At 55.5% G+C, this 57,671-nt stretch carries 49 protein-coding genes (2 of these 49 only partly in view); 15 read left to right on the top strand and 34 right to left on the bottom strand.

Annotation, left to right across the window (positions count from 1 at the left end; genetic code table 11):
- From greB to HHI26_RS22195, 5 genes are all read left to right on the top strand, one after another.
- Window positions 1–133, top strand: the 3' end of a protein-coding gene (gene greB, locus HHI26_RS22175; RefSeq protein WP_133846703.1) for a transcription elongation factor GreB. The gene continues 347 nt to the left of window position 1, outside the view; only the last 133 of its 480 coding nucleotides appear in the window; the start codon falls outside the window, past its left edge; it ends in the stop codon at window positions 131–133.
- 100 nt (window positions 134–233) lie between these two features.
- Complete coding sequence (locus HHI26_RS22180) at window positions 234–2,564, top strand: Tex family protein (protein WP_171149710.1); 2,331 nt, start codon at window positions 234–236, stop codon at window positions 2,562–2,564.
- A 136-nt stretch (window positions 2,565–2,700) separates the two neighbouring features.
- A complete protein-coding gene (gene feoA, locus HHI26_RS22185; protein ID WP_133846653.1) occupies window positions 2,701–2,943 on the top strand; it encodes a ferrous iron transporter A in 243 nt (80 codons plus the stop codon).
- Complete coding sequence (gene feoB, locus HHI26_RS22190) at window positions 2,940–5,243, top strand: Fe(2+) transporter permease subunit FeoB (protein ID WP_171149711.1); 2,304 nt, start codon at window positions 2,940–2,942, stop codon at window positions 5,241–5,243. The genes feoA and feoB overlap by 4 nt, the downstream gene beginning before the upstream one ends.
- Window positions 5,244–5,325: 82 nt before the next feature.
- On the top strand, window positions 5,326–7,014 hold the full coding sequence (locus HHI26_RS22195; RefSeq protein ID WP_133846651.1) for an alpha-amylase family glycosyl hydrolase: 1,689 nt from the start codon (window positions 5,326–5,328) through the stop codon (window positions 7,012–7,014).
- 33 nt (window positions 7,015–7,047) lie between these two features.
- On the opposite strand, the gene HHI26_RS22200 is transcribed toward HHI26_RS22195, so the two are convergent.
- Both HHI26_RS22200 and bioH read right to left on the bottom strand, forming a co-directional pair.
- Window positions 7,048–7,314, bottom strand: a complete 267-nt coding sequence (locus tag HHI26_RS22200) for a YdgH/BhsA/McbA-like domain containing protein (protein WP_133846650.1) — start codon at window positions 7,312–7,314, stop codon at window positions 7,048–7,050.
- 163 nt (window positions 7,315–7,477) lie between these two features.
- Window positions 7,478–8,254, bottom strand: coding sequence for a pimeloyl-ACP methyl ester esterase BioH (bioH, locus tag HHI26_RS22205; protein ID WP_133846649.1), 777 nt, complete (start codon window positions 8,252–8,254; stop codon window positions 7,478–7,480).
- Between the two features lie 35 nt (window positions 8,255–8,289).
- On the opposite strand from bioH, the gene gntX reads away from it, so the two are divergent.
- The 3 genes from gntX to fabF all read left to right on the top strand — a co-directional run bounded on the left by gntX (window position 8,290) and on the right by fabF (window position 11,060).
- Window positions 8,290–8,973, top strand: a complete 684-nt coding sequence (gene gntX / locus HHI26_RS22210) for a DNA utilization protein GntX (RefSeq protein ID WP_133846648.1) — start codon at window positions 8,290–8,292, stop codon at window positions 8,971–8,973.
- A 58-nt stretch (window positions 8,974–9,031) separates the two neighbouring features.
- Complete coding sequence (nfuA, locus tag HHI26_RS22215) at window positions 9,032–9,607, top strand: Fe-S biogenesis protein NfuA (RefSeq protein WP_133846647.1); 576 nt, start codon at window positions 9,032–9,034, stop codon at window positions 9,605–9,607.
- 169 nt (window positions 9,608–9,776) lie between these two features.
- Complete coding sequence (fabF, locus tag HHI26_RS22220; protein WP_133846646.1) at window positions 9,777–11,060, top strand: beta-ketoacyl-ACP synthase II; 1,284 nt, start codon at window positions 9,777–9,779, stop codon at window positions 11,058–11,060.
- Window positions 11,061–11,155: 95 nt separating this feature from the next.
- Here fabF and malQ read toward each other — a convergent pair whose 3' ends face one another.
- From malQ to glpE, 5 genes are all read right to left on the bottom strand, one after another.
- The gene (gene malQ, locus HHI26_RS22225; RefSeq protein ID WP_133846645.1) at window positions 11,156–13,228 is read right to left on the bottom strand and encodes a 4-alpha-glucanotransferase; all 2,073 of its coding nucleotides are present in this window, start codon (window positions 13,226–13,228) and stop codon (window positions 11,156–11,158) included.
- Window positions 13,209–15,641 carry a maltodextrin phosphorylase gene (gene malP / locus HHI26_RS22230; RefSeq protein WP_133846644.1) on the bottom strand — a complete coding sequence of 811 codons (2,433 nt, stop codon included), beginning with the start codon at window positions 15,639–15,641 and terminating at the stop codon, window positions 13,209–13,211. Before malP ends, malQ begins: the two co-directional genes overlap by 20 nt.
- 298 nt (window positions 15,642–15,939) lie before the next feature.
- Window positions 15,940–16,698: a DeoR/GlpR family transcriptional regulator gene (locus tag HHI26_RS22235; protein ID WP_171149712.1), complete on the bottom strand. Its 759-nt coding sequence runs from the start codon at window positions 16,696–16,698 to the stop codon at window positions 15,940–15,942.
- Between the two features lie 12 nt (window positions 16,699–16,710).
- Window positions 16,711–17,529, bottom strand: a complete 819-nt coding sequence (gene glpG / locus HHI26_RS22240; RefSeq protein WP_133846642.1) for a rhomboid family intramembrane serine protease GlpG — start codon at window positions 17,527–17,529, stop codon at window positions 16,711–16,713.
- A 100-nt stretch (window positions 17,530–17,629) separates the two neighbouring features.
- A complete protein-coding gene (gene glpE / locus HHI26_RS22245) occupies window positions 17,630–17,953 on the bottom strand; it encodes a thiosulfate sulfurtransferase GlpE (protein WP_133846641.1) in 324 nt (107 codons plus the stop codon).
- Window positions 17,954–18,191: 238 nt separating this feature from the next.
- Between glpE and glpD the strand changes: the two genes are divergently transcribed.
- Complete coding sequence (glpD, locus tag HHI26_RS22250) at window positions 18,192–19,703, top strand: glycerol-3-phosphate dehydrogenase (RefSeq protein WP_171149713.1); 1,512 nt, start codon at window positions 18,192–18,194, stop codon at window positions 19,701–19,703.
- A gap of 254 nt (window positions 19,704–19,957) precedes the next feature.
- Here glpD and glgP read toward each other — a convergent pair whose 3' ends face one another.
- The 6 genes from glgP to asd all read right to left on the bottom strand — a co-directional run bounded on the left by glgP (window position 19,958) and on the right by asd (window position 31,052).
- On the bottom strand, window positions 19,958–22,405 hold the full coding sequence (gene glgP / locus HHI26_RS22255) for a glycogen phosphorylase (RefSeq protein ID WP_133846639.1): 2,448 nt from the start codon (window positions 22,403–22,405) through the stop codon (window positions 19,958–19,960).
- 21 nt (window positions 22,406–22,426) lie between these two features.
- Window positions 22,427–23,860 (bottom strand): glycogen synthase GlgA, encoded by a 1,434-nt coding sequence (glgA, locus tag HHI26_RS22260; RefSeq protein WP_133846638.1) that lies wholly within the window; start codon window positions 23,858–23,860, stop codon window positions 22,427–22,429.
- Between the two features lie 146 nt (window positions 23,861–24,006).
- Entirely contained in the window at window positions 24,007–25,293 is a 1,287-nt protein-coding gene (gene glgC, locus HHI26_RS22265; protein WP_133846637.1) for a glucose-1-phosphate adenylyltransferase, read from the bottom strand.
- Window positions 25,294–25,305: 12 nt separating this feature from the next.
- On the bottom strand, window positions 25,306–27,291 hold the full coding sequence (gene glgX, locus HHI26_RS22270; RefSeq protein ID WP_133846636.1) for a glycogen debranching protein GlgX: 1,986 nt from the start codon (window positions 27,289–27,291) through the stop codon (window positions 25,306–25,308).
- Window positions 27,288–29,474, bottom strand: a complete 2,187-nt coding sequence (gene glgB / locus HHI26_RS22275) for a 1,4-alpha-glucan branching enzyme (protein WP_133846635.1) — start codon at window positions 29,472–29,474, stop codon at window positions 27,288–27,290. The genes glgX and glgB overlap by 4 nt, the downstream gene beginning before the upstream one ends.
- A gap of 468 nt (window positions 29,475–29,942) precedes the next feature.
- Entirely contained in the window at window positions 29,943–31,052 is a 1,110-nt protein-coding gene (gene asd, locus HHI26_RS22280) for an aspartate-semialdehyde dehydrogenase (protein WP_133846702.1), read from the bottom strand.
- Window positions 31,053–31,324: 272 nt separating this feature from the next.
- Between asd and HHI26_RS22285 the strand changes: the two genes are divergently transcribed.
- Complete coding sequence (locus tag HHI26_RS22285; RefSeq protein WP_133846634.1) at window positions 31,325–31,918, top strand: YhgN family NAAT transporter; 594 nt, start codon at window positions 31,325–31,327, stop codon at window positions 31,916–31,918.
- 134 nt (window positions 31,919–32,052) lie between these two features.
- On the opposite strand, the gene gntU is transcribed toward HHI26_RS22285, so the two are convergent.
- From gntU to HHI26_RS22305, 4 genes are all read right to left on the bottom strand, one after another.
- On the bottom strand, window positions 32,053–33,393 hold the full coding sequence (gene gntU, locus HHI26_RS22290; protein WP_133846633.1) for a gluconate transporter: 1,341 nt from the start codon (window positions 33,391–33,393) through the stop codon (window positions 32,053–32,055).
- 6 nt (window positions 33,394–33,399) lie between these two features.
- Window positions 33,400–33,939 carry a gluconokinase gene (gntK, locus tag HHI26_RS22295; protein ID WP_133846632.1) on the bottom strand — a complete coding sequence of 180 codons (540 nt, stop codon included), beginning with the start codon at window positions 33,937–33,939 and terminating at the stop codon, window positions 33,400–33,402.
- 206 nt (window positions 33,940–34,145) lie between these two features.
- Entirely contained in the window at window positions 34,146–35,141 is a 996-nt protein-coding gene (gene gntR, locus HHI26_RS22300) for a gluconate operon transcriptional repressor GntR (protein WP_159337835.1), read from the bottom strand.
- Between the two features lie 105 nt (window positions 35,142–35,246).
- Window positions 35,247–35,942: a pirin family protein gene (locus HHI26_RS22305; protein ID WP_133846630.1), complete on the bottom strand. Its 696-nt coding sequence runs from the start codon at window positions 35,940–35,942 to the stop codon at window positions 35,247–35,249.
- A gap of 364 nt (window positions 35,943–36,306) precedes the next feature.
- Between HHI26_RS22305 and HHI26_RS22310 the strand changes: the two genes are divergently transcribed.
- Window positions 36,307–36,801: a GNAT family N-acetyltransferase gene (locus HHI26_RS22310; protein WP_133846628.1), complete on the top strand. Its 495-nt coding sequence runs from the start codon at window positions 36,307–36,309 to the stop codon at window positions 36,799–36,801.
- A 67-nt stretch (window positions 36,802–36,868) separates the two neighbouring features.
- Here the strand turns inward: HHI26_RS22310 and HHI26_RS22315 are convergent, their stop codons facing one another.
- Window positions 36,869–38,050 carry an aspartyl protease family protein gene (locus HHI26_RS22315; RefSeq protein ID WP_133846627.1) on the bottom strand — a complete coding sequence of 394 codons (1,182 nt, stop codon included), beginning with the start codon at window positions 38,048–38,050 and terminating at the stop codon, window positions 36,869–36,871.
- Between the two features lie 308 nt (window positions 38,051–38,358).
- Here HHI26_RS22315 and HHI26_RS22320 point away from each other — a divergent pair, with 308 nt between their 5' ends.
- Together HHI26_RS22320 and HHI26_RS22325 are read left to right on the top strand one after the other, a co-directional pair.
- Complete coding sequence (locus HHI26_RS22320) at window positions 38,359–39,189, top strand: SDR family oxidoreductase (RefSeq protein WP_133846626.1); 831 nt, start codon at window positions 38,359–38,361, stop codon at window positions 39,187–39,189.
- Window positions 39,190–39,202: 13 nt separating this feature from the next.
- Window positions 39,203–40,345: a phytanoyl-CoA dioxygenase family protein gene (locus HHI26_RS22325; protein ID WP_133846625.1), complete on the top strand. Its 1,143-nt coding sequence runs from the start codon at window positions 39,203–39,205 to the stop codon at window positions 40,343–40,345.
- 45 nt (window positions 40,346–40,390) lie between these two features.
- On the opposite strand, the gene ggt is transcribed toward HHI26_RS22325, so the two are convergent.
- Entirely contained in the window at window positions 40,391–42,139 is a 1,749-nt protein-coding gene (gene ggt / locus HHI26_RS22330) for a gamma-glutamyltransferase (protein WP_133846624.1), read from the bottom strand.
- Window positions 42,140–42,294: 155 nt separating this feature from the next.
- Here ggt and HHI26_RS22335 point away from each other — a divergent pair, with 155 nt between their 5' ends.
- Window positions 42,295–42,582 (top strand): DUF2756 domain-containing protein, encoded by a 288-nt coding sequence (locus HHI26_RS22335; RefSeq protein ID WP_133846623.1) that lies wholly within the window; start codon window positions 42,295–42,297, stop codon window positions 42,580–42,582.
- Window positions 42,583–42,806: 224 nt separating this feature from the next.
- Here the strand turns inward: HHI26_RS22335 and ugpQ are convergent, their stop codons facing one another.
- From ugpQ to HHI26_RS22385, 10 genes are all read right to left on the bottom strand, one after another.
- The gene (gene ugpQ / locus HHI26_RS22340) at window positions 42,807–43,547 is read right to left on the bottom strand and encodes a glycerophosphodiester phosphodiesterase (protein WP_133846622.1); all 741 of its coding nucleotides are present in this window, start codon (window positions 43,545–43,547) and stop codon (window positions 42,807–42,809) included.
- Window positions 43,547–44,617, bottom strand: a complete 1,071-nt coding sequence (locus HHI26_RS22345; RefSeq protein WP_171149714.1) for a sn-glycerol-3-phosphate import ATP-binding protein UgpC — start codon at window positions 44,615–44,617, stop codon at window positions 43,547–43,549. Before HHI26_RS22345 ends, ugpQ begins: the two co-directional genes overlap by 1 nt.
- 2 nt (window positions 44,618–44,619) lie before the next feature.
- Window positions 44,620–45,465, bottom strand: coding sequence for a sn-glycerol-3-phosphate ABC transporter permease UgpE (gene ugpE, locus HHI26_RS22350; protein ID WP_133846620.1), 846 nt, complete (start codon window positions 45,463–45,465; stop codon window positions 44,620–44,622).
- Complete coding sequence (gene ugpA, locus HHI26_RS22355) at window positions 45,462–46,349, bottom strand: sn-glycerol-3-phosphate ABC transporter permease UgpA (protein WP_133846619.1); 888 nt, start codon at window positions 46,347–46,349, stop codon at window positions 45,462–45,464. The genes ugpE and ugpA overlap by 4 nt, the downstream gene beginning before the upstream one ends.
- A 97-nt stretch (window positions 46,350–46,446) precedes the next feature.
- Complete coding sequence (ugpB, locus tag HHI26_RS22360) at window positions 46,447–47,763, bottom strand: sn-glycerol-3-phosphate ABC transporter substrate-binding protein UgpB (RefSeq protein ID WP_133846618.1); 1,317 nt, start codon at window positions 47,761–47,763, stop codon at window positions 46,447–46,449.
- Window positions 47,764–47,995: 232 nt separating this feature from the next.
- Entirely contained in the window at window positions 47,996–48,709 is a 714-nt protein-coding gene (livF, locus tag HHI26_RS22365) for a high-affinity branched-chain amino acid ABC transporter ATP-binding protein LivF (RefSeq protein ID WP_062747708.1), read from the bottom strand.
- 1 nt (window position 48,710) lies between these two features.
- Window positions 48,711–49,478: a high-affinity branched-chain amino acid ABC transporter ATP-binding protein LivG gene (livG, locus tag HHI26_RS22370; RefSeq protein WP_133846617.1), complete on the bottom strand. Its 768-nt coding sequence runs from the start codon at window positions 49,476–49,478 to the stop codon at window positions 48,711–48,713.
- Window positions 49,475–50,749 (bottom strand): high-affinity branched-chain amino acid ABC transporter permease LivM, encoded by a 1,275-nt coding sequence (locus HHI26_RS22375; RefSeq protein ID WP_133846616.1) that lies wholly within the window; start codon window positions 50,747–50,749, stop codon window positions 49,475–49,477. The genes livG and HHI26_RS22375 overlap by 4 nt, the downstream gene beginning before the upstream one ends.
- A complete protein-coding gene (gene livH, locus HHI26_RS22380; protein WP_133846615.1) occupies window positions 50,746–51,672 on the bottom strand; it encodes a high-affinity branched-chain amino acid ABC transporter permease LivH in 927 nt (308 codons plus the stop codon). Before livH ends, HHI26_RS22375 begins: the two co-directional genes overlap by 4 nt.
- 194 nt (window positions 51,673–51,866) lie before the next feature.
- On the bottom strand, window positions 51,867–52,982 hold the full coding sequence (locus tag HHI26_RS22385) for a branched-chain amino acid ABC transporter substrate-binding protein (RefSeq protein WP_133846614.1): 1,116 nt from the start codon (window positions 52,980–52,982) through the stop codon (window positions 51,867–51,869).
- A gap of 388 nt (window positions 52,983–53,370) precedes the next feature.
- Here HHI26_RS22385 and panM point away from each other — a divergent pair, with 388 nt between their 5' ends.
- A complete protein-coding gene (panM, locus tag HHI26_RS22390) occupies window positions 53,371–53,775 on the top strand; it encodes an aspartate 1-decarboxylase autocleavage activator PanM (RefSeq protein ID WP_171149715.1) in 405 nt (134 codons plus the stop codon).
- Here panM and HHI26_RS22395 read toward each other — a convergent pair.
- From HHI26_RS22395 to ftsX, 5 genes are all read right to left on the bottom strand, one after another.
- Complete coding sequence (locus HHI26_RS22395) at window positions 53,751–54,062, bottom strand: AzlD domain-containing protein (RefSeq protein WP_133846612.1); 312 nt, start codon at window positions 54,060–54,062, stop codon at window positions 53,751–53,753. The two genes, panM and HHI26_RS22395, sit on opposite strands and share 25 nt — an antisense overlap.
- Window positions 54,059–54,709, bottom strand: coding sequence for an AzlC family ABC transporter permease (locus HHI26_RS22400; protein WP_241008334.1), 651 nt, complete (start codon window positions 54,707–54,709; stop codon window positions 54,059–54,061). Before HHI26_RS22400 ends, HHI26_RS22395 begins: the two co-directional genes overlap by 4 nt.
- Window positions 54,710–54,870: 161 nt before the next feature.
- Window positions 54,871–55,722, bottom strand: a complete 852-nt coding sequence (locus HHI26_RS22405) for an AraC family transcriptional regulator (protein ID WP_133846610.1) — start codon at window positions 55,720–55,722, stop codon at window positions 54,871–54,873.
- A 171-nt stretch (window positions 55,723–55,893) separates the two neighbouring features.
- Window positions 55,894–56,748 carry an RNA polymerase sigma factor RpoH gene (gene rpoH / locus HHI26_RS22410; protein ID WP_133846609.1) on the bottom strand — a complete coding sequence of 285 codons (855 nt, stop codon included), beginning with the start codon at window positions 56,746–56,748 and terminating at the stop codon, window positions 55,894–55,896.
- A 295-nt stretch (window positions 56,749–57,043) separates the two neighbouring features.
- Window positions 57,044–57,671 carry the 3' portion of a permease-like cell division protein FtsX gene (gene ftsX, locus HHI26_RS22415; RefSeq protein WP_133846608.1) on the bottom strand. It continues 365 nt past the right edge of the window, so the window shows 628 of its 993 coding nt (coding positions 366–993); its start codon lies off the right edge, out of view; the stop codon is at window positions 57,044–57,046.

Raw genomic sequence — 57,671 nt, forward strand, 5'->3', positions numbered from 1 at the left:
CTATATCTCTATCGACTCGCCGATGGCGCGTGCATTGCTGAAAAAAGAGATCGGGGATGCCGCCATCGTCCACACCCCAGTGGGTGAAGCACTGTGGTACGTCAATGCGATCAGCTACGTCAAAGAATCCTAAACTCGCCGTTGCAGCCATGCTGACAGTCTGATGACTGGCATTATGCTGCTGCAATCCGTATAACTGTTGCCAATTTCTTAAGCTAAAAAGTGTCCCAACAATGATGAATAATTCACTGAGCCGCCTGATTGCAAGTGAGCTAAAGGCCAGACCAGAACAGGTTGAAGCCGCTGTTCGCCTGCTGGACGAAGGAAATACCGTGCCGTTTATCGCACGTTATCGTAAGGAAGTGACCGGCGGGTTAGATGATACCCAACTGCGTCAGCTGGAGACCCGACTGGGTTACCTGCGCGAGCTTGCCGACCGCCGCCAGTCCATTCTGAAATCCATTGCCGACCAGGGAAAACTGACCGATGAGCTGGCAGCGGCAATCAACGCCACCCTGAGTAAAACCGAGCTCGAAGACCTCTATCTGCCTTACAAACAGAAGCGCCGCACGCGCGGTCAGATCGCGATAGAAGCCGGTCTGCAACCCCTGGCAGACACGTTATGGCAGGAGCCGTCTCACGATCCTGAACAACTGGCCGCTGGCTACATTGATGCCGACAAAGGTGTTGCTGACACCAAAGCGGCGCTGGATGGTGCACGCTACATCCTGATGGAACGTTTCGCAGAAGATGCCGGACTGCTGGCAAAAGTGCGTGACTACCTGTGGAAAAATGCACACCTGGTCTCACGTGTGATCGATGGCAAAGAAGAGGAAGGCGCAAAATTCCGTGACTACTTCGATCATCATGAAGCGTTATCCACCGTACCTTCCCACCGTGCGCTGGCCATGTTCCGTGGGCGTAACGAAGGTATCTTACAGCTGGCGCTGAATGCTGATCCGCAGTTTGATGAACCACCGCGCGAAAGCCACGGTGAGCAGATCATCACAGACCATCTGAATCTGCGCCTGAACAATGCGCCAGCGGATACCTGGCGTAAAGCCGTAGTCAGCTGGACCTGGCGCATCAAGGTGCTGCTGCACCTCGAAACCGAACTGATGGGCACCGTGCGTGAACGCGCGGAAGACGAAGCGATTAATGTCTTCGCCCGCAATCTGCACGATCTGTTGATGGCGGCGCCGGCGGGGATGCGCGCCACGATGGGTCTCGATCCTGGCCTGCGTACCGGGGTCAAAGTCGCCGTGGTGGATGCGACCGGGAAGCTGGTCGCGACAGACACCATCTATCCTCACACCGGGCAGACTGCGAAAGCCGCAGCGGCCGTCGCAGCACTCTGTACCAAACATCAGGTTGAACTGGTCGCCATCGGCAACGGTACGGCATCTCGTGAAACCGAGCGTTTCTATCTTGAGGTGCAAAAGCAGTTCCCGCAGGTCCAGGGCGAGAAAGTCATCGTCAGCGAAGCGGGAGCCTCGGTCTATTCCGCTTCCGAACTGGCGGCACTGGAGTTCCCTGGCCTGGATGTCTCGCTGCGTGGCGCGGTTTCCATCGCCCGTCGCTTACAGGATCCGCTCTCCGAACTGGTAAAAATCGACCCGAAATCCATTGGTGTCGGCCAGTACCAGCATGACGTCAGCCAGAGCCAGTTAGCGAGAAAACTGGATGCGGTGGTGGAAGACTGCGTGAACGGCGTGGGTGTCGATCTGAATACCGCCTCTGTGCCGCTGCTAACGCGCGTGGCAGGGCTGAGCAAGATGATCGCCCAGAACATTGTCACCTGGCGTGATGAGAACGGCCGTTTCCAGAACCGTCAGCAGTTACTGAAAGTCGGTCGTCTGGGGCCGAAAGCCTTTGAACAGTGCGCCGGATTCCTTCGCATCACTCAGGGCGATAACCCACTGGATGCCTCTACCGTGCACCCGGAAGCTTATCCGGTCGTGCAGCGTATTCTCGCCGCCACCGAGCAGGCTCTTAACGACCTGATGGGTAACCCGACTGAGCTGCGTAATCTGAAAGCCGTTGATTTTACCGATGAGCGTTTCGGCGTGCCGACCGTGAGTGACATCATCAAAGAACTGGAAAAACCGGGTCGCGATCCACGTCCTGAGTTTAAAACCGCACAGTTCGCTGACGGCGTCGACACCATGAATGACCTGCTCCCGGGGATGGTGCTTGAAGGCTCGGTGACTAACGTCACCAACTTCGGCGCCTTCGTCGATATCGGCGTCCATCAGGATGGTCTGGTGCATATCTCCTCACTGGCCGATAAATTTGTCGATGACCCACACAAAGTGGTGAAAGCCGGTGATGTGGTCAAGGTGAAGGTGATGGAAGTGGATTTACAGCGTAAGCGTATTGCGCTGACCATGCGCCTTGACGAGCAGCCAGGCGAAACCAACGCGCGACGCGGTGGCGGCAACAAATCGCCGGACCGTGACAACGCGCGCCCGGCAAAAGCCAACAACAAGCGCCCTGCCGCCCAGCCTGCGGGCAACAGCGCGATGGGCGATGCGCTGGCTGCCGCCTTTGGCAAAAAAAGCTAATCCCCCCGGCGGGCCTGATGGCCCGCTCTTTTTTCCTAACCTCCGCGTCTGCCCTGCGATTAAGTTGCTCCATATCAATGTGAGCAAGAATCACTCTCATTAAAATTATCAGTGTCTATTTAAGCAGGCACCGCCAATGCAAATGATCCCACAGCACGCCTACCGAATCGTCGGTTTTTCGTCATCCATCAATCCGGTATTTCGCCAGAAACTCATGGCGCTGGGCCTGTTGCCCGGCATCACCTTTCGGCTGATCCGTATCGCTCCACTGGGCGATCCCCTACATATTGAAACCCGCCACGTCAGCCTGATGTTGCGCAAAAAGGATCTTGCATTACTCCAACTGGAAGCCATGCAGTCAGCCGGAGAGGTCGCATGAAAACCACGACTATCGCACTGACCGGGAACCCTAACGTAGGCAAAACTACCTTGTTTAACCAGCTCACCGGATCGCGCCAGCGGGTCGGTAACTGGGCCGGTGTGACCGTCGAGCGCAAAGAAGGGCAGTTCACCACAGAAGAGCATCAGGTGCAGTTGGTTGATCTGCCAGGCTGCTACTCACTCACCACGCTCTCGGCACAGGCATCGCTGGATGAACAGATTGCCTGTCAGTATCTCCTGAGCGGTGATGCCGACCTGGTGATTAACGTGGTGGATGCCAGCAACCTTGAACGCAATCTTTATCTGACCTTGCAGCTGCTGGAGATGGGGCAGCCCTGCATCGTGGCATTGAACATGCTGGATATTGTTGAAAGCCAGCAAACAGAGTTAGACCTCTCGGCGCTGGAAGAGGCGCTGGGCTGCCCGGTGATACCGCTGGTTTCCACTCGCGGGCGCGGCATTAATCGCCTGAAAGAGACCATCGACCGTTATTCACGCCAGCCCACCCCGCTTGCTGTCCCCTATTCGCAGCCGCTGCAACAAGCGTTGCGTGAACTGGTCGCTGCCATGTCCGCCGCCACGCCAGAAGGGCAGAAACGCTGGCTGGCCCTGCATATGCTGGAAGGGGATATCTGGAGCCAGCAGCAGATGCCCGCAGCCCAGGCGTTACTGCCAGGCATCCATGAACGTCTGGGGGAGGATGCCGCTCAGTCCATTGCCAGTAGCCGTTATCAGACTCTCGAGTCACTCTGCCACAAGGTCATCCGTGCCGCCGGAAGCCGTAGCCTGTTCAGCCAGCGCCTGGATCGCCTGACCATGAACCGCTGGCTGGGCCTGCCGGTGTTTCTGCTGGTGATGTATATGATGTTCTTCCTCGCCATCAACCTTGGTGGCGCACTACAACCGCTTTTCGACCTCGGATCAGCGGCGATATTTATTCAGGGTACGCAGTGGCTGGGCGCTACGCTGCACCTACCGTTATGGCTGACGCTTTTCCTGGCGCAGGGCATCGGCGGTGGGATCAATACCGTCATGCCGCTGATACCGCAGATCGGCATGATGTACCTGTTCCTCTCTCTGCTGGAAGATTCCGGTTATATGGCGCGTGCCGCCTTTGTGATGGATCGGTTGATGCAGGCGCTTGGTCTGCCCGGTAAATCCTTTGTGCCGCTGATTGTTGGCTTTGGCTGCAATGTGCCCTCGGTAATGGGAGCACGCACGCTGGACGCCCCACGGGAGCGGTTGATCACCGTACTGATGGCGCCGTTTATCTCCTGCGGAGCGCGGCTGGCGATTTTCGCGGTCTTTGCGGCGGCCTTTTTCGGTCAGCGTGGTGCACTGGTCGTTTTCAGCCTCTATCTGTTGGGGATTTGCGCGGCCATCGTCACTGGCCTGCTGCTTAAGCATACGCTGATGCGCGGTAACGCCAGTCCCTTTGTAATGGAGCTGCCACTGTGGCACGTTCCTCACGCCAAAAGTCTGCTGTTGCAAACCTGGCAGCGTCTGCGGGGGTTTGTCCTGCGGGCCGGGAAAGTGATTGTGCTGGTCAGTATGCTTATCGGTGCGCTAAACAGTTTTTCGTTTAGCGGCAAGCCGGTGAGTCATCTGAACGACTCCGCGCTGGCCAGCGTCAGCCAGACATTGACACCACTGCTGGCACCGATCGGTGTTCACGATGATAACTGGCAGGCTACCGTCGGTCTGCTGACCGGAGCGATGGCAAAAGAAGTGGTGGTCGGCACGCTGAATACCCTCTACACCGCCGAAGCGCTGCAACAGCAGGCATTCGACCCTGAGCAGTTCAGTCTTCGCACGCAGCTGAGTGACGCGCTGATTGAGACATGGCAAGGCATCAAAGCCACTTTCAGCCTCAGCGTTCTCGCCAACCCCATTGAGGCCAGTAAAGGCGATGCGGAAATGGCCAGCGGCGCAATGGGTACGATGCACAGCAAGTTCGCCAGCGATGCTGCCGCCTACAGCTACCTGATTTTTGTGCTGCTGTACGTGCCCTGCGTTTCAGTAATGGGTGCCATTGCCCGTGAAAGCAGTAACCGCTGGATGCTGTTCTCGATCCTGTGGGGGCTGGATCTGGCTTACTCGCTGGCCACCCTGTTTTATCAGGTTGCCAGTTTCCACCAGCATCCAGGCAGCAGCAGTCTGATTATTGCCACTGTCCTGCTGTTCAATGCCCTGCTGCTGGGCGCGCTACGCCGCGTGCGCATCACCCCGGCCCAGATCCCGGTTAAACAGGTCAGTACCGGATGCCAGAACTGCGCCAAAAACGGTCGTTGCCACTGATGCAGGTTGCGATTTTGTGACCAGCGTCTACAGTGAAAAATAACGTCTGAATTTTTCACCCGCGGTGGCAATTCGAATAATAATGGATATTATCAATAACTTAATAGATAAGATCTACGATTACACTTTCCCGCCATCCTGCTTACAGCGGCTGCATACGCTGATTGCTGATGCGCGGGAGCGTATTCAACAGTCGCGTAAACCACACTGGGATGAAAAAGACGTGGTGCTGATCACCTACGCCGATCAGTTTCATGAAGAGAACACGCCCACCCTGACGACCTTCTCTCGTTTCTGGCAACAGCACCTGCAATCCAGCTTTAATCTGGTTCATCTGCTGCCTTTTTTCCCCTGGTCCTCCGACGATGGTTTCTCCGTCATTGACTATCACCAGGTGGACCCCAAATGTGGCGACTGGCAGGACGTCGCCGCCCTGCGCCAGCATACCCGGCTGATGTTTGATTTTGTCTGCAACCACATGTCATCTGAAAGCGCCTGGTTTCGCCATTATCTGGCGCAGGACCCCGGCTGGGACGATTTCTTTATCAGCATGCCGCCCACCACCGATTTAAGCGCAGTCACCCGCCCGCGCACCTCACCCCTTCTCACGCCTTTTGCGATGGCCGACGGTGAAACCCGTTTTATCTGGACCACCTTCAGCGCCGATCAGATCGACCTGAACTTCGCTAACCCGGAAGTGCTGATCGCGATGGTGAACGTGGTACTGGATTATCTGCAAAAAGGCGCCGATTACCTGCGCCTGGATGCGGTGGGTTATATGTGGAAAACGCCGGGAACGTCCTGTATTCATCTGGAAAAAACCCACCAGCTGGTCAAGCTGTTTCGCGCTATTGCCAACGAAGTGGCACCAGGCACGGTGGTGTTAACGGAAACCAACGTACCGCACAAAGATAACATCAGCTATTTTGGTAATGGTCGTGATGAGGCGCAGATGGTGTATCAGTTTTCACTGCCGCCGCTGGTGCTGCACGCAATCCATTATGGATCGTCACGTGCCCTTCGCCAGTGGGCCGCCTCCCTCGATGGCGGCAGCGGCAGCACCACATTCTTCAATTTCCTCGCGTCACATGACGGCATCGGCCTGAACCCCTTACGCGGCATTCTGCCGGAAACCGAGATCGTCTCGCTGGTTCGCGATCTGGCGATGGAAGGAGCGCTGATCTCCTATAAAAATAACCCTGATGGCAGCACCAGCCCGTATGAAATCAATGTCACCTACATGGATGCCCTGAATCAGAAAGCGGATGATGACGATACGCGCCTGCGACGTTTCCTGCTGGCCCATGCGCTGCTGCTGGCCTTTCCTGGCGTACCGGCCATCTACGTGCAAAGTATTCTCGGCTCACGTAACGATGTTGAAGGCGTAAAAACTGCCGGGTACAACCGGGCAATCAACCGCCAGAAATATGCCGTCAGCGATATCGAACAGGCGTTAATGGAAAAGGATTCACTGCGACAACGAGTCTACTATGCCCTCAGCCAGCTCATTCAGTTGCGTATCCAGCAGACGGCCTTCCATCCGGATAATCCCATGAGCATCATCGACAGTGACAATTCACTGCTGGTGATGAAACGCCAGGCAAGAGAAGAACAGGAATCCCTGTGGTGCGTGTTTAACCTGAGCAATAAAGCGGTGAGTATGATGCTGCCAGAGGCGCGCTGGTATCGGGATATTGCCAGTGGCGATCGTATTGATGGTGCGCAGGCGATGCTGCTGGAAGCGTGGGAATTCCGCTGGCTGAAAGCCTGAAACTGCCCACCGATGGCGGGCAGGGACTATCGCTTACTTATAGACGTCAGCCAATGCGTGATCGCGGTTCCCCTGCTGGGCTGCGATGATCACATAGTATTTACCGCCTTTCTCATCGGCTTTTTTCGATAAGCGGGCGTTGGCATCCATCGGATCGGTGGTGGAGTTTGTCGTCACCGTACCGATTTTTTCCAGCTTCATCTCCTGCGCTTTTTCGCGGGTGATCTGCTCGGCTGCACTGGCATTAAATGCCGCCAAGGTCGTCAACATCAGGGCAGAGATAGTGATCAGCTTTTTCATACAATTTCCTCTCCTTAGGTCAATATTTCCAGTTATCAATGGCAGTAAAAAATAGTGCCGTGACCATTATCGACCGCGATGTGCAAACCGACAACGCAGTGAATTGTTGCAATACGTAACGCCACTCTGCCTCCCCCGCTCAGTTGCCCAGAGATGGCGCTCCTCAGGGCCTGACGTTCTCACTGAAATCGATAATCTGCTGACAAAAATCGGCCGGATGCGAGATAAAAGGCGCATGGGCCGCTTTCTCAATAATATGGCTGGTACTGGCTGGCCAGGCATCATCAAGCAGCGGGACAATTTTTCGTGGTACTAAGCCATCCAGCGCCCCATACAGGCGTAAAAATGGTATGGACAGCGCGGCGAGCGCCTGGCGCACGTCTGCCGTCTTGAGAATTTCCAGCCCGCCGTTCAGGACCTCAACCGCAGGTACCGGTCGCTCAAACACCACGCTTTTCAATGCCCGGGCATCCTGGCGAGCGCTGTCCGTCCCCAGGGTTTGTAACGCGAGAAACCGCTCCACGGTGCGCTGGAAATCCTCACTCAACTGGTGCTGAAATGAGGTCAGCGTTTCCGGTTTTATGCCGGGCCAATCGGTTTCCGCACTGAAACGCGGTGAGGATGCCACGCTGACCAGACCACGCACCCGCTGCGGCGCATTCAGCGCCACCTGGCTGGCAACCAGGCCACCCAGCGACCAGCCCAGCCAGATGGCCTGCTCAGGGGCCTGCGCCAGCACAGCTGCCGCCATCTCATCGAGCGTCATTGCCGGGAATCCCTGGCTGTGACCATAACCGGGAAGATCCACCAGATGCAGACAAAAATGTGCGCTGAGCCGCTCGCTAATGCAATGCCACACCCCGGCGTTCAACCCCCATCCGTGCAGCAGCACAAGATGGCGATCGCCCTGTCCAATAGTCTCCCAGTGAAGCACCGTCATCGGTTATCGTCCTGTATTTAAATTACGAGGTCGCCATGCTACCAATGCCAGCAGGCTGTTGGCTATGTCTGATGCCGCTCAGCCTTGCACAGCACGGCTTGTGCACCGTTTGTTTACGCCACCTTCTGGCGATGCGCGGTGGTTGCCCACGCTGTGGACTGCCCAGCGGCGAAACAACCCGTGAATGCGGCCGCTGCCTGCACAGCCCACCTCCCTGGCAGTGGCTGGTGTTCGTCACGCCCTGGCAACCACCGCTCAGCCAGCTCGTAAACCGGCTAAAGTTTTATCGCACCACCGCACTTGCGGTAATGCTGGCCCGGTTGATACTGCTATGCTGGTTAATGCAACGGCGTGAAAGCGGGCTGCATCGTCCGGATGTATTGCTGACGGTCCCACTGCATCATCGCCGGGCGTGGCAACGCGGCTATAATCAGTTAGAGGATATGGCTCACTGTCTGGCACGCTGGACGCAATGTCGTTATTTACCCCGAGCCATCACACGTATACGTGCGGGGCGTATTCAGCACCGTCTGGGCGCTCTGGCGCGGCGTAAAAACTTACGCGGCGCGTTTACACTTGAAATTGATGTGCGCGGGCTGCATATCACCTTATTAGATGATGTGGTCACCACGGGCAGTACCGTCGCAGAGATAAGCCGCATTCTGCTGGCCAGGGGTGCTGCCAGCGTACAGATCTGGTGCCTGTGCCGAACCTTGTAGAGCGTCGGTGATGGGCGTATTATAACCAATGAAATTAGTTAACTATTGAGCAATCGCCATGATCCTAATTACCGACTCTGCACAAGAGCACTTCGCAAAACTGCTGTCAAAGCAGGAAGATGGCACCCAAATTCGTGTATTCGTGATTAATCCGGGTACACCGACTGCCGAGTGCGGTGTTTCCTACTGCCCACCCGATGCAGTAGAAGCAACGGATACTGAACTGAAGTTTCCCCTGCTGTCAGCCTATGTTGATGCCCTCAGCGCACCCTATCTGGAAGACGCTGAAATCGACTTTGTGACCGATAACCTGGGTTCACAGCTGACGCTGAAAGCACCGAACGCCAAAATGCGTAAAGTTAACGAAGATGCCCCGTTAATTGAGCGTGTTGAGTACCTGTTGCAGGCCCAGATCAACCCACAGCTGGCGAGCCACGGCGGTAAAGTTTCCCTGATGGAAATCACCGACGAAGGTTTCGCTATTCTGCAATTTGGCGGCGGCTGTAACGGCTGTTCCATGGTCGATGTGACCCTGAAAGAAGGCATCGAGAAAGAGATGCTGGCGGCGTTCCCTGAACTGAAAGGCGTACGCGACCTGACAGAACACGAACGCGGTGAGCATTCGTTCTACTGATGACCTGGGGCCGGATATCCGGCCCCTTCTCTTTTCTTTCCCCGCGATTTCACGCCCCTGGTTTAATTTTCCCCCGACTGCCTGTTTAATTTTCCCTGGCGTGATTGACGCTGGATCTTTCAGCTTACACGTGTACACTGAAACCTGTTTTCGCAACCTACAGGTCATCATGTTGAACAATATTGGCAGAAGAGTCGTGATCACAGGTATGGGCTTAATCAGCCCGCTCGGTAATGGCGTAGACGGTAGCTGGCAACGGCTGATCGCCGGTCAGTCCGGGATTCGTCATCTTCCTGAAGAGGCCTATGGCGATACGGCCATCCGCGTGGGTGGGCAGGTTCCCTCCATCGAACAAGACCCGCAGCACGGTTTTGATATTGCTGCGCTTATTCCGGTGAAAGAGCAGCGTAAAGCGGACCGCTTTATTCATCTGGCGCTGGCAGCGGCCGAAGAAGCCATCACGCAGGCCGGCTTACATAATCTGTCGGAAACCGCACGTCTGCGCACCGCCACCATTATTGCCACCGGCATTGGCGGTTTTCATGCCATCAGCAATGCGGTCAAAACCGTGGCAGAAAAAGGCAGCCGTAAACTGTCCCCGTTTACCATTCCGTCGTTTATCGCCAATCTCGCGGCTTCACACGTGGCGATCAAATATGGCTTCAAGGGCATGCTGGGAACACCCGTTTCCGCTTGCGCGGCCAGCATTCAAAGTATCGGTGACGGTTTCCGCGCCATCCGTTTTGATGATGCGGATATCGCCGTGGTGGGTGGCTGTGAATCTTGCATCAATCCGGTTTCACTCGGGGGCTTCCAGGCCGCCCGCGCGCTCTCAACAGCCTTTAACGACCATCCTGAGCAGGCTTCGCGCCCGTTCGACCAGGCACGTGATGGTTTTGTGATGGGAGAAGGTGCCGGGATGCTGGTACTGGAGGAATTGACCCGTGCTCAGGCGCGTGGCGCCACAATCCTTGGTGAAGTGGTCGGTTATGGCACCACCTCGGATGCTTACCACATCACTTCCGGGCCGGAAGATGGCGAAGGCGCTGCGCGTGCGATGACCATTGCGCTCCAGCAGGCAGGGATAACAGGGCGCGATATCGATTATATCAACGCGCACTCTACCTCGACGCCGGTCGGCGATCTTGCCGAAATCAATGCGCTGCGTCGGGTACTGGGTGAAGGCGCTCACACGGCGATCTCCTCAACCAAATCCGCCACCGGGCATCTGCTGGGCGCCGCCGGGGCTGTGGGGGCGATCTTCTCACTGATGGCAATGCGTCAGCAGATTGCGCCACCTTCGCTGAATATCACACAGCTGGACAGTGCTGCTGAAGGGCTGAACATCGTTAAAAACAGTGCACAGCAGATGACCATCCGCAGCGTGCTGGTTAACGGTTTCGGTTTTGGTGGTGTAAACGGTTCGGTGATTTTTAAAGCCTTTACGCCGTAAGCGCCGGGCGGACCGCAAGAGAAACGGGTCGGGCATGCCCGACCCCTACGTGATGCGGCAATAGTTGATACGGCGAGGCATGCCTCGCACGATTATTACGGGGCTTTACGTCGTTTATCGATATCCTTAATTAAGCGATTAACGCGATCATCGGCAAACATGGCCTCCAGCGTGACGCTCAGTTTACGCCGCCAGTTGGGATACTGATCGGTGGTGCCCGGTACATTCACCGGATCGGCCATATTCAGCCAGTCCTCTGGTTGCAGCCCCAGCAGTGCGCTGTTGCTGTCGGCAATAAAACGCTGTAATCCACGATTGAGCACCGTTGTCATCGCCAGCCTGTCCGCCCGTTTACCACAGCTTTTTGGCACACAGTGATGACGATGCAATGCCTCCAGCAATGCCTGTTTCTGGCGGACGCGATGCTCAAACAACCCTTTGAGGACCAGCTTGTCAGGATAAATACCCAGCGTTTCACCCAGAGTCAGATCCCCGGCACTCCAGAAGCCACGCAGCGTCGGCAGGTCATGGGTCGTCGCACTCGCCATAGACTGGCGTGGCCAAACGGAGGGTGCCCGGTAACGATCCCCACTCTCCTGCTCGAAGTAGAGAACCTTCCACGAATAGATACCACTGTCGCGCAGTTTACTGACAATTTCCGTCGGTACAGTACCAAGATCCTCACCGATCACCATGCACTGATGGCGCTGACTTTCCAACGCGAGGATTGCCATTAAGTCATCCACCGGATAGTGGACATAGGCACCGAAGTTGGCCGTTTCACCGTAAGGGATCCACCACAGGCGCAACAGCGACATCACATGATCGATGCGCAGTGCGCCGCAGCTCGCCATATTCGCCCGCAGCAGGTCGATAAACGGTTGGTAGCCACGCGCCGCCATCACGTGCGGGTCCATCGGCGGCAATCCCCAGTTTTGCCCCAGCGGGCCGAGGATATCCGGCGGCGCGCCAACGGAAGCTTTCAACCGGTAGAGTTCACGATCGCACCAGGTTTCGGCGCCGCCTTCCGCCACGCCCACGGCTAAATCCCGGTAAAGCCCCACTGGCATCTGGTGCTGCTGGCAACACTGCCAGCACGCATCAAACTGACGATTCGCCAGCCATTGCAGCCATGACCAGAAACGCACTTCATCCTGCTGCTCACGGCAAAACTGCTGCACCGCCTCGCTATCGCCCTGCTGTACATTTTCAGGCCATACCGGCCAGCCCCAGCGAGCAGGATCGTCCTTCAGCATAGCGCAGTGCAGGGCATCAAAGGCGGCCTGGTTTAACAGGCTTTCTCCCCCGGCGTTGATAAAGGCCTCAAAGTGCTGCACGCTGGCGTCCTGCGCATCACGTGCGGTGAACTGCGACCAGGCATGACGTAGCCCCTGAATTTTTAATGCCCCCACCCGCGCATAATCCACCCAGTCAGCATCGCGTGCAGTGTGTAACGCCGTCTGGGTGCTCTTTTTCTGCCACCAGCGCTGAGCGGCCTTGCTGTGCTGGAAATCCGGCACGGCAGCCACATCGATATACATCACGTTGAGCCAGCGCCGTGACGACGGGCTGTACGGACTGGCATTTTCAGGCAGGGAAGGATAAAGCGCGTGAATCGGATTGAGACCAATAAATGCACCGCCGCGTGTGGCGATTTCGCTGACCATGTGCTTCAAATCGCCGAAGTCACCGATGCCCCAGTTCTGGGCCGATCGCAGCGTATAGAGCTGCACGCAGGCGCCCCACAGTTTGTCGCCGCGCTTTAACTCTGCAGGCTCATAGCAGCGTTTTGGTGCCACAATAATCCGGCACGGCCACTGTTTTTTCCCCTGCGTGAGCAACAGATGATGATAACCTTCTGGCAGATTCGCCGGCAGCGTCAGCACCTCTCCACCAGACACAGACCCCTGGTGGGTTTTCCCCTGCTCACTGTCAAATTGCCACTGATAATTCCCTTTTCCCCCCACCTGAAGCTGTTGAGTCCGTTTTTTCAGCAGCACACGACAGGGTGGCAATGGTGCATTTCCCCTATCAGGAACGGCGGCCATTGCCTCAAGCAGCTTTTCGCGCGTCCCGGCGCTCACCGCTTCCGGCTGCCCGCGTGCATTAATATATTTCGAAGCAATACCCGCCGCCGTAGCGGCCTGCTCACGCTTTTTTAAGTCCATCGCCTCTCCCGGGCCGTTTTGCCTGCCAGATACGCTGCTGGTAATCCCGAATCGAACGATCGGAGCTGAACATCCCGGTGCGGGCCGTATTCAGAATAGCCGCTTTCGTCCAGGCCTCCTGGTCACGGTACAGCGCTTCCACCTTCAGCTGTGCTTCGCAGTAACTGGCGAAGTCGGCCAGCACCAGCCACGGATCGCCCCCTTTGCCCAGGCTGTGCAGCATCATGTCGAACGCGTGTTTATCGCCATCGCTGAAAAATCCTTTCTCCAGCTCTTTCAACAGGCTATCAAGATGTTTATCTTTTTTGCGTAACTTCAGCGGCTGATAGCCACTGGCTTTCAGCGCCTTGACCTGGTCCACCGTATTGCCAAAGATAAAGATATTCTCTTCACCCACCTGTTCAGCGATTTCAACGTTGGCCCCGTCGAGCGTACCTACGGTCAGCGCACCATTCAGCGCCAGCTTCATATTGCCTGTACCGGAGGCTTCATATCCGGCAGTGGAGATCTGTTCTGACAGATCGGCTGCCGGGATCATCAACTCAGCCGCCGTAATGCGATAATCCGGAATGAACACCACCTTCAGCTTGTCGCCCACCAGCGGATCGTTGTTGATCTTCTCCGCCACCTTATTAATGGCATAAATAATATTCTTCGCCAGGTAGTAACCCGGTGCGGCTTTGGCGCCAAACAGGAACACACGCGGCACCACATCCAGTTTCGGGTCGTCGCGCAGCCGTTTATAGAGAGAGAGGATATGCATCAGGCCAAGATGCTGGCGTTTGTACTCATGCAGGCGTTTGATCTGTACATCGAACAAGGCATCCGGGTTCACCACAATGCCAGTGCGCTGCACAATGTACTCAGCCAGGCGCAGCTTGTTGGCGCGTTTAATCTGTCGATACTGTTTGCGGAATGCTTTATTGTCGGCAAAGGCTTCCAGCCCTTTCAGCGCCTCCAGATTGTTCGCCCACTCAACGTTAAGCGTGTCATCGATCAACGCCGCCAGCGCCGGATTACACTGCTTCAGCCAGCGACGCGGCGTGATGCCATTGGTAACGTTATGGAATTTCTCCGGCCACAGCAGGTGATATTCCGGGAACAGGTCTTTCACCACCAGTTCAGAGTGCAGCGCAGCCACACCATTCACAGCAAAACCGCTGACCACGCAAAGATTGGCCATGCGCACCTGTTTATCGTGCACCACCGCCAGTTTCGCCCAAACGGCTTCATCCCCTGGCCACTGTTTCTCGACCACCTTTTTAAAGCGTCGGTTGATCTCTTTAATCAACGTGAAATGGCGTGGCAGCAGGCTGCGTACCAGCCGTTCATCCCAGCGCTCCAGCGCTTCCGGCATCAGGGTGTGGTTAGTGTAGGCGAAGGTCTGACGGGTGATGGCCCAGGCATCGTCCCAGCTTAACTGGTGCTCATCCAGCAGCACACGCAGCATCTCGGGAATGGCGATGGTCGGGTGGGTATCATTAAGCTGAATCACCTCATAGTCCGGCAACGTATGCACGCTGCGCCCGGCAAGGTGATGGCGACGCAGAATGTCGGCCACCGAACAGGCACACTGGAAGTATTGCTGCATCAGGCGCAGGCGCTTTCCTTCCTGATGGTTATCGTTGGGGTACAGCACTTTGGTCAGCTTCGCCGCATCAATACCCTGCTGCTCGGCCGCGAGAAACTTACCGTCATTAAACAGCGTGAGGTCGAACGGATGAGCATGGGAGGCCTGCCACAGACGCAGTGGCTGTACAACGCCGTTACGGTAGCCGGTCACCGGCAGATCCCAGGCTTCGCCGCGCAGAGTAAACGCCGGATGCCACGCCAGCTGGCCATCGGCATTTTTGATTACCGTCCCGCCGATGCCGACATTCACATCCAGCGCCGCATTGTGGCGAAACCATGGATAACGCTCACGCTGCCAGTCATCCGGTGCTTCAATCTGCTGACCGTCGTCAAACGACTGGCGGAATAAACCGTATTGATAATTTAGCCCATAACCCGTAGCCGGCTGCCCCACCGTGGCCATCGAATCCAGATAGCAGGCGGCCAGCCGCCCCAGCCCACCATTACCCAGAGCAGGATCAACTTCTTCTTCCAGCAGTTCACTGAGATCGCGCTGATGCTCTGCCAGTGCCGCTTTAACCTCGTCATACCAGCCCAGATTCAGCAGATTATTCCCGGTCAGGCGGCCAATCAGAAACTCCATGGAAATATAGTTAACGTGGCGCTGCTTTTTTACGGATTTCGTCACCGGCTTTGCCGCCAGCAGTTCTGCCAGCGCACCGCTGATCGCCTGCCACCACTGGTGGGCAGTCATGTCTGCGGCACGTGTATAACCAAGATGCTGCCACTGACGCGTCAACGCCGCATCAAAGCGCGCCTTATTGAATTTCTGTTGCGACATATAATCCCTCTTAAACAGGTGGGCAAAATGTGACTGAAGGCACCTTACAGTTAAGACGGCAAAACGAAAAAAAGCTCACCGCAGAATGCGATGAGCGAAAAAAAAGCAAGTAAACAACTAGAGGGAGACAACTAACCGGGCTGGGCTGCCCGGATAAAGCGCGCGGCAATAGGGTGCAGAACAGGCTGCACGCCCAGAATGGGAATAGGAGGTGAAAAAAAGAGACTGATCTGAGTATGAGTGAATTCGTTAAACGTGCCAGTAGCGGGCGACCTTTTTTTAGATCGCCCCGGCCGGGCTAGCAGAGTTCCAGATGAACTTCGTGCTGTTCGATCGTTTTCATGACACTCGGTGGCGGTGCCTGGTCGGTAAACAGGTAATCGATCAACCCCATATTGCCCAGGTTAACCATCGCGTTGCGGCCAAATTTAGAGTGGTCTGCCACCAGCATCACACAGCGGGAATTCTCGATTATCGCGCGCTTGGTGCGCACTTCATGGTAGTCGAAGTCCAGCAGGGAGCCGTCCATATCGATACCGCTAATCCCCAGAATGCCGTAATCGAGGCGGAACTGAGAAATATAATCGAGCGTCGCTTCGCCCATAATGCCGCCATCACGGGTACGCACTTCGCCCCCGGCCAGGATCAGGCGAAAATCGGGTTTCGCCATCAGCAACACCGCAACGTTCAGGTTATTAGTGACGATACGCAGATTACTGTGGTTCATGAGCGCATGCGCCACCGCTTCCGGAGTGGTGCCGATATCAATAAACAGCGAGGCGCCATCGGGGATCTGGCTGGCAACACGCTGAGCAATACGCGCTTTCTCTGCCGACCACATCATCTTACGGTCTTGCCAGGCGGTGTTTTCCGAACTGGAGGGTAACGCGGCACCGCCGTGATGGCGCTGAATTTTGTTTTGCTCGGCCAGATCGTTTAAGTCGCGACGAATGGTCTGCGGGCTGACATCAAAGTGCTCTACCAGCTCTTCGGTACTGACATATCCCTGACGGCACACCAGCTCAATGATGGCGTCATGTCGTTGTGTCTGCTTCACGCTGTTCTCCTTTTAGCTTTTTTTATGACGCGTATCGACAAAGGCCATCGCCAGCCCAACCAGCAGCCCGGTAACGTGCGCTGCATTGGCAATCGACAAACCAAACCAACCGAAATACCCCACCAGCAGCCACAAAACCGCAAAGGCCATCAATCCGCGTTGCAGAAAGATCCCGCGCTCAGGGCTGCGCTCACCGCTCAGCCAGGAATAGCCCATCAGGGCGTAGACCACACCGGAAAGCCCACCAAACAGCACACCGCTGAACTTCGCCTGCATCCAGCCGCTGAGCAGCGCGGATATCAGCATAATCACGAACAGCTTGCCGCTGCCGAGCCGCTTTTCCAGCGTGCCGCCAAGATACCAAAACCACATCAGGTTAAACAGAATATGCAGCAGCGAGAAATGCAGTAAGGCATGTGAGAACCAGCGCCACAGTTCAAAGTGCTGGTCTGCATCAGGCCAGGAGAGCAGGCGCATCACGGCGCCATCACCGAGCACCTGCATCAGGATAAAGACCAGCACGCAGGCTGCCATCACCGTCAGCGTGAGGACGCCAGCACGTTCACGCAGATTATCCAGCAGTGAAACATGCTGATAGTGAATGCCGCTGTCTGTCGTGCCCGAGGTCCAGCTGGCCGCCTGATAGCGCGCGTGGTTAGGGTCACGAATAAACTGGTTGAGTTCGTTTTCGACCACTGTCAGCTGCGATTCATCATCCAGCCACAGGGTGTAACCATTATCGTGCTCAACGCGCAACGTCACGCCGCGCGTCGCCATGTAATCGACAAACGCCTGCGCCGGGCGCAGATGAGTAAAATGGGTGATGCGCATAGAGAAGCGACTTCCTTTCAGTCAGACCAGACAAACCGAGAGTATAACGATTTCCCCTTACCGGTTGCAGGGGAAAGCGCGAGCGGTGACAAGAGAGGCGTCAGAGTGCGTCGACCTGCTGCGGGAAAGCGGCACGCCAGGCGTCAAATCCGCCATCAATACTGTAAGCCGCCGTGAACCCCTGACTGAGCAGGAATTGCGCTGCACCTTTACTGCTGTTGCCGTGGTAGCACATCACCAGCACCGGGGTCGTTAACGCCGCCTGGGAGATAAAAGCAGGCAGTGAATCGTTAGTCAGATGAAAAGCGCCGCTGGCATGGGCAGCAGCAAAACTCTGAGGGTCGCGAATATCAACCAGCAACGCATTCTCTTCAGAGAGTTTCTGCTGCGCCTGCTGTACGTTGATGCACTCAAATTGTTCCATGGTGGGTTCTCGTCAAAAGCTAAAAAAGTGACCAAATTACCCCCATTGTAGCCTGAAGGCGGCGCACAATAACCCGGGAGTTAGCAGGGAGATAAACTTTTTCTTGCAGCAAATATGTTACCTGCATCACGCATAATTGTTTTTATTAGGTTAACGCTAGCATCAATGTTGGTTTCCGATTAGTATAATGCTCGAAAACGAACATTAGTGAAAGATTCCGAACATCGGAGGAGATGACGTGGAAACCAAAGACCTGATCGTAATCGGCGGCGGTATTAACGGTGCTGGCATTGCGGCTGATGCTGCCGGGCGCGGCCTGTCAGTATTGATGCTGGAGGCGCAAGATCTCGCCTGCGCCACCTCTTCTGCCAGTTCAAAACTTATCCACGGTGGCCTGCGTTACCTGGAGCACTATGAATTCCGCCTGGTAAGTGAAGCGCTTGCCGAACGTGAAGTGCTGCTGAAAATGGCACCACATATCGCTTTCCCTATGCGTTTCCGTCTGCCGCACCGCCCGCACCTGCGTCCAGCCTGGATGATCCGCGTGGGTCTGTTTATGTACGACCACCTGGGTAAACGTACCAGCCTGCCGGGCAGTAAGGGTTTGCGTTTTGGCTCAGACTCGGTGCTGAAGCCGGAAATCGTGCGCGGTTTCGAATATTCTGACTGCTGGGTGGATGATGCCCGCCTGGTGGTGCTTAACGCGCAGGAAATTGAGAAGCGTGGCGGTGAAGTTCGCACCCGTACTCGCGTGACGCGCGCCTGGCGTGAAAACGGCCTGTGGATCGTGGAAGCTGAAGATATCGACAGTGGCAAAACCTTTACCTGGCGCGCCAAAGGCCTGGTGAATGCTGCCGGTCCGTGGGTTAAACAGCTGTTTGATGACAGCCTGAAGCTGAAGTCGCCGTATGGCATCCGCCTGATCAAAGGCAGCCATATCGTGGTACCACGTGTACACACCCAGAAGCAGGCTTATATTCTGCAAAACGAAGATAACCGTATTGTCTTCGTCATTCCGTGGATGGATGAATTCTCAATTATCGGCACCACCGACGTTGAGTACAAAGGCGATCCGCAGAATGTGAAAATCGACGATAACGAAATCGACTACCTGCTGAAAGTGTTTAATGCCCACTTCAAGAAAGATCTGGGCCGTGACGATATCGTCTGGACTTACTCCGGCGTGCGTCCGCTGTGTGACGACGAGTCAGATTCTCCGCAGGCGATTACCCGCGATTACACGCTGGATGTGCATGATGATGCCGGCCAGGCACCGCTGCTTTCCGTGTTCGGCGGTAAGCTGACCACCTATCGTAAGCTGGCAGAGCACGCGATGGAGAAACTGAGCAAGTACTACCCAAGTATCGGTGCGGCATGGACCAAAAGCTGTGTACTACCGGGTGGCAACTTTGCCGGAACACGTGAAGATTATGCCGCGACCCTGCGTCGCCGCTTCCCGTTTATTACCGAGGCGATGGCACGCCACTACGCGCGAACTTACGGCAGTAATACAGAACTGCTGCTGAAAGACGCGACCTCTCTTGAGGATCTGGGTGAGCTGTTTGGTCACCACTTCTATGAAGCGGAACTGCGTTACCTGGTTGAGCACGAATGGGTACGCGTGACCGACGATGCTATCTGGCGTCGTACCAAAGAAGGGATGTGGTTGAACGATGAGCAGCAGGCGCGAGTGACCGCGTGGCTGACCGAACACGGTAAGAAACCGGCCGCGCTGTCGCTGGCATCGTAATATCAGCGGGTCGGGCATGCCCGACCCCTACGTTATGGCGGGGCGCAGCGGGTTGGCATGCCCGGCCCCTGCGTTAAGTTATGGCGGGGCGAAGCGGGTTGGCATGCCCGGCCCCTGCGTTAAGTTATGGCGGGGCCCAGCGGGTTGGCATGCCCGGCCCCTGCGTTAAGTTATGGCGGGGCCCAGCGGGTTGGCATGCCCGGCCCGTACATGATTCGTAGGGGCGAGGCATGCCTCGCCCTTTCCGGCTCTGATTACAATCTTATCGGTTTAATCCCCCAGATCTCATCCGCATACTCCTGAATGGTCCTGTCCGACGAGAAATACCCCATATTGGCAATGTTGTGTACCGCACAGCGCGTCCACTCTTCCTGATTACGATACAGCTTATCGACCTTATCCTGAGTATCCACGTAGCTGCGATAATCGGCCAGCAGCTGGTAGTGGTCCCCAAGATTAACCAGTGAATCAAAGATATTGCGATAACGCCCAGGCTCCTGAGGGCTGAATACTCCGGTGGCGATCTGTATCAGGACCTGATGCAGTTCGGCATCCTCCTCATAGAAAGTGTGGGAGTTATAGCCACTGTTGCGCAGCGCTTCGACCTGCGGTGTGGTGTTACCGAAGATAAAGATATTCTCTTCACCCACGTGATCCAACATCTCGACGTTTGCTCCGTCCAGCGTACCAATTGTCAACGCACCGTTAAGTGCAAATTTCATATTACTGGTGCCGGACGCTTCGGTGCCCGCCAGTGAAATCTGCTCGGAGAGATCGGCCGCCGGAATAATGATCTGCGCCAGACTCACGCCGTAGTTAGGAATAAACACCACCTTCAGTTTATTTTTCACCTGCGGATCGTTGTTGATCACCTTCGCCACATCGTTGATCAAATGAATGATGTGTTTTGCGGTGTAATACGCTGAGGCGGCTTTCCCGGCGAAGATATTGACCCTGGGCACCCAATCGGCCGTCGGATCGGCTTTGATGCGGTTATAGCGGGTGATGACGTGCAAAACATTCAGCAACTGGCGTTTGTACTCGTGGATACGCTTAATCTGCACATCAAACATCGCACGCGGATCGATCACCACATCCATTTTTTGGCTGATGTAAGCCGCCAGACGTTTTTTATTTTTCAGTTTGGCATTCGCCACCTGCTCAATAAAGTTCGGATAGTCAATATGCTGTTTCAGCTCATCCAACTGGCTCAGTTCGGTACGCCAGGTACGACCAATCGTCTCATCCAGCACATCGGAGAGCGCCGGGTTCGCCAGTGCCAGCCAGCGACGCGGCGTCACGCCGTTAGTTTTGTTGCAAAAACGGCCAGGGAACAGTTTGGCAAAGTCAGCAAACAACGACTGAACCATCAGATTCGAGTGCAGCTCAGAGACGCCATTCACTTTATGACTGACCACCACCGCCAGCCAGGCCATACGAATACGGCGACCGTTGTTCTCATCAATAATGGAAATACGCGACAGCAGCTCCCAGTCATCCGGGTAATATTCCTGGATGGTTTTCAGGAAGTAGTCATTGATGTCGAAGATAATTTGCAGATGACGCGGCAAAATTTTACCGATCATATCCACCGGCCAGGTCTCCAGCGCTTCCTGCATCAGCGTGTGGTTGGTGTAGGAGAACACCTGGCAGGTGACTTCAAACGCGTCATCCCAGGTAAATTTGTTCTCATCGATCAGCACGCGCATCAGTTCCGGGATCGCCAGCACCGGGTGGGTATCATTAAGATGCAGGGCAATTTTATCGGCCAGGTTATCAAAGGTCTGGTGCATCGCCCAGTGACGATGAAGGATATCCTGAACCGTGGCTGACACCAGGAAGTACTCCTGCCGCAGACGCAATTCACGCCCGGAATAGGTCGAGTCATCGGGATAGAGCACGCGCGACACATTTTCCGAATGGTTTTTATCTTCCACCGCCGCAAAGTAATCGCCCTGGTTAAACTTCCCGAGATTGATTTCATTACTGGCCTGCGCGCCCCATAGCCGCAGGGTATTGGTGGCATCCGTATCGTAACCCGGGATAATTTGATCGTAGGCGGTGGCCAGCACCTCTTCGGTCTCTACCCAGCGTGCGCGGCTGCCTTCCTGCTGAATACGGCCACCGAAACGCACCTTGTAGCGGGTGTTAAAACGCTGGAATTCCCAGGGATTCCCATATTCCAGCCAGTAATCCGGTGACTCCGCCTGGCGACCATCAACGATATTCTGTTTGAACATGCCGTACTCGTAGCGGATGCCGTAGCCGCGTCCCGGCAGACCGAGCGTGGCAAGGGAATCCAGAAAACAGGCAGCAAGACGACCGAGGCCGCCGTTACCCAACCCCGGATCGCTCTCTTCTTCAATCAGCTCCTCAAGGTCGAAGCCCATCTCTTCCAGCGCCGATTTTGCATCGTCGTAGATGCCCATCGCCAGCAGCGCATTGGACAGCGTGCGTCCCACCAGAAACTCCATCGACAGGTAATACACCTGACGCACATCCTGAGACAACTGGGCACGGTTCGATCGCAGCCAGCGCTCGACCATACGATCGCGCACGGCCAGCAAGGTGGCGTTCAGCCACTCGTGCTTATTAGCAATAGACGGGTCTTTGCCAATGGTGAACATCAGCTTATAGGCAATTGAGTGCTTGAGTGCATCGACACTGAGCGTCGGTGAGGCATAGGAGAACGGTGCGTTCATATCAAATTTCCCATTTTCTGGTTACAACAAACGTTGATAGAGATCGCGGTAGGCCACTGCAGCCACCTGCCAGCTAAAATCCATCCCCATTGCCTGACGCTGAACATAGCGCCACAACGAAGGACGGGACCAGAGAACAAAAGCACGTCGAATTGCACGTAATAACGACCAGGCATTACTGTCTTCAAAACTAAAACCGCTGGCGATACCGTCAGCCAGATTTTCCAGTGAGCTGTCATTCACCGTATCTGCCAGCCCTCCGGTACGCCGCACCAGCGGCAGCGTGCCGTATTTCAATCCGTAGAGCTGTGTCAGACCACAGGGCTCAAAACGGCTCGGCACCATAATCACATCAGCGCCACCAATAATGCGGTGCGAGAAGGCTTCGTGATAGCCGATTTGCACGCCCACCTGGCCTGGATACTCGGCAGCCGCAGCAAGGAACCCCTGTTGCAGTTCTGCATCCCCTGCGCCCAGTAACACCAGCTGGCCGCCCTGCTCCAACAGTCCCGGCAGTGCTTCAAGCACCAGATCCAGCCCTTTCTGTTTCGTTAAACGGCTGACCACAGCAAAGACCGGCGCTTTGTCGTCGATCTTTAATCCCATGGTGATCTGCAACTGCCGTTTGTTCTCCAGCTTGGCATCCAGCACATCACGGTTATAGCGCGCATTCAGTAGCAGATCCTGCTCCGGATCCCAGATAGCCGGATCAACACCATTGAGTATCCCGGTCAGCCGCCCTTCCAGCTGGCGCTGTTTCAGCAAGTCTTCCATACCGTAACCAAACTCAGGCAGCGTGATTTCACGTGCGTAAGTCGGGCTGACGGCCGTGATATGATCGGCATAGAACAGCCCGGCCTTAAGGAATGAGATCTGCCCGTAGAACTCCAGCCCGTGCATATTGAAGAAGGAAGGCGGAAGCTGAAGCAGATCCAGATGCCGCGCTTCAAACAACCCCTGATACGCCAGATTGTGGACCGTAAACACCGATTTTGCCGGGCGACCACGCGCCGCAAGATAGGCACAGGCCAGCCCCGCGTGCCAGTCATGGGCATGCACCACATCCGGTCGCCACCAGTTATCCAGCCCACACGCCAGCTCACAGCCAATCCATCCCAGCAGCGCAAAGCGCAGATGGTTATCGGCGTAGGCGTACTGCGACTCATCGTGATACGGACTGCCGGGCCGATCGTACAGGCCGGGAGCATCGATCAGATAAATGCCGACGCCATCAAAATGACCAAAGTGTAGCTCCACATCACCGGCAAATGTTTGCAGCTTCGCCACCACCTGAGTCGGTGTAATGGCTTTCTTCAGCGCCGGAAAGGCCGGCAACAACACCCTTGTATCCGTGCCTTCTGCGATTTGCGCCGCCGGTAATGCCCCAATAACATCAGCAAGTCCGCCGGTTTTCAGCAGCGGGAAAATTTCTGAACAGACGTGTAGCACCTGCATTATCGGCTCCTTTTTATCCTTCATACTTGAAGCTGCCTCTGTGTTGGCTGCGTTCACTCACCCGAATCACTTACCTGAGTAAGCTCATCGGGACTCGTTCTCTTGCCGCCTGGATGCAACTTCAATTATTTTGGATTACGTGTGTGCTATCGCCAGCCAAGCTTCGCCAGCATGGTCCTGGTGACAAGAACGATCCCTTCTTCCGATCGGTGGAAACGCCGGGCATCATCATCCGGATTTTCGCCAATCACCGTTCCTTCTGGCAGTACGCAGGCACGGTCTATCACACAACGTCGCAGACGGCAGGAACGTCCCACCTCTACATCCGGCAGTAATACCGATGACTCAATATTGCAGAAGGAGTTAATTCGAACCCGGGAGAACAGCACCGAGTTCACTACCACTGAACCAGAGATAATGCAGCCCCCTGACACCAGCGAATTCATTGTCATCCCGTGACTACCGGAGCGATCCTGCACAAACTTCGCCGGCGGCAACGGTTCCATATGGGTGCGGATCGGCCAGGTACTGTCATACATATCCAGTTCTGGCATCACAGAAGCGAGGTCAAGATTGGCTTTCCAGTAGGCTTCCAGCGTGCCGACATCGCGCCAGTAAGGTTCTGCCGTCTCATCATGCTGAACGCAGGAGAGACTGAACGAGTGCGCCAGAGCTTCACCACTGGCGACAATTTTTGGCAGCAAATCTTTACCGAAATCATGGCTCGACTCCGGTAACGCCTGATCGACTTCCAGCAGGCCGAAAAGATATTCGGCATCAAAAACATAGATACCCATGCTGGCTAACGCCCGGCTGCTGTCGCCAGGCATTGAGGGTGGGTTCTCCGGTTTCTCAAGGAACTCAACCACCTTGTTATCATCATCCACCTTCATCACGCCGAAGGAACTGGCTTCCTCCAGCGGCACCGGCAGACAGGCAATGGTGCAGCGCGCACCGTTTTCTACGTGATCGATCAGCATGCGCGAGTAGTCCATCTTGTAGATGTGGTCCCCGGCCAGGATCACGATGTACTGCGCACGGTAGCGACGAATGATATCGAGGTTCTGCGTTACCGCATCGGCGGTGCCGCGATACCAGTGGTCGGTGGAAAGGCGTTGCTGCGCAGGCAGCAGATCGACGAACTCGTTCATCTCTTCATTGAGGAAGGACCAGCCGCGCTGGATATGCTGTACCAACGTGTGCGACTGATACTGGGTGATCACCGCAATACGTCGTATGCCGGAGTTCAGACAGTTGGAAAGCGCAAAATCGATAATGCGAAACTTGCCGCCGAAGTGAACGGCCGGTTTCGCACGCTTGGCGGTCAGGTCTTTCAGACGCGTACCGCGTCCACCCGCAAGGATCAGCGCAACAGTTTGTGTAGGGAGTTGCCTTGCCAGCATTACAGGGTCGTTCTTATCTAATTTGACCATGTCTGATTCCTATTATGATTGTTCCTGGAACACGCACACACCGTGGGCGGCTCCATGCCAGACCGTTGACAGAATCGGGTTATCATCCCCGGCAAAGGGAGGAATGGCATGCCATTTCCCTTCAGGTAACACCAGGTCATACACTTCTTCGGTGGCGTTGATCGTCAGTAACCAGTGCTGTGAAAGCCTGATCTGCAAACGATGCGCCCCCTGCTCCCACTGCTCAGTGGTCAACGGCTGTCCCTGGTCGTTCAGCCACTCCACATTGCCATCACCGTCCTGCCACCAGCGATCCTGCTGCAACGCCGGAATACGGCGGCGCAGATGGATCAGTGCGGCAGTGAAAGCAAACAGTCCGCGATCGTGCTGCTGCCAGTTGAACCATGTCAGCGGATTGTCCTGGCAGTAAGCATTATTGTTGCCGTGCTGGCTGTGCCCGTGTTCGTCCCCGGCCAGTAACATCGGCGTCCCCTGCGCCAGCAGCAGCGTGGCCAACAGGGCATGCACGCTACGACGGCGGTGTTCCATAATCAGTAACGGCGCCTGTAATCCTTCCACGCCGTGGTTATGGCTGAAGTTATTGTTGCTGCCATCACGGTTATCTTCGCCGTTCGCTTCGTTATGTTTATGTTCATAACTGACCACATCTCGCAGGGTAAAACCGTCGTGGGCAGTGATAAGGTTGATACTGCTGGAGGGCCGTCGGCCGCCACGATCGAAGATATCGCTCGACCCGGCAAAACGCCGTGCAAAGTCGCCGTTGGACAACTCGCCATGCAGCCAGTAACGCCGCGTAGCATCGCGAAAATGGTCATTCCATTCGGCGAATGGTGGAGGAAAATTGCCGACCTGATAACCCCCGATGCCGATATCCCAGGGTTCGGCAATCAGCTTGCAGCCTGACAGCACAGGATCGGCTGCAATCGCCTGAAACAATGGCGCATCCTGATGATAGTCCGGCGTGCGCCCCAGTACGGTGGCCAGGTCAAAGCGGAAGCCATCGACATGGCACTCTTCTACCCAGTAACGCAGGCAGTCGAGCATCCACGCCATCACCTGCGGGTGGCTGAGATTCTGCGTGTTGCCACAGCCGGTCCAGTTCTGATATTCCCCCTGCCCGTCCAGCCAGTAGTAGCTCTGATTATCGACGCCGCGCATCGACAGCGTGGGGCCAGTCTCCTCCAGCTCTGCGCTGTGGTTAAACACCACATCAAGAATCACTTCTATGCCAGCCTGATGCAGCGCCTTCACAGCCTGCTGGAACTCCTGACGCGGATGCAGCTGGTGCTGGCCGGAGGCGTAGCGCGCTTCCAGCGCGTAGCAGGCCAGCGGGTTGTAGCCCCAGTAATTACTCAATCCCATCCGCAGTAAGCGCGGTTCACTGGCGAAGCAGGCCACTGGCAACAGCTCCAGACTGGTGATCCCCAGTCGCTGAAAGTAGTCGATCATCACCGGATGCCCCAGCGCCGCGTAAGTGCCGCGTATCGCTTCCGGGATATCCGGATGCAGCTTTGTCAGACCACGTACGTGGGCCTCATAAATCACGGTACTGCCCCAGGGCACGCGCGGTGGCGCATCCTCGTCCCAGTCAAAATCATCGGCCAGCACCACACTTTTCGGTGCCAGCGGCCCGCTATCAAGGGGATCCGGCTGCTGCACCCCACACTGGAAACAAGGGTCGTCCGTGACTTCACCCAGCACTTCGTGTGCGCAGGGGTCGAGCAACAGCTTCGCCGGATTAAAACGTTGCCCCTGCTGCGGCTGCCACGGACCATGCACGCGATAACCATAACGCTGGCCCGGTTTACCGCCGGGGAGGTAGCCGTGCCAGATGTCGCCACTCCGTGAAGGAAGATCCACACGCGTCTCCGTGCCACTGGCATCAAACAGACAAAGCTCCACGCGTTCAGCATGCTGCGAGAACAGGGTAAAGTTCACCCCTTTGCCGTCATAGTGGGCACCGCGCGGTGCTGGAAGTCCCTCACGGAGTGATGTCATTCTGCCTCCCGTACCAGCCACAGCGTCGAGAGCGCAGGCAGCGTCAGACTGAGAGAGTGACTGCGGTTATGGCTGCCCCAGTCATCGGTGCTGACCGTTCCCAGGTTGCCGTTGTTACCGCCGTGATAATGGCCGGAGTCGGTGTTTAGCACTTCGCGCCAGCGCCCGGCACCCGACACGCCAAAGCGATAGCTTTCACGCTGCACCGGGGTAAAGTTACTGGCGACGATTAGTTCATTGCCATCGCGATCGCGGCGCACAAAGACAAACACCGAGTTATCAAAGTCATCCACCACCAGCCATTCAAACCCGGCCGGGTCGAAATCGAGTTGATGCAGCGGCGTCTGTGCCTGGTAGGTATGATTCAGGTCGCGCACCAGACGCTGCACGCCGTTATGCCAGTTGTCTTCCCCTTCCAGCAGATGCCAGTCCAGGCTGGTATCGTGGTTCCACTCTTTGCCCTGAGCGAACTCATTACCCATAAACAACAGCTTTTTACCCGGGAAGCCAAACATCCAGCCGTAATAGGCACGCAGGTTGGCGAACTTCTGCCAGGTGTCACCCGGCATGCGGTCCAGAATCGACTTCTTGCCGTGAACCACTTCATCGTGGGACAGCGGCAGCACGAAGTTTTCGGTGTAGTTGTAAAGCATACCGAACGTCATCAGATTGTGATGATGGCGGCGGTAGATCGGATCGAGCTTCATGTAGTCGAGGGTGTCGTGCATCCAGCCGAGGTTCCATTTAAACCAAAAGCCCAGGCCGCCCATTTCCGGCGGTCGTGACACGCCATCAAAGTCCGTTGACTCCTCCGCCACGGTAATCGAACCGGGGGCAGCATGGCCCAGCGTTCGGTTGGTGTAGCGCAGGAAAGAGATCGCCTCGAAATTCTCACGCCCGCCAACATGATTCGGCACCCATTCGCCTTCGGCGCGGCTGTAGTCGCGGTAAATCATGGATGCCACCGCATCCACCCGCAGGCCATCAATGCCGAAACGCTCGATCCAGTACAGTGCATTCCCCGCCAGATAATTACTCACCTCACGGCGACCAAAGTTATAGATCAGCGTGTTCCAGTCCTGGTGAAAGCCTTCGCGCGGGTCGCCATGTTCATACAGCTCCGTGCCATCAAACTTCACCAGACCAAAATCATCCGATGGAAAGTGGCCGGGAACCCAGTCCAGCAGCACGTTCAGCCCGGCATTGTGGGCCGCCGTAATAAAGGCACGGAAATCATCGCGAGTGCCGAAACGGCGCGTTGGGGCATACATTCCCAGTGGCTGATAACCCCAGCTCCCGTCGAATGGATGCTCATTGATGGGCAATAGCTCCAGATGGGTAAAGCCCATCTCTTTGGCATAAGGCACCAGTTGTTCTGCCAGCTCTTTGTAACTCAACCAGAAGTGGTTATCCGTGTGGCGGCGCCAGGAGCCGAGGTGCACTTCATAAATCGAGATCGGTGCGTCAAAACCGTTCGCACGCTGGCGCTCCGGTGACAGAGTGGTTTTCTCTGGAATACCGCAAATCATAGAGGCCGTTTGCGGACGCATCTGAGCCTCAAACGCGTAAGGGTCGGCTTTCAGGCGCAGTTGTCCCTGATGGTCGATAATCTCGAACTTATAAAGCTGCCCCTGCGTGGCGCCCGGGATAAACAACTCCCAGATACCAATTTCACGCCGCAGGCGCATCGGATGCCGACGTCCATCCCAAAAGTTAAATTCACCGACCACAGAGATGCGCTGAGCATTCGGCGCCCAGACGGCAAAGCGGGTGCCAATCACACCGTCAATCACATCGCCATGCGCACCCAGGGTTTCATAAGGCCGCAGATGGGTCCCTTCCGCCAGCAGCCAGCTGTCCATTTCCGGCAGCAGTGGACCAAAGCGGTAAGCATCGTCGATTAAATTTTGCTGACCGTGCCAGGTGACGGCCAGTTGATAGCGAAACGGAGTTTTACGTTTGGGGATCACCCCCTGAAAAAAACCGCGAGAATCGAGGCACACCAGCTGCACACATTTATTGCCCGTACTGGTTTCAATCACCCAGACTTCGCTGGCGTCCGGTAACAGAGCACGCACTTCAAGACCCTTGTCGGTCTTGTGCATGCCCAGTAAAGAAAAGGGGTCAGCAAAATGACCAGAGACTAAAGCGTTAATCACACGACGATCCATAAGCTCTGACATGACTTTCTTCCCGTGATGATCGGCAGTCGACTGGCGGAATCCCCGATTCGGGTATCGCCAATGCACTGCTCTTCATTGAGCCCAAAACACACTGACCGGCAGAGGTAACCTTCCACTGGGTAAAAACCGCCGCAGCGTGCAATAAAATAACGAAGTGAAAAAAAATAATGTTTTAGGAACTGTGGCTTTTTAAGCATAGCCAGGGGAAAACAATAGCCATGGATGAAAGCGTAAAAATATTTCTTTCAGATCAAAGTTTATTGCTTTAAAGGCGTGAGACAGGAACGTCAGACCCTTCTTAGACCTGCCAGGGTTCAAGCCCCGGGCAAGGGGAAGTGACTGAATTCTGGCGCGGAGAATCGCCAGTTAACACAAAGGAAGGTGCACGTAATAACAGTGAAAAATGATGATGCAAATCGAAACAGGGTGACATCCCCCCTGCCAGCGGCAGAGGGGAAATGACCCGAATTAACCCACCAGCAGACGCAACATACGACGTAGCGGTTCTGCCGCGCCCCACAGCAGCTGGTCGCCAACGGTAAAGGCGGAAAGATAATCCGGCCCCATGTTCAGCTTACGCAGGCGACCTACCGGGGTGTTCAACGTGCCGGTAACGGCGGCTGGCGTCAATTCACGCATGGAGATATCACGGTCGTTAGGGACCACTTTCACCCACTCGTTATGTGCGGCCAGCATCTGTTCGATTTCAGCCAACGGCACATCTTTTTTCAACTTCAGAGTAAACGCCTGGCTGTGGCAGCGCAGCGCACCAACGCGCACGCACAGACCGTCAACCGGGATGACGCTGCTGGTACGCAGGATTTTGTTGGTTTCCGCCTGGCCTTTCCATTCCTCGCGCGTCTGACCGTTATCCAGCTGTTTGTCGATCCACGGGATCAAGCTGCCTGCCAGCGGTACGCCGAAATTATCAGTTGGTAACACGCCAGTGCGGCTCAACTCGGTGACTTTACGCTCAATGTCGAGGATGGCAGAAGCCGGGTCCTGCAACTCTTTCGCCACGTGGTTGTGCAGCATGCCCATCTGGGTCAGCAGTTCACGCATGTGGCGCGCACCGCCGCCGGAAGCCGCCTGGTAGGTCGCCACGGATGCCCACTCCACCAGGTTATTTTCAAACAGACCGCCCAGTGACATCAGCATCAGGCTCACGGTGCAGTTACCGCCAACGAAGGTTTTTATTCCGTTGTTCAGGCCGTCGTGGATCACCTTGTGGTTGACCGGGTCGAGAATAATAATCGCGTCATCTTTCATACGCAGCGTGGATGCCGCATCAATCCAGTAGCCGTTCCAGCCGGCTGCGCGCAGCTTAGGATAAATATCGCTGGTGTAGTCGCCGCCCTGGCAGGTGATGATAATATCCAGCGCTTTCAGCGCTTCAATATCAAAGGCATCCTGCAACGTGCCCGCAGACTGGCCGCCGAACGCTGGCGCCGCCTGGCCGTGCTGAGACGTCGAGAAGAATACCGGGCGAATCACATCAAAATCGCGCTCTTCGCTCATGCGCTGCATGAGTACCGAGCCCACCATCCCACGCCAACCTACCAATCCTACAGATTTCATCATTACCTTTATCCCGGGCTACTTTACTTGCCATTTTCGCCCCCGGCAGTGCTCGCAATCCTCACGTACTTCAGTACGCTACGGTTGCTGTACGCTGGCGGTAAGCAAACTGGCTGCGACAGTGGCGCCTGACCTGTTAGAGTTAAAATATTAGATTGCTAAACCTTACAAGTTGCAGGAAAAGTGGCAAGTGAATTAAATCGATTAGACGGTTTTTTTTAGCAGCTCTGCTTATAAGAGGCGAACATTGATTAATAAAGAGAACAACAACGATGACTGAAATGATCTCGGCCACGATATTATTGTTGCTGATAATGGATCCATTGGGCAATTTGCCGATTTTTATGTCGGTTTTGAAGCATCTGGAGCCGAAACGTCGACGGATGGTGCTCATTCGCGAAATGCTGATCGCGCTACTGATCATGCTGCTGTTTCTGTTTGCGGGCGAAAAAATTCTCGCGTTCCTGAATCTGCGTACCGAAACGGTATCGATCTCCGGCGGTATTATTCTGTTTCTGATCGCCATCAAGATGATTTTCCCTTCGCAGGAAAGCAGCAGTAGCGGGTTGTCAGCAGGTGAAGAGCCGTTCCTGGTGCCACTGGCAATCCCCCTGGTGGCAGGGCCCTCTCTGCTGGCAACCCTGATGCTGCTGTCACACCAGTATCCACAGAATATGGGCCATCTTGTCGGTGCACTGCTGATTGCGTGGGGGCTGACGGTGGTGATTTTACTGCTATCGGGGCTGTTTTTACGACTGCTGGGAGATAAAGGGGTCAATGCGCTGGAGCGTCTGATGGGGTTGATTCTGATTATGCTGGCAACGCAGATGTTTCTGGATGGGATACGCGTTTATCTGAAACTGTAATCCTTACATGGCGTTAAGGTCGAGGCATGCCTCGACCCTACGACACAGGTGTTAATACGCAGGAGCGAGGCACGCTTCAATCCTGCCAACATCGTATTAATACCTAGGGGCGAGGCACACCTCGCCCTTGCTGACTACGACAACAATTCGAACGCAATCATACCGATAATTGCCCCAACGGTGCCGAGTATGGTTTCCATCAGCGTCCAGGTCTTCAGCGTCTGCCCTTCGGTTGCCCCCGTAAAGCGGCCAAACAGCCAGAAACCGGCATCATTGACGTGGCTACAGATAATTGAACCTCCGGCAATACAGATCGACAGCGCGGCCATCTGCGCACCGGAATAATGCAGCGGTTCAATCACGGGCATAATCAGGCCCACCGCTGTTAAACAGGCCACCGTTGCCGACCCCTGAATAATGCGCACGGCACCGGCCAGCACGAAGCAGGCCAACGCCACCGGCAAACCGGCCCCGGTCAGCGCATTACCCAGCGCCGGACCCACACCGGAATCCACCAGTACCTGTTTGAACACGCCCCCGGCACCAATCACCAGCAGAATAATCCCCGCAGGCTGTAACGCCGCACCGCAAATCTCCATCACGCGCTCTTTATCCATGCCCTGACGGTATGCCAGACCATAAATCGCCACCAGGCAGGCGAGCAGGATGGCGGTAAACGGATGACCGATAAACTCCAGCCACTCGTACAGCGTAGAGCCAGGCGTGGTAAAGCGGGCGCCAACAGTTTTCAGCCCCACCAGCAGCAGGGGAAACAGGATCAGCGACAGACTGAAGCCAAACGAGGGCAGTTTGCTCTCATCAAATTCAGGATGATCGCCTTCCGCGGGGATACCAAAAGTCACATGCTGGCTGATGAAACGGCCAAACAGCGGTCCGGCAATCAGCATTCCCGGAATGGCGGCACACAGGCCCAACAGAATCATCCAACCGAAATCAGCATGCATCTGCGAAGCCAGCAGCATCGGCGCTGGCCCGGGCAGCAGAAACGCCGCCGCAGCGGCCACCCCGGCAAACAGCGGGATAACCAGCTTCACCAGGTTATCGCCGGTACGGCGCGCAACCGCAAAGGCAATGCTGATTAACAGCACCACGGCCACCTCAAAGAACAGCGGCAGGGCACAAATCAGCCCGGCAATCCCCATCGCATAATGGGCACGGCTTTCACCAAAGGTTTTCAACATACGGATGGCGATCTGATCGACCGCGCCCGTTTCATGCAGAATTTTGCCAAACATCGCGCCCAGCGCAACCACGATGGCGAGGAAGCCGAGCGTACCGCCCATGCCCTTTTCCATCGTGGTGGCAATTTTATCCAGCGGCATCCCGGAGAACAGACCTGCGCCAATAGACACTAACATCAGCGCCACAAAGGCGTGCATCCTTGCCTTCATCACTAAAAACAGCAACAGCAAAACCGAGCCCGCCGCCGTTAACACCAGTGTTGCAGTACTCATTACACCCTACTTATTTTTTTCTGTCGCACCGTCAATGGTTTTGAGTGTTGCCGCAACAACGTCATCAAGTGACTGATTAATATCGACGACCAGCACATCATCTTCATCGCTGCCCGGCTCTTCCAGCGTGGCAAATTGTGTCACCAGCATCTGCGGTTTGAAGAAGTGCCCCTTGCGTGCACGCAAACGCGACTCAATGGTATCGAAGTCACCCTTCAGATAGACGAATGAGAGGTTGCTGTTACCTTTGCGCAGAATATCGCGATAACTTTTTTTCAGTGCCGAACAAACAATCAGTGACACATCGTTGGTGCGCTGCATGGCGAATGCCGCATCGTTGATCGACTCCAGCCACGGACGACGATCGTCATCATTCAGTGGATGGCCTTCAGACATTTTTTCAATGTTGGCGCGTGGGTGCAGAAAATCACCATCGAGGAAGGCCGCCTTCAGTTGATGCGCAACGGCATTGGCAACGGCAGATTTGCCGCTTCCGGATACACCCATCAGTACGAAGACGTGATTAGGCGATGAATGAGTGGTCATTGTTTTGGCTCCGGCAGAGAGGTAGCAGATGTGTTCGGTTATTTGTTATCGGTAACATTGTCTGGATGTGCAGTGAGTATGGCAACAGCCACGGCGGAAAAAGCTGGTAAATGTGAGGTGGTTCAAAAAAATGACAGATTCAGACGGAGAGAGGCACAAAGGGGTAAGTCGATGGAGGCGTAGGGGTCGGGCAGGCCCGACCTGTATTAAATACTCCCGCCCGCCAGAATCGTAAAGCCGACATCCACCGGTGCCGTATCCACGTTTTCACCGCGAATACGCGCCAGCAACAGCGCTGCAGATTCATGCCCCATACGCTCACGCGGCGTCTGCACCGTCGCCAGCGACGGGTTAACCACATGAGCAATATCGTGGCCGTGGAAACCGGCAATCGCCATCTGTTGCGGCACTTGCAGCCCCTGACGCTGGCACTCAAACATTGCACCGACCGCCAGGTCGTCATTGGTACAAAACAGGCTGTCAGTCTGCGGATAGCGCTTCTGCGCTTCGCACATCAGCATCGCACCGGCGGAAAACGACGATGCCGCTTCCATCATCACGCAGCGAGGCTCCAGCCCGGCTTCCTGCATCGCCAGGCGATAGCCCTGCTCTTTTTGCAGGGTGCGTTCATCCAGGCGTGCGCCGAGATACACCGTATGACGATGGCCTTTTTGCAAAATGGCATGGGTCATCTGGCGGGCCGCTTCGACATTATCAAACCCGACCGCCATATCGAGGCACGGCGAGATGCAGTCCATCATCTCAATCACCGGGATGCCGGCGGTTTCAATCATGCGCAGGCTGGCAGCAGTATGGGTGCGTTCGGTGAGGATCAGGCCATCAATGTTCCAGCCCAGCAGCGAGCGCAGCTGTAGCTCTTCTTTTTCAGCGCTGTAGCCAAAATGACCCAGCAGCGTCTGGTAACCCGCTGCATCGGTCACCGCTTCAATGCCGCGCAATACATCGGCAAAGACCTGGTTAGTCAATGAGGGAAGTAATACGCCAATCGCCCGACTGGTGGCATTAGAGAGCATATCGGGGGCGCGATTAGGGATATAACCCAGCTCATCCAGCGCGGCAGCGATCTTGCCCTGCAACGCGGCAGAAACCTGATCGGGATGACGCAGATAGCGGCTAACGGTCATTTTAGTGATGCCTACGCGATCGGCAACATCCTGTAGTACCGGTCTTTTTTTCTTCATCTGGCTTCAACGAATAGGAACGAGTTGAGCTGAGTGTAACAAAGATAGGGATAAAAAAGAGGAAGGGTGCGGTAAACCGCACCCAAAATGTGACAGGGAGAACACTTAGACCGGTGGCAGGTCGAACAACAGGATTTCGGCATCGCTGCTGGCAACAATCGCCAGGGATTTTTCATCCCAGATGGCAAACGCGTCAGACGTTGTTGCCGCTTCACCGTTGACGGTAACCGCCCCTTTCACCACCTGGATCCAGATACGACGACCCTCTTCCACCTCTACGCTACCCTGCTCAGCGGATTTCAGCGCCCAACGGGACAGCGTCATATCCTGGAACACCTTCAGCGAACCCTCACGGGCATCCGGTGACAGCACCAGCTGGCGTCCCTGCACATCGTCGAAGCGGCGCTGCGCGTAACGTGGCTCAAGACCGGTTTTTTCCGGGATGATCCAGATCTGGTACAGATGCAGCGGTACATCTTTGCTGGCGTTGTACTCAGAGTGACGGACCCCGGTACCGGCGCTCATAATCTGGAATTCACCCGCCGGGATCTGCTCTTTGTTGCCCATGCTGTCTTTGTGTTCAACCGTACCGGACAGCACGTAAGTCAGGATTTCCATATCTTTATGAGGATGCGTACCAAATCCCTGACCACCATCAATCACATCTTCGTTAATCACTCGCAGTGCCGAGAAGCCCATAAAATTGGCATCGTAGTAATCGGCAAAAGAGAAGGTGTGGTAACTGTCCAGCCAGCCATGATTTGCATGACCACGATCTTGTGCTTTGCGTAAGTAAATCATATTCAATTCTCCTCAACGTTTTGACACAGTCTGGACCTGTAGCGCTGTGGATGATAGCGGATAAAATTGTCTTCTCTGTTCAAAATATTCGATATAAATGCGCAGAAAGAAACAGGAGAATTGCAGATGTGCGGCGGAAGACAGGCAAAAAAAAAGCCAGCACCCGAGCTGGCTAAGAAATACTGAAGCAATGTGAGCAATGTCGTGCCTTCTCAGTCTGTGCCAGAGGCCTTCCTGAAAACGCATGACAATAATAATCATTATCATTCGCACTTGTAAAGCCATTTTCTGATTATTTTTTGCTTGATATGGCGATAAAAAACCCTGATTTTAAAGAGGATTATACAATCTACGGAGAGGGAAAATGAGTGAGATTATTGTTCGACATGTGCTTGCGGAAGATGCCACTGCCATTTATCAGTTGTACAGCCAGCCGGAAACCTATGCCGATACACTACAGCTCCCCCATCCCTCGCTAAAAAAGTGGCAGGAACGCATCGCCTCTGTGCCGGATGGCATGCAAATGCTGGTGGCCTGCAGGGGTGATGAAGTGGCTGGCCAGGTCACGCTGGAGGTCAACAATCGCGCCCGCCGCCGTCATACCGCCACGTTTGGCCTCGGGGTCGATGTCCGTTATCGCGGCCAGGGTGTGGCGAAAGCGATGATGCGTACGATCATCGATCTCTGTGATAACTGGCTGAACGTTGAGCGTATCGAACTCACGGTCTTTGCCGACAACCATGCCGCTATCGCGTTGTATGAACAATTTGGTTTTGAAACTGAAGGCTGCGCCCGGCGTTATGCATTACGCAATGGCCAGCAGGTTGATGCCCTCTACATGGCGCGCTTCCGGTCATAACTGGCGTGGTGCCAAAGCGAGCACTATCTTGCGGGGATGAGCTCAGTATGAGCCCTCCCCTGCATCATCAAATCCTGATCGTTTTCATTTTACCGCGACGCTCAATCTTGAGCACTAATTGCCCTGCCGGAGTGTCCGCCAGGGCAATACGGAGTTGATGAAGGCCTTCAGGCAGGACTTTACTGCCGTTAACTTCCACCAGCACATCCCCATTTTGCAGACCAAAGCGGGCCAGTGCGGTCGGGGAATGAGAAAAGAACTCAACCCGATGTGCGTAATAACGAACGGAAAGGATGCGCTGCGGTTCAGGCTCGTCGCGAGTAAAGTGTTGCTCCCGATAACAAAACAGCATTTTTTTCGGCATGAAAAGATAGCTATCAAAGCGGGCCAGAAAGTTCATCCCCAGACCATATGCTCCCTGTTTGTTCTCACGTACCAGCAGCTTACCCAGCGGCATCTGATTAAAACTTAAGCCTGTCAGTGAATACCCAACACTTACCGCCTGGCCAGTTAGCCCCAGAACGGGCTGATTGATGCCTGTCAGCACCGCGCTTTCAGGACGTTCGCGGCTTGCTTTAATCAGCTCATCACCGATGTAACTGTAATAAACGCCGGTATCAACCCGCATATGGACCGGGCGATTGTGATAGTCCAGCAACAATTCAGGCCCGGAATCATAGGCATCGCGGTAGGGAACACACACCGGGTAATCCAGCGTGCCGGGCGCTTGCTGCCAGACGCTGAGCTGCCCCTGTTGATTATCAACCTGCCACGCAAACTGGCGAAAAATATCCTGGCCTAAAATCCCGTCAATTTTCACACCGGTCACCTGAGTAAAGGCACTGAGATCCATCCCCAGCCACGGGGCACTGGCGGGCAACACGCGATCGCCAATAGCCAATGCCATCGGCTGCCAAAGCAGGAGTGCATCTGCAGGCAGCGGCCCACCCGGCGTCTGAAGACCTGCCGCCAGGATAGCCCGTTGCAACGCCGACACCTGGTCAACGGGAAGCCGATGCGTCAGCTCACTCGCCAGCGCATTATCAATCACCAGCGTACTGATGCCCGTATCCAGCAGGAAATGGTACTGCTTGCCGCTGATGGCCACCGGCACAATCAGAACATCGGGCCGCACGGGGCTCGTTAACACGGCCTGTGGGGCGGAGACAGGAATGCGGTCGGCCAGAGCCGATAATGATCCCGACAGCAGCGCAGCGGAAAAAATGATGGTCAGTGCAGAGTACTTCATAACCTTCCTTGTAGTGGATGCCCCATGTTCCAGTATTGGGGGCCCTGTGACGTTTACGTTTCTTCAATCTACGTTAAAAAGAGGACAAAACGAGATTTAAGCGTGCTAATTGTCGAGAAAAAGCAAAAAACACTGGATTGAACCCAACTCACTCATCCCCCTGTCACACTCACATTTGACACCTTTTTTTGAGGTTTTTTTGAGGTGATTCGTGCGTATTGTTAATGAAATGTAAGTGATAAGGTGGTCTGGAGCCATTTCCTCTGACGACCAACCCTACATAAATCAACAATAAAGGCAGTTTAATCATGAGCTTAAATATTAATCAGCAGTTTCACGGTAACGTCTATGTGGTCACGGGCAGCACTCAGGGACTGGGCGCTGCCGTTGCAAGATTACTGGCAGAACGCGGCGCGCGCGGGCTGATTCTTTGTGGCCGAAACCGCAAGGCCGGGGCGGCTCAAGAAGAGGCGTTACGGGCACTCGGCTGTGAAGCCTGGTTTGTCGCCGCCGATATCAGTGACCCACAAGCCTGCGAACAGGTGATTGCCGAAGCGGCAACGCGCTTCGGTACGCTGCATGGTCTGGTGAACTGTGCCGGAATGTCCGATCGTGGCACCATCCTCAATACGACCCCCGAACTTTTTGACGCCATCTTTGCCGTCAACGTCCGTGCGCCATTCTTTCTGATGCAGGCGGCGATCAAACTGATGATTGCCAACAAGGTGGAAGGCAGCATCGTCAATATTATCACCATGACCTCTCACGGCGGCCAGAGCTTCCTCACCACCTATGCCGCCTCAAAAGGCGCACTGGTTACGCTGACGAAAAACGTTGCTTTCAGCGCCATGCGCAACCGCATTCGCGTTAACGGCCTGAATATTGGCTGGATGGATACACCACACGAAGATGACATCCAGAAGCAGTATCACCAGGCGAGCGACGACTGGCTGGAAAAAGCCGAACGCGAGCAGCCCTTTGGCCGACTGTTGAAGCCCCGGGAAGTGGCCCGTGGCGTGGCATTTTTACTCTCTGAAGAGTCCGGGATGATGACCGGTGCCGTCATCGACTTTGATCAGAACGTGGTGGGCTGCGGTGATGATGGTGCACCACAGCCTCAGCAGATACTGGCCCTGTAAGGAGCGACCGATTATGAACGCAATCTATCTCAATGAAGCACAGCTTTCGCTGGATGATTTCGCCACCGTATCACAGCAGACCCTGCATCAACAGGATTACCCGCTGGCGCACGGCGCACAACGGAATGTTTTGATTTATCAGGCTGAGTCGCTGATCAATGCCGCCCGTGACGATCGCCAGTCGGTGCTCAGTGAACTGCATCGGGCGCTCTCATCCGGGCCTGGCGTATTTGTTGTTAAAGGGCTGTACCGCGATCTGGCGGCCGTCGACCACAGCAGTCAGTTGTTTGAGGAGATCCTGCGTGATGAGGCGGCCTCCGGCGGCGGCGGCGATCATTTTGCCAGGGCGGGCAGCAATGGACGCATCTGGAATGCCCTGCAAAAAGTGGCAGAACGCGATGCCGATGCCTTTATCGATTACTACGGAAATCCCCTGCTGGCGCTGATCTGCGAAAGCTGGGTCGGGCCGGGCTATGAGATCACCGCACAGGTGAATCAGGTACGGCCGGGCGGTAAAGCACAGCAGCCACACCGCGATTATCATCTGGGTTTCCAGAGTAATGAGGTTGTGGCCCGCTTCCCGCTGCCTTTACAGATCCTGTCGCAGTATCTCACCCTGCAAGGCGCGGTAGCGCATACGGATATGCCGCTGGAATCTGGCCCAACCCAGTTGCTGCCCTTTTCCCATCAGTATGAGGGCGGGTATCTGGCCTGGCGCCAGCCCAAATTTATTGAATACTTCCAGCAGCATGCGATTCAGCTACCGCTGCAAAAAGGCGACGGGCTGTTCTTCAACCCGGCGCTGTTCCATGCGGCAGGTAATAACACCACGGCAGATCATATCCGCACGGCCAACCTGCTCCAGGTCTCTTCCAGCTTTGGCAAAACCATGGAGAAGGTCAACCACGTCAAAGTACTGCTGAGCCTCTATCCCGCTCTGCGTCAGCGCCAGCTGGAGACAGAACAGCGTCATGCGGTGATTGCCGCTGCGGCAGAGGGCTATTCGTTCCCGACCAATCTGGATACCGATCCACCGCTGGGCGGACTGGTGCCACAGACGCAGCAGGCGCTGCTGTTGCAGGCATTACAGGAGGGATGGTCGGAAGTGCACTTTGATCAGCAGTTAAGCGAGCACGTGCAGAAACGTCAGGCGTGATTTTCCGCGGGCCGACCTGTTGTTTCCTGGTCGGCCCGCATCACATCAATACCCCGCGGTTAAATCATCAATGGTGCGCGGATCTGACGCACCGTAACGCATCCCGTCCGGCCCCAGCATGATGCTCTGCGTGCTGCCCATGGCAGACATCACCTTCACATTCTGCCCCTTCTGGCTCAACAGTTTCAGTGTATCCGGGCTGAAGCCTTTCTCTACACGTAGCTGATCCGGTAACCATTGATGATGGAAGCGCGGCGCGTTGGTGGCTTCGGCGACGTTCATTCCGAAATCAATGCTGTTCACGACCATTTGCAGCACAGTAGTGATGATGCGGCTCCCGCCCGGACTGCCCGTTACCAGCCAGGTTTTCCCGTCTTTAGCGATAATGGTCGGCGACATGGAAGAGAGCGGGCGCTTGTAAGGCTGTACCGCATTGGCTTCACCGCCCACCAGCCCGTAAACGTTTGGCGTTCCCGGTTTCGCGGAGAAGTCGTCCATCTCATTATTCAGCAGAATGCCGCTGTTACCGGCGACAATTCCGCTGCCGAAATTGGTGTTCAACGTGTAGGTAACCGCTACCGCATTGCCGTCTTTATCCACCACCGAGAAGTGCGTGGTCTGATTGCTTTCATACGGGGCCAGCTTACCGGGTTTAATCTCCGCGGAAGGGCGCGCTTTGGCGACATCAATCTGCTGCGCCAGCGATTTAGCATACGCTTTGCTGGTCAGCGCCTGCCACGGCACCTTGACAAAATCCGGATCGCCCAGATATTCCGAGCGATCGGCATAGGCATATTTTTCTGCTTCCGCCATCACCTGAATGGCATCTGCGCTGCCAAATCCCATCTTCGCCAGGTCAAAGTTTTCCAGAATATTGAGGATCTGCACAATATGAATGCCGCCTGATGAGGGTGGCGGCATCGAGAAGACTTCATAGCCACGGTAGGTGCCGCTGATCGGCTTGCGCTCGATCGCACGGTAGTTCGCCAGGTCCGTTTTGCTGATAAGCCCACCGTGCTGCTGCATCTCGCCTGCGATCTCATCGGCAATTTTGCCTTTATAGAAGGCATCCGGTCCCTGCTGTGCAATCAGTTCGAGGCTGCGTGCCAGATTGCGTTGCACCAGCTTTTCGCCTTTGAGATAAGGCGTACCGTCGGCTTTAAAGAAGATGGCTTTACTGTTCGCATGCCCTACCAGCACCTCTTTACCGTAAACGTTCAGGTCATCCGCCAGCGAGTCGTTCACCACGATGCCTTTACGTGCCAGCTCAAGTGCCGGTTTGATTAAGGTACTCAGCGGCAGCGTGCCATATTTCTGACTGGCCAGTGAAAATCCTGCCACCGTTCCCGGCACGCCGGAGGCAAGATGGGAAGTCAGTGATTTTTTGCTGTCGGCGTTGCCCGCCGCATCCAGGAACATATCGCGGCTGGCGTGTACCGGAGCCATCTCGCGAAAATCAATCGAGGTGGTATTACCGGACGCGGTGCGCAACAGCATAAAACCCCCGCCGCCGAGATTCCCTGCCTGTGGATGCGTCACCGCCAGCGCATAACCCACGGCGATAGCCGCATCCACCGCATTTCCGCCCTGTTCGAGGATTTTCACCCCAACCTCTGTCGCCGTTGCATCCACCGAAGCGACCATACCGTGCTGCGCTTTCACCGGATGGAAGGTGTCCGCCCCAACCCCGTAAGAAACAGGCGGCGCAGTGGGAGCAGCACCTGCCCCCTGCCACACCAGTAACCCGGCTAACAGCGACCACGACAGGCGCTTCAGAGTAGCTTGTGTCATCATTGTTACATCCTTTAATTATATTTACGTTATGTTTGCCTTTGATAAATATGCACAAAAATGGATGAAAGGCGAATTTTAACGCAAATCAGGAACACTCCTGGCGTGCAGGGCTTGTTGCTGAAGTAGACTTAAGGCAGTAACACGGAGGAATAAAAATGAAAATGAAATGGTTAGTTATCTTTGCCGCCATTTTGCCGTTAACCGGTATGGCGAACATGCTGAGCAACAACAGCAATAACAGCAACCCACAACAGCCGGGCTACAATCCCAGCACGCAGCGTTTGCAGCAAAATATGCAGAACCAGCAGTCGCAGCAGAAGCTGAAACTCCAGCAGGATCAACAGCGTCAGCAGCAGGATTTGCAGCGGAAAATGCAGGAGCAGCGTGACAGTGCGGCCCAGCGCACCAAAGAGGGTCAGGTGAAACAGCTGCCACAGAATTGACGCTCAGGGCGAGGCATGCCTCGCCCCTACATAAATCCCATCAGTTCACACGATTCGTAGGGGGTCAGATATGCCTCGCACCTACATAAAACCGTACAGCGCGATGCCTCATCGGTCACACGATTTGTAGGGGGCGGGCATGCCTCGCACCTACATAAAACCGTACAGCGCGATGCCCAATCAATCACACGATTCGTAGGGGTCGGGCATGCCCGACCCGCTATTCAGCGGAAATCCGGTCCAATCACATCAATGCGGTCGGTGCAGATCGCATCCACGCCCCACTGCAACAGCTCACGCGCCCGATCCGGGTTATTGACCGTATACACCAGAATACGCAGCCCGGCCTGTTTCAGCAGTGCAACGCGCGCCTTATCCAGCAGCTTATGATTCAGGTGAATCGACACGCAGTCCAACGTGGTGGTCAGTGTCTGCCAGTTGTCATCCCACTCATCCAGCAGCAGCCCGCGTGGCAACTCCGGCGCCGCCTGTTGTGCCGCTTCCAGCGCCTGATACGAGAACGATGACAGCAGCGGCATCACCTGCCCTTGCCACATCACCCTTGCCGCCAGCGCCAGCACCCGCCCGGTTTCTGCATCCAGACCAGTGGTAGGTTTAATTTCGATATTCGCCATCAGACGATGCTGGCGGCAGCGTGCCGCGACATCAGCCAGCAGCGGCAGGCGCTCATCGGTGAATGCACTACCAAACCAGCTACCGGCATCCAACTGGACCAGCTTGTCCCACGGCAACAGCCCTGCCACACCCCAGCCGTTGCTGGTGCGGTCAAGGGTGTCATCATGCAGCAGGAAAATTTCACCGTCCTGCGACAGTTTGGCATCAAACTCAATCATCCGGTGTCCCAGTTGCGCACCGATATCGATAGCGGCCAGGGTATTTTCCGGCGCCAGTTTCCCGCCGCCGCGATGGGCAACAATGGGCGGGTATGGCCAGGTCTTATTCATTAGTCGATCCGTTGTCCATTAGGGTCAAAGAAGTGCAATGACTGCGGCGGCAGATGCAGCCACAGCGTGCTGCCCATCTCAGGTCGCACCGAATGCGGCAGGCGCACCACCAGTTTATTATTGCCCCAGCGACCGTGTGCCAGGTTATCCGCTCCCAGCATTTCCAGCGTATCCACCACCAGTGGAATGCCGCCGTCCTGCCGGGAGGAGAGTTCAATATGCTCCGGACGAACGCCCATCGTCAATGCGCGATCGGCCCATTTTGCCATCGGTACGCTCAGGGGAAGCGCCATACTGTCGCTGAGATTAAAACGTGAACCGTCAGCATTCACCTGCCCTTCCAACAGGTTCATCGCCGGGGAACCAATAAAGCTGGCGACAAAACGCGTGGCCGGGCGCTCATAAATTTCCACCGGCGTACCGAGCTGTTCCAGCACGCCTTTATTCATCACCATCACCCGCTGCGCCAGCGTCATCGCTTCTACCTGGTCATGGGTCACGTACAGACTGGTGGTGTTCAGACGACGATGCAGCTGCTGCAGCTCCAGACGCATCTGCACACGCAGCCGGGCATCCAGGTTAGACAACGGTTCATCAAACAGAAATACCGCTGGTTCCCGCACAATGGCGCGCCCCATCGCCACACGCTGGCGCTGCCCACCGGACAGCTCACGCGGGCGGCGTTTCAGCAGTGCCTCCAGCTCCAGGCTGCGTGCCGCCTCCAGCACGCGCTGGCGGATCTGTTCTTTGCCCATACCGCGAATTTTCAGGCCCCAGGCCATATTCTCTTCCACGCTCATATGCGGGTAGAGTGCATAGTTTTGGAATACCATCGCGATACCGCGATCTTTTGGCTCCTCTTCGGTCACACGGCGGGTATCAATATAGATATCTCCGCTGGTCACCCGTTCCAGCCCGGCCACCATGCGCAGCAGTGTCGATTTTCCACAGCCGCTTGGCCCGACCATCACCATAAACTCACCGTCGCGGATTGAGACATCCAGCGGCTGAATAATCGGGTTTATCCCATCGTAGGATTTCGTTACTGCCTGAAGTCTTACACCTGCCATCGTTATTTCTCACTCTCAACCAGACCGCGAACAAAGGCGCGCTGCATCACTAAAACAATCACTACCGGTGGGATCAGCGTGAGGATCATCGCCGCCATCACCAGGTTCCATTGGGTTGCCGCATCACCGGTGGCAATCATGCTGCGGATACCCGCGACTGCCGTCCCCAGTTTGCTGTCGCTGACAATCAGCAACGGCCACATGTACTGGTTCCAGCCGTAGATAAAGGTGATGACAAACAGCGCTGCCAGATTGGTTTTCGACAGCGGCAGTACGATGTCCCAGAAGAAGCGCATCGGGCTGGCACCATCAATACGTGCAGCCTCCATCAGTTCATCAGGCAGCGTCATAAAGAACTGACGGAACAGGAACGTGGCGGTGGCCGACGCCATCAGCGGCAGGGTTAACCCGCTGTAGCTATCAAGCATATTGAGGTCGGCGATCACATCCACCGTCGGGAAAATACGCACCTCAACCGGCAGCATCAGGGTGATAAAAATCATCCAGAAAAACAGGTTACGCAGCGGGAAGCGGAACCACACCAGCGCAAACGCCGACAGCATGGAGACGGTAATTTTTCCGGTGGTGATCGCCAACGCCATGATCAGGCTGTTAAACAGCATGGTGCTGAAGGGCGCGCTGTTTTGCCCCACGCCGTGGGTCCAGATACTGGAAATGTTATCCCACAGGTGCGTACCGGGGATGAGCGGCATCGGCACCTGAAACACCTGTTCCGTACTGAGAGTGGCGGCAATAAACGCCACATACAGCGGGAACAGCACGGTGAGGATACCGAGGCCCAGCAGGGTATGGCTGAAAATATCCAGCCCGCGTCGGTTTTCGATCATTGGTAGCGCACCTTCTTCTCGACATAGCGGAACTGAATCACCGTCAGAATAATCACCAGCACCATCAGCACCACGGACTGCGCAGAGGACGAGGAGAGATCCAGACCGGCAAAGCCTTCACGGTAAATTTTATAAATCAGCGTCGTCGTCGCCTGTACCGGGCCACCGCCCGTGGCGGCATCAATCACCGGGAAGGTATCAAAGAAGGCGTACACCAGATTGACGACCACCAGGAAGAAACCCACCGGGGCGATCAGCGGCAACGACAGGCTGAAGAAACGCCGCACCGGGCCTGCGCCGTCAATCGCGGCCGCCTCTACCAGGGATTTAGGAATAGACTGCAACGCGGCAAAGAAGAACAGGAAGTTGTAGCTCATTTGCTGCCAGATCGAGGCCAAAACGACCAGGAACATCGCCTGGCCGCTATTTTGCGCATGGTTCCAGCTGTAACCCAGCAGCCCTAAGAAATGGGTAATCAGACCGAGGCCCGGACTGAACAGAAACATCCACAGCACCGCCGCTACCGCAGGAGCCACCGCATAAGGCAGCAGCATCAGCGTCTGATAAAAGCGTTTAAGGCGCAGCACGTAGTCGACCAGCGCGGCAAACAGCAGTGACACCACCAGACCAATCACGGTGACCAGACCGCTGAATACCAGCGTGGTCCAGAAAGAATCAAGGTAGTAGCTGTCGCCAAACAGGCGAATAAAGTTTTCCAGCCCGACAAACGTGCTGGAGATGCCGAAAGGATCGACGTTTTGGACCGAGTACCACAGGGCTTCGCCCGCGGGCCAGAGGAAGAAAATGATCGTGATTAACAGCTGTGGCAGCACCAGCAGGTAGGGCAGTGCTTTGGCGCGAAATACGGGACGAGGTTGGGACATAAAGGTTTATCTCGTGCGAAAAACGTCACAGGGGCCGACCGCTGTTCTGGTCGGCCCTGATGGGCGGATCGGGGATCCACCCCTACATGCGTCAACGTTATTTGGTCTGTTGTTCGAAACGACGCAGCAGTTGATTACCCCGTTCAACGGCGCTATCCAGTGCCGCCTGCGGAGTTTTCTTGCCGGTCCAGACGCTTTCCAGCTCCTCATCCACCACGGTGCGGATCTGCGGCATATTGCCCAGACGCATCCCTTTGGTGAACGGCAGTGGATCTTTGTTCAGCATCTGACGTGTCGCAATGTCCGCACCCGGGTTCTTGTCATAGAAGCCCTGCTGTTTGGTCAGCTCATACGCGGCCGTGGTGATCGGCAGGTAACCGGTTTTCTGGTGCCATTCAGCAGCAATTTCTGGTTTCGCCAGGAACTGCATGAATTTGGCGACGCCTTTGTAGGTTTCTGCATCTTTGTTTTTCATGACCCACAGGCTGGCCCCACCGATGATGGCGTTCTGTGGCGCGTTCGGCACGGTTGCATCGTACGGCATCATGCCTACGCCGTAGTTGAACTTGGCGTGGCTACGAATATCCGCCAGCGAGCCGGAAGAGGCGGTAGTGATGGCACAATCGCCGTTATAGAACTTGGCGGTGGATTCATCTTTACGGCCGAAGTAGGTGAAATCACCCTTCTTGTTCATCTCTTCCAACAGGGCAATATGGCGAACCTGCGTCGGTTTGTTGAATTCCAGTACCGCGTCAGTGCCGTCAAAACCGTTGTTTTTGGTGGCAACGGGCAGACCATGCCAGGCGCTGAAGTTCTCAATCTGGATCCAGCCCTGCCAGCCGCTGGCGTAACCACAGGTCATGCCCGCTTTACGCAGTGCTTCCGTATATTTCGCCAGATCCTGCCAGGTTTTTGGCGGCTGCTCTGGGTCAAGGCCGGCTTTTTTGAAGGCGTCTTTGTTGTAGTACAGCACCGGGGTGGAACTGTTAAATGGCTGGGAAATCAGCTGGCCTTTCGAATCGCTGTAGTAGCCTGCCACCGCGGGCACAAACTGCTTCGGATCCATCGCAATGCCCGCGTTTTTAAACACTTCATTGACCGGAACAATCGCTTTCGATGCCATCATCGTGGCCGTACCGACTTCGTACACCTGCAAAATCGCTGGGGCTTTGCCAGAACGAATGGCAGCAATACCCGCTGACATGCTCTGCTCGTAGTTACCTTTGTAGGTTGGTACGATTTTATAGTCAGGGTTTTCTGCGTTAAAGCGGGTGGCCAGCGAGTTAACTTCTTCACCCAGCGCACCTTCCATTGAGTGCCAGAATGGGATCTCAGTGGCGGCCAGCGCATTGGCGCTAAGAGTCAGTCCCAGTACCACGCTAAGTGCGGTATGACGAAAGGCGATTGATGACATGTCGGTTTCCTGTACCCGGTGTTATAAGGCGCGTTATCGCGCATTCTTTGAGTCGGGAGGTAACATGACATGCGAAAATGACAGAAAAATAACGAAGTTATGACAGTGGGGTGACAGCGAGGTGACGGTCGGGGGTGCATTATTGATATCGGGCGAGGCATGCCGCGCCCCAACGGATAACGTAGGGGTCGGGCATGCCCGACCCGTTTTATTGGCATGCCCGCCCCGGACATTAACCGCCTAAATACGCACTACGTACCGCTTCATTGGCTAACAATGCAGCCCCGGTATCTTCCAGCACCACATGACCGTTTTCGAGCACGTAGCCCCGGTCGGCCAGCTTCAGCGCCTGGTTGGCATTCTGTTCAACGAGGAAAATCGTCATGCCTTCCTGACGCAGCTGTTCGATGGTGTCGAAAATCTGCTGGATAATGATCGGGGCCAGGCCCAGCGATGGCTCGTCCAGCAGCAACAGACGCGGCTGGCTCATCAGCGCACGGCCAATGGCCAGCATCTGCTGTTCACCGCCAGACATGGTGCCGGCACGCTGTACACGGCGCTCATAAAGACGGGGGAACAGCTCATACACACGTTTGATGCGCTGCTGATACTGCTGACGCTCGGCAAAGAAACCGCCCATTGCCAGATTCTCATCCACCGTCATACGCGAGAAGACGCGACGCCCTTCCGGCACAATGGCAATCGCCTCACGCATAATACGCGCCGTCTGCCAGTCGGTAATGTCTTTACCGTCGAAGGTAATTGACCCCTCGGTGGCACGCGGTTCCCCGCACAGCGTCCCGAGAATGGTGGTTTTACCCGCACCGTTCGCACCAATCAGGGTGACAATTTCGCCCTGATTAATATGCAGACTGACATTGTGCAACGCCTGTATTTTGCCGTAATGCGCACTGATATTATTCAGGGAAAGCATAGCCTGACTCATATTATGCTTCTCCCAGATAAGCACGGATCACGTCCGGGTTATTACGGATCTCATCCGGCGTACCGTTAGCCAGCGGCGTTCCCTGGTTGACCACGTAAATACGATCAGAAATACCCATTACCAGTTTCATATCATGTTCAATCAACAGTACCGAAACGTTGTGCTGGTTGCGCAGTTCCGCAATCAGCTCATCCAGTTCGTGAGTTTCTTTCGGGTTCAGGCCGGCTGCCGGTTCATCCAGCATCAGGATTTCCGGACGCGTCACCATGCAGCGGGCGATCTCAAGACGGCGTTGCTGCCCGTAAGCGAGGTTACCCGCCTGGCGGTTAGCCAGCGCCAGCAACCCGACACGGTCCAGCCAGGTGGCTGCGCGATCAAGCGCTTCGCTTTCCGCTTTGCGGAAGGCTGGCGTTTTCAACAGACCCGAGAACACGCCGCTTTTCAGGTGCTGATGCTGGGCAACCAGCAGGTTTTCAATCACCGTCATCTCGCGGAACAGGCGCACATGCTGGAAGGTACGGACAATCCCCATGCGTGCGATTTTCTGCCCGGGCAGACCCGCAAGCTGCTTGTCCCCCAGCGTGATGGAGCCACCCGTCGGGCGATAGAACCCCGTCAGGCAGTTAAACACCGTGGTTTTACCAGCGCCATTCGGGCCGATAAGCGAGACGATTTCCTGCGGGCGCAGCTCCAGTTCCACATTATTGACGGCCAGCAAACCACCAAAACGCATCATCAGGCCATTAACGGCTAACAGAGGCTGAGTCATGCCTGGTCTCCTTTTTCTGCCGTTTTCAACTTCAGATGCGGGCGCTTCATCGGCAACAGTCCCTGTGGACGCCAGATCATCATCAATACCATTAAGCCACCGAGCACCAGCATGCTGTACTCGTTAAGATCGCGCATCAGTTCACGTGACACCACCAGCAGGATCGCGGCAAGAATCACGGCAAACTGCGATCCCATGCCGCCCAGTACCACGATCGCCAGCACAAACGCCGACTCGGCAAAGGTGAAGGATTCCGGGCTGACAAAGCCCTGACGGGCGGCAAACAGGCAGCCAGCGAAACCGGCAAAGGCCGCACTGATGGTGAAGGCGGTCAGCTTGATGCGCGTTGGGCTGAGGCCCAGCGAGCGGCAGGCAATCTCATCTTCACGCAGGGCTTCCCACGCGCGCCCCAGTGGCATACGCAGCAGACGGTTGATCACAAACAGCGTGATCACCACCAGCAGCAGCGCCACCATATACAGGAAGATAATACGGTCGCTCGGGTCATACTTCAGGCCGAAGAAGTTATGGAACGTATCCCAACCGCCGTCACGTGCGCTGCGGTTAAACTCCAACCCAAAGAGAGAAGGTTTCGGGATCTGGCTGATGCCGTTCGGGCCACCGGTAATCTCTGTATTGTTCAGCAGCAGAATGCGCACGATTTCACCGAAACCGAGGGTAACAATCGCCAGATAGTCACCGCGCAGACGCAGTACCGGGAAGCCCAGCAGCAGACCAAACGCCGCAGCGACCAGACCTGCCAGCGGCAGGCTTTCCCAGAACCCCAGGCCATAGTAGTGGTTGAGCAGCGCAAAGGTGTAGGCACCGATGGCATAAAAACCGCCATAACCCAGCACCAGCAACCCCGACAGCCCCACCACTACGTTCAGGCCAAGGCCCAACATGACGTAAATCAGCGTCAGTGTGGCGATATCCACCGTGCCGCGTGACACCAGGAACGGCCACACGGCGGCGGCAACAATTAAAGCCAGCAGGAACAGTTTTTGCTTCGGGGTTGAACCATCAATCCCCGGCAGGACCAGCGACGGGCCGGAGACTTTTTTCAGGCTGCTCTGCACCAGCGGGCGCAGCAGCTGGAACAGAAACACCACACCACAACCCAGCGCAATCCAGTTCCAGCGCACGTTGCCCGCGTTATTAACCACCAGTTTGGTGCCATCAAGATCCAGCCGCATGCCCATAAAGAATGCCGCCAACACCAACAGCATCAGCGATGAGACAAGGGCGTTAAGCAGGTTGAGCTTTTTCATACTTTCTCAACCTCCGGACGACCCAGAATACCGGTAGGCATCACCAGCAGCACCACAATCAGCAGCGCGAACGACACCACATCTTTATATTCCGTGCTGAGGTAGGCCGAGGTCAGGGCTTCTGCAATCCCCAGAATCAGACCACCAATCATCGCACCAGGAATACTCCCGATGCCACCCAGTACGGCAGCGGTGAAGGCTTTCATCCCGGCCATAAAACCGATATAAGGGCTGATCACGCCGTAGAACTGGCCCAGCAGCACGCCGGCCACCGCCGCCATTGCCGCACCAATCACGAAGGTCAGTGAGATCACCCGGTCGGTGTTAATGCCCAGCAGGCTGGCCATTTTCAGATCTTCAGCACAGGCGCGACAGGCACGGCCCATACGTGAGTAGCGGATAAATATCGTCAGCGCCAGCATGGCGAGGAACGTCACGCTCCAGATCACGATCTGCATGGTGGAAATGGTCGCTGCAAAGCCATTGCTTTCGCCAATCGTCCACTGTCCGGTCACCAGACTTGGCAGCGCGAGATCGCGCGAGCCCTGGGTCAGGCTGACGTAGTTTTGTAAGAAGATTGACATCCCGATGGCGGAGATCAGGGCAATCAATCGCTTCGACGATCGCACTGGCTTATACGCCACGCGCTCAATGCTCCAGCCATAACAGGAGGCGATCACCACGGCGACAACGAAGCCGCTGCCAATCAGCAGCCAGCTGGCATCAATCCCCATCATCATCAATGCGGCGATGACGATGAACGAGACGTAGCTGCCGATCATATACACTTCGCCGTGGGCAAAGTTAATCATGCCGATGATGCCGTACACCATGGTGTAACCAATGGCGATCAGCGCATAGGTGCTGCCCAACGTCACACCGTTGAACATTTGCTGCAAGAAATAGAGAAACTGCTCGGACATACCTTAATACCTTACGAATCCACCTGCACAGCGGGTGCAGGTGGATGAAAACGACAAAGGGCCGGGCATGCCCGGCCCCTACGGGGATGCGCTGAGCTACCCCAAGGATACCCGTTATTCCGGGGATTCACCGGGTTACCCCACGGATCTGCATTATTCCGTAGGGGCCAGGCACGCCTGACCCGCAGCCTGGTTTATTTCACGGCAGTGGAAGAGCCGTCAGCGTGCCACTTGAATACACCAAACTCGAAGCCTTTCAGATCGCCCTTCTCATCCCAGTTGAGGTCACCCATCACCGTTGGTACTGCTGCGCCTTCTTTCAGGTTTTTCACGATAGCTTCCGGCTCTGCGCTCTTGCTGCGCTCCATACCGGCGGCCAGTGACTGCAAGGCAGCGTAGGTTGTCCAGACGAATGGACCTGTAGAGTCTTCTTTTTTCGCTTTCAGCGCATCAACGATAGGTTTGTTGGCAGGCACCTGGTCATAACGTTTTGGCAGCGTCACCAGCATCCCTTCGGAAGCCGCACCCGCGATGTTCGACAGGGAAGCGTTACCCACACCTTCCGGGCCCATAAACTGGGTTTTCAGACCGGCCGCACGTGCCTGGCGCAGGATCTGACCCATTTCCGGGTGGTAACCGCCAAAATAGACGAAGTCGACGTTGTCTTTCTTCAAACGCGCCACCAGCGTAGAGAAATCTTTGTCGCCTGCGGTCACACCTTCAAACAGCACCACGTTGCCGCCCGCTTTTTTCAGGCTGTCCTGTACGGAACGCGCCAGGCCTTCACCGTACTGCTGCTTATCGTGAACCACGGCAATACGCTGCGGTTTAATCTCGCTCAGGATGTATTTTGCGGCGGTCGGACCCTGGTCAGAGTCAAGACCGGTCGTACGCATAATCAGCTTATAGCCACGGCTGGTCAGGTCTGGTGCGGTTGCTGCCGGGGTAATCATCAGCACACCTTCATCTTCATAGATATCAGAAGCAGGCTGGGTAGAAGAAGAGCACAGGTGGCCGATGACGTAACGGATACCGTCGTTAATCACTTTGTTGGCGACTGCAACCGCCTGCTTAGGATCGCAAACGTCGTCATACTTCACTGCGACCAGTTTGTCGCCGTTAACACCGCCTTTAGCGTTGATATCGGCAATGGCCTGCTGCGCACCTGTCCACTGCATGTCGCCATACTGGGCCACCGGGCCGGACATCGCACCCACGATGGCCACTTTGATGTCTTTTGCCATTGCTGCATGGCTCATTGCCAGGGCAACACAGCCCGCCAGGAACGCACTACCTTTACTCATTTTCATCCGAACTACCCCATCTGTTGTGGTTACTATTTATTATGTGCCGTGTAATCAGCGATAAACGCTTAACTAAGAACGAGTTAGAGTGATTACCGGCATTTTTTATGAATAAGGCTTTAAATTTCAGGTTATTAAACAGGAATATTCTGCTGTAAATCAACTGACATATTCAGTAAATAGCGGGAGCCACAGGACAATTCACTAACACGAACGGTGGCATTTTAGCCGAATACCCAGGAGTTTATGCTGGCTGATAAATCATCAACAATGATTTACTCGGCATATAGGACAGAGACTCAACACATCGCCTCGTTTTTGTACGCAAAAACTAACACGTTATAGTATGGTCAACTTCGCTACAATATGCCTTTCTCACGTACGGGTTATTCCGATGAAACTGACTATCATCCGCCTGCAACAGTTCTCAGAGCAGGATCGCAGTGATTTAAAAAAAATCTGGCCTGAGCTTGAGACTCAGGTGCTGGAAGCCACACTGAACGAACAACATCAACTGTATGCGGCACGCTTTAACGATCGGCTGTTGGCAGCCGTTAACGTCGAGATCACGGACAGTGAGGGGCGATTATCGCAGCTCGATGTGCGTGAAGTTACCCGCAGACGCGGTGTCGGCCTTTACTTAGTAGAAGAGGTGTTGGCACAAAACCCGGCAGTACAGCACTGGTCGGTTGCCGGGGATGGCACCTCAGACCCCGTGGTCATAGCCGCCTTTATGCAGGCGGCCGGGTTTACACAGCAGAACGATGAGTGGGCTTATAACAGCCAGCAGAGCAGATAAAACGCCAGCAGGGTCAGCAGCACGCTGAAAATCATATTTCTTACCCATGCCGCGATAACCACCCCAACAACGGCACCTGACAGGTAAGGGTTATCCGGCAGACTGCGCAGCATACCGTCTTGCAGCAAAATGATCGGCCCACAGATTGCCGTCAGTAGACAAGGGGCGGAATAGTTTAGCGCCTGGCGCAACGGCGCCGGTAACCGGACAGGCACGCGCGGCTCCAGAAACAGATAACGATTGAAAAACACCAACCCTGCCAGGCTGAGCAACAGTAGCCAGCTCATTGCACTTCTCCCCGGGCACGCGCCACCATCACCGCTATCGCCATACCCGTTAATCCCGCCAGCATCACCGCCCCGTCGACCTGCATCAGGCTGAAGACCATCGACAGCACCAGTGAACTCAGTACACCAGCCAGTACGCTGAGGCGCTTTATCATCGGCACCACAAGGGTAATAAAGGTCGCGACAATCGAGAAATCAAGATGATAACGCGACAGATCAGGGATCGAGGCCGCCAGTAATATTCCGGCCAGACTGAACAGATTCCAGCAGAGGTAAAAGGTCAGTCCGGCACCGAGCAGGTAACCCGGCGTCAGGGATCGTGCTGCCTTTTGTCCACTGCTCAGGGCAAACAGTTCATCACACAGCAGGAAGCCCGTGGGCAGGCGGAAGCGGGCCGGAAAGCGCGACACGGTATCGCGCAGGCTGAGTGCATAAAGAAAGTGCTGTGAGGTGATGAAAAACACCGACAGTACGATGGTGGTGACTCCGGCGCCAGAGGTCAGCAGGCCTAGCGTGACTAACTGCGCCGCCCCGGCAAAGACCAGCGCCGACATCCCGACGCTTTGCGGTAACGTTAGTCCGGACTGCACTGCCATCGATCCGGACAGTATCCCCCAGGGCACCACAGACAGGCACAGCGGCAGCATATTCACTGCGCCGGTAAAAAAGCCAGACCAGCAATGAGCATCTTGCGGCGGCTGGGGTGAACTTAGTGTGTCTGACATAGATAATGTGCTCCTCTGAATAAAATCAGGGAGCAGTGTGAAGACGTGACGGGATGAAGGATTGAATAAAATTGCGCGGGGAATTAGCGCGATGCTCCCGGTTTTATTGCCCGCAGATAGTCGCCGGGTGTGACGCCCATGGAGTTTTTGAAATGACGAGTGAAATGACTCTGATCGGAGAATCCGCACAGCGTAGAGACCTGAGCCAGCGTTTCCCCGCGCCCTAGCCGTTCACGTGCTTTACGCAGGCGTGCCTGCACCAGCCAGGCGTGTGGCGTCATACCCGTGCTCTTTTTAAACTGACGCAGAAAATGCCACGGACTGAGCCCGGCAACATCGGCCAGCTGTTGCAGTGACCAGTTCTGTTCTGGAGCCGCCGCCATTAAGTCCTTCACCGGTAACAGCGCCCGACCAGCCTCGGGCATCACCAGCGTCGCGGGACGCGTCCGGCTGTAACGAACCATCAACCAGGAAAATGCCGTCAGCAATAATGACTCTTTCAGCAGGCTGTTGCCCGGCTGCGGCAACAGCGAGAAAGCCAGCCGCAGCTGAGCAGAGAGTGCCGGATCGTGCAGCACCGCATCAGGAAACCACGGGACCGGGCCTGCATCGCTGCCTGACACGGCCGCCAGCCGCGCAAACAGGTCGGGATGCGGATAAATTGCACGATACGACCAGCCGCCAGCGACTTCCGAACAGCCGGTGTGCACTTCATCGGCATTGACCAGAATAATGTCACCGCTGGGCGCAACATGGTCTCCCCCGGATCGCCAGAAGCGCTGCGCACCGGTTTCTATCACCCCAACGCAGAAGGTCTCATGCACATGGCGCGGGAAACGACGGCGGTGATAATTCGCCTCCAGCATGCTCAGTCCATCAAATTCCTCGAAGCAAAACAGCGTGGCCTTCTCTTCGGGGGCAGCGTTTGCGTCCATTTTCATTCCGGGTAGTAGAACAAAATTGCTCTTTGCTCAGGGTTAAAACCCTCACTTTACGTCAGCGGCGGGGAAATTTCTTGTTTTGCACGCCAGCAGAAAACAAAAAACCGCCCCGAAAGGCGGTTTTTAACGTCAGGGCCAACAGGCCTGTCCAGACAGAAGGTGCTATCAGGCTTCAATCGCCAGACGCAGTTTCTTCATCGCGTTCTTTTCAAGCTGACGCACACGCTCTGCGGAAACGCCGTACTGATCGGCCAGCTCCTGCAGGGTGGTTTTGTTGTCGTCGTCCAGCCAGCGGGCGCGGATAATATGCTGACTGCGTTCGTCCAGCCCCAGCATCGCATCACTCAGCTTATCAGCCGCGTGATCGTCCCAGTTATCTTCCTCAATACCATTCGCAAAGTCGGAAGACTTATCCTGCAGGTAGAGCATCGGCGCCATTGAACGCCCTTCGCCTTCGTCGTCCGGCGTTGGGTCAAAGGTCATGTCCTGCGCGGCCATGCGCGATTCCATTTCCAGCACGTCTTTGCTGCTGACGCCCAGTTCACGCGCCACCATTTCGACTTCTTCCTGGTTGAACCAGCCCAAACGCTGCTTAGCTTTACGCAGGTTAAAGAACAGCTTACGTTGTGCTTTGGTGGTGGCAACTTTCACAATACGCCAGTTACGCAGAACGTATTCATGAATTTCGGCTTTGATCCAATGCACAGCAAAGGACACCAGGCGCACCCCTACTTCCGGGTTAAAACGGCGCACAGCTTTCATCAGGCCGATGTTACCTTCCTGGATCAAGTCTGCCTGCGGCAGGCCATAACCAGAATAGTTACGAGCAACATGAACGACAAAGCGCAGGTGAGACAGGATCAGCGTTTTAGCTGCTTCCAGATCGCCCTGGTAATGCAGCTGTTCAGCCAACGCTTTTTCCTCTTCTGCCGTCAGCATAGGCCAGGCATTAGCTGCCCGGATGTACGCATCCAGGTTGCCTAAGGGAGCAATAGCTAAAGTTTGCATTTCTTTGGTCATTCAAATCCTCTCTGTGTTAAGCGTGGTGACAGCGCCAGTCCCTGACGCGCTGACTACACTACGCGAATTGCCGACAAAAATCGAAAGCAATCTGTGCGAAGCTTTGGGTCTAAATCTGCCTACTATGATGCTAAAACCACCCAAAAGTTCAATCAGATTAGTGGAGGTTTTACACATAATATGCGGCGCATGAAAGGAGCAGAATCGCAGGGGGAAGTGACAAGTTGATGAACTTCCTCTGCGGTAAACTCTCACGCAGCAGAGGAAGATTATATCAAAAAAACGTGTAAAGGGGTTACTGAGGCGTAAATCGGCGTAAATGTTGTACCGTTGCCAGCCACGCGGCCACCCAGCCAATCATTGCGGCAATCAGTAGCAGCAGCAGGCTTTCATCCCACGCCAGACCGTGCAACCCGAAGGTGGTGCCAAACACAGAAGCCACCTGAGCCACCACCGACTCAAGCCGCAGCACCAGCACTTCAGACAGCACCAGTGACAACAGTGCACCACAGAAGCCCAACAGTGCGCCGCCGTATAGGAAAGGTCGCAGAATAAAACCATCGGTGGCACCGATCAGCTTTTGCACATTAATGGTGTCACGCCGGGCAAAAATACTGAGACGTACGCTGTTACCAATCACCAGGAACACAGCCACAATCATCAGAATACCAATCATTGATGCAACCTGTCCCACCAGCCCGGTCAGCGCCGCCAGGCGGGCAAACCAGCTGTCATCCATCTTCACTTCATCAATACCCTGCACTTTTGACACGCGGTCACGCAGGCTATCCATGGTGGATGAGTTCTGGAAATTCAGCTTCGGCGTAATGATCGCAACCGCTGGCAGCGGGTTCTGCTCCAGCATGTCCATCGCACCGCCAAAACCAGACCAGTTACGGAATTCGCCCAGCGCCTCTTCGCGT

It is taken from the genome of Erwinia sp. JH02, assembly GCF_013074405.1.
Taxonomy (GTDB): domain Bacteria; phylum Pseudomonadota; class Gammaproteobacteria; order Enterobacterales; family Enterobacteriaceae; genus Erwinia; species Erwinia rhapontici.

Coding starts and splice junctions, on each gene's coding strand:
- HHI26_RS22180 (WP_171149710.1), top strand. CDS start 234: ATGATGAATAATTCACTGAGCCGCCTGATTGCAAGTGAGCTAAAGGCC.
- feoA (WP_133846653.1), top strand. CDS start 2,701: ATGCAAATGATCCCACAGCACGCCTACCGAATCGTCGGTTTTTCGTCA.
- feoB (WP_171149711.1), top strand. CDS start 2,940: ATGAAAACCACGACTATCGCACTGACCGGGAACCCTAACGTAGGCAAA.
- HHI26_RS22195 (WP_133846651.1), top strand. CDS start 5,326: ATGGATATTATCAATAACTTAATAGATAAGATCTACGATTACACTTTC.
- HHI26_RS22200 (WP_133846650.1), bottom strand. CDS start 7,314: ATGAAAAAGCTGATCACTATCTCTGCCCTGATGTTGACGACCTTGGCG.
- bioH (WP_133846649.1), bottom strand. CDS start 8,254: ATGACGGTGCTTCACTGGGAGACTATTGGACAGGGCGATCGCCATCTT.
- gntX (WP_133846648.1), top strand. CDS start 8,290: ATGCTACCAATGCCAGCAGGCTGTTGGCTATGTCTGATGCCGCTCAGC.
- nfuA (WP_133846647.1), top strand. CDS start 9,032: ATGATCCTAATTACCGACTCTGCACAAGAGCACTTCGCAAAACTGCTG.
- fabF (WP_133846646.1), top strand. CDS start 9,777: ATGTTGAACAATATTGGCAGAAGAGTCGTGATCACAGGTATGGGCTTA.
- malQ (WP_133846645.1), bottom strand. CDS start 13,228: ATGGACTTAAAAAAGCGTGAGCAGGCCGCTACGGCGGCGGGTATTGCT.
- malP (WP_133846644.1), bottom strand. CDS start 15,641: ATGTCGCAACAGAAATTCAATAAGGCGCGCTTTGATGCGGCGTTGACG.
- glpG (WP_133846642.1), bottom strand. CDS start 17,529: ATGCGCATCACCCATTTTACTCATCTGCGCCCGGCGCAGGCGTTTGTC.
- glpE (WP_133846641.1), bottom strand. CDS start 17,953: ATGGAACAATTTGAGTGCATCAACGTACAGCAGGCGCAGCAGAAACTC.
- glgP (WP_133846639.1), bottom strand. CDS start 22,405: ATGAACGCACCGTTCTCCTATGCCTCACCGACGCTCAGTGTCGATGCA.
- glgA (WP_133846638.1), bottom strand. CDS start 23,860: ATGCAGGTGCTACACGTCTGTTCAGAAATTTTCCCGCTGCTGAAAACC.
- glgC (WP_133846637.1), bottom strand. CDS start 25,293: ATGGTCAAATTAGATAAGAACGACCCTGTAATGCTGGCAAGGCAACTC.
- glgX (WP_133846636.1), bottom strand. CDS start 27,291: ATGACATCACTCCGTGAGGGACTTCCAGCACCGCGCGGTGCCCACTAT.
- glgB (WP_133846635.1), bottom strand. CDS start 29,474: ATGTCAGAGCTTATGGATCGTCGTGTGATTAACGCTTTAGTCTCTGGT.
- asd (WP_133846702.1), bottom strand. CDS start 31,052: ATGAAATCTGTAGGATTGGTAGGTTGGCGTGGGATGGTGGGCTCGGTA.
- HHI26_RS22285 (WP_133846634.1), top strand. CDS start 31,325: ATGACTGAAATGATCTCGGCCACGATATTATTGTTGCTGATAATGGAT.
- gntU (WP_133846633.1), bottom strand. CDS start 33,393: ATGAGTACTGCAACACTGGTGTTAACGGCGGCGGGCTCGGTTTTGCTG.
- gntK (WP_133846632.1), bottom strand. CDS start 33,939: ATGACCACTCATTCATCGCCTAATCACGTCTTCGTACTGATGGGTGTA.
- gntR (WP_159337835.1), bottom strand. CDS start 35,141: ATGAAGAAAAAAAGACCGGTACTACAGGATGTTGCCGATCGCGTAGGC.
- HHI26_RS22305 (WP_133846630.1), bottom strand. CDS start 35,942: ATGATTTACTTACGCAAAGCACAAGATCGTGGTCATGCAAATCATGGC.
- HHI26_RS22310 (WP_133846628.1), top strand. CDS start 36,307: ATGAGTGAGATTATTGTTCGACATGTGCTTGCGGAAGATGCCACTGCC.
- HHI26_RS22315 (WP_133846627.1), bottom strand. CDS start 38,050: ATGAAGTACTCTGCACTGACCATCATTTTTTCCGCTGCGCTGCTGTCG.
- HHI26_RS22320 (WP_133846626.1), top strand. CDS start 38,359: ATGAGCTTAAATATTAATCAGCAGTTTCACGGTAACGTCTATGTGGTC.
- HHI26_RS22325 (WP_133846625.1), top strand. CDS start 39,203: ATGAACGCAATCTATCTCAATGAAGCACAGCTTTCGCTGGATGATTTC.
- ggt (WP_133846624.1), bottom strand. CDS start 42,139: ATGATGACACAAGCTACTCTGAAGCGCCTGTCGTGGTCGCTGTTAGCC.
- HHI26_RS22335 (WP_133846623.1), top strand. CDS start 42,295: ATGAAAATGAAATGGTTAGTTATCTTTGCCGCCATTTTGCCGTTAACC.
- ugpQ (WP_133846622.1), bottom strand. CDS start 43,547: ATGAATAAGACCTGGCCATACCCGCCCATTGTTGCCCATCGCGGCGGC.
- HHI26_RS22345 (WP_171149714.1), bottom strand. CDS start 44,617: ATGGCAGGTGTAAGACTTCAGGCAGTAACGAAATCCTACGATGGGATA.
- ugpE (WP_133846620.1), bottom strand. CDS start 45,465: ATGATCGAAAACCGACGCGGGCTGGATATTTTCAGCCATACCCTGCTG.
- ugpA (WP_133846619.1), bottom strand. CDS start 46,349: ATGTCCCAACCTCGTCCCGTATTTCGCGCCAAAGCACTGCCCTACCTG.
- ugpB (WP_133846618.1), bottom strand. CDS start 47,763: ATGTCATCAATCGCCTTTCGTCATACCGCACTTAGCGTGGTACTGGGA.
- livF (WP_062747708.1), bottom strand. CDS start 48,709: ATGAGTCAGGCTATGCTTTCCCTGAATAATATCAGTGCGCATTACGGC.
- livG (WP_133846617.1), bottom strand. CDS start 49,478: ATGACTCAGCCTCTGTTAGCCGTTAATGGCCTGATGATGCGTTTTGGT.
- HHI26_RS22375 (WP_133846616.1), bottom strand. CDS start 50,749: ATGAAAAAGCTCAACCTGCTTAACGCCCTTGTCTCATCGCTGATGCTG.
- livH (WP_133846615.1), bottom strand. CDS start 51,672: ATGTCCGAGCAGTTTCTCTATTTCTTGCAGCAAATGTTCAACGGTGTG.
- HHI26_RS22385 (WP_133846614.1), bottom strand. CDS start 52,982: ATGAAAATGAGTAAAGGTAGTGCGTTCCTGGCGGGCTGTGTTGCCCTG.
- panM (WP_171149715.1), top strand. CDS start 53,371: ATGAAACTGACTATCATCCGCCTGCAACAGTTCTCAGAGCAGGATCGC.
- HHI26_RS22395 (WP_133846612.1), bottom strand. CDS start 54,062: ATGAGCTGGCTACTGTTGCTCAGCCTGGCAGGGTTGGTGTTTTTCAAT.
- HHI26_RS22400 (WP_241008334.1), bottom strand. CDS start 54,709: ATGCTGCCGCTGTGCCTGTCTGTGGTGCCCTGGGGGATACTGTCCGGA.
- HHI26_RS22405 (WP_133846610.1), bottom strand. CDS start 55,722: ATGGACGCAAACGCTGCCCCCGAAGAGAAGGCCACGCTGTTTTGCTTC.
- rpoH (WP_133846609.1), bottom strand. CDS start 56,748: ATGACCAAAGAAATGCAAACTTTAGCTATTGCTCCCTTAGGCAACCTG.